This is a genomic window from Luteibacter sp. NPDC104163 (assembly GCF_055584245.1).
Genome location: NZ_JBVJMK010000015.1, coordinates 24,184 through 81,854 on the forward strand (window position 1 = coordinate 24,184; position 57,671 = coordinate 81,854).

At 67.4% G+C, this 57,671-nt stretch carries 43 protein-coding genes (1 of these 43 running past the window's edge); 28 read left to right on the forward strand and 15 right to left on the reverse strand.

All coding sequences use genetic code 11. The annotated features are described in order from the left end of the window. Positions 1-362 precede the first annotated feature (362 nt). On the forward strand, positions 363-5,810 hold the full coding sequence (locus ACZ6YI_RS16515) for an autotransporter outer membrane beta-barrel domain-containing protein (RefSeq protein ID WP_465779618.1): 5,448 nt from the start codon (positions 363-365) through the stop codon (positions 5,808-5,810). A 108-nt stretch (positions 5,811-5,918) separates the two neighbouring features. On the opposite strand, the gene ACZ6YI_RS16520 is transcribed toward ACZ6YI_RS16515, so the two are convergent. The 6 genes from ACZ6YI_RS16520 to ACZ6YI_RS16545 form a co-directional block, all read right to left on the reverse strand. Further along, positions 5,919-7,862, reverse strand: a complete 1,944-nt coding sequence (locus tag ACZ6YI_RS16520; protein WP_465779619.1) for a CocE/NonD family hydrolase — start codon at positions 7,860-7,862, stop codon at positions 5,919-5,921. Between the two features lie 10 nt (positions 7,863-7,872). Continuing rightward, positions 7,873-10,884, reverse strand: coding sequence for a TonB-dependent receptor (locus ACZ6YI_RS16525; protein ID WP_465779620.1), 3,012 nt, complete (start codon positions 10,882-10,884; stop codon positions 7,873-7,875). Between the two features lie 97 nt (positions 10,885-10,981). Further along, complete coding sequence (locus ACZ6YI_RS16530) at positions 10,982-11,737, reverse strand: DeoR/GlpR family DNA-binding transcription regulator (RefSeq protein ID WP_465779621.1); 756 nt, start codon at positions 11,735-11,737, stop codon at positions 10,982-10,984. Then, entirely contained in the window at positions 11,727-13,382 is a 1,656-nt protein-coding gene (locus ACZ6YI_RS16535; protein ID WP_465779622.1) for an ABC transporter permease subunit, read from the reverse strand. Before ACZ6YI_RS16535 ends, ACZ6YI_RS16530 begins: the two co-directional genes overlap by 11 nt. Next, positions 13,379-14,380 (reverse strand): ABC transporter ATP-binding protein, encoded by a 1,002-nt coding sequence (locus tag ACZ6YI_RS16540; RefSeq protein ID WP_465779623.1) that lies wholly within the window; start codon positions 14,378-14,380, stop codon positions 13,379-13,381. Before ACZ6YI_RS16540 ends, ACZ6YI_RS16535 begins: the two co-directional genes overlap by 4 nt. Before the next feature lie 28 nt (positions 14,381-14,408). Next, positions 14,409-15,410, reverse strand: coding sequence for an ABC transporter substrate-binding protein (locus tag ACZ6YI_RS16545; RefSeq protein ID WP_465779624.1), 1,002 nt, complete (start codon positions 15,408-15,410; stop codon positions 14,409-14,411). A gap of 176 nt (positions 15,411-15,586) precedes the next feature. On the opposite strand from ACZ6YI_RS16545, the gene hisN reads away from it, so the two are divergent. Together hisN and ACZ6YI_RS16555 are read left to right on the forward strand one after the other, a co-directional pair. Beyond that, a complete protein-coding gene (hisN, locus tag ACZ6YI_RS16550) occupies positions 15,587-16,384 on the forward strand; it encodes a histidinol-phosphatase (RefSeq protein WP_465779625.1) in 798 nt (265 codons plus the stop codon). 4 nt (positions 16,385-16,388) lie between these two features. Further along, the gene (locus ACZ6YI_RS16555) at positions 16,389-18,509 is read left to right on the forward strand and encodes a phosphocholine-specific phospholipase C (protein WP_465779626.1); all 2,121 of its coding nucleotides are present in this window, start codon (positions 16,389-16,391) and stop codon (positions 18,507-18,509) included. Positions 18,510-18,605: 96 nt separating this feature from the next. On the opposite strand, the gene ACZ6YI_RS16560 is transcribed toward ACZ6YI_RS16555, so the two are convergent. Further along, positions 18,606-20,102, reverse strand: coding sequence for a tetratricopeptide repeat protein (locus ACZ6YI_RS16560; protein WP_465779627.1), 1,497 nt, complete (start codon positions 20,100-20,102; stop codon positions 18,606-18,608). Positions 20,103-20,329: 227 nt separating this feature from the next. Between ACZ6YI_RS16560 and prmB the strand changes: the two genes are divergently transcribed. The 12 genes from prmB to ACZ6YI_RS16620 all read left to right on the forward strand — a co-directional run bounded on the left by prmB (position 20,330) and on the right by ACZ6YI_RS16620 (position 32,641). Beyond that, on the forward strand, positions 20,330-21,250 hold the full coding sequence (gene prmB, locus ACZ6YI_RS16565) for a 50S ribosomal protein L3 N(5)-glutamine methyltransferase (RefSeq protein WP_465779628.1): 921 nt from the start codon (positions 20,330-20,332) through the stop codon (positions 21,248-21,250). A gap of 18 nt (positions 21,251-21,268) precedes the next feature. Beyond that, complete coding sequence (gene aroC, locus ACZ6YI_RS16570; RefSeq protein ID WP_465779629.1) at positions 21,269-22,372, forward strand: chorismate synthase; 1,104 nt, start codon at positions 21,269-21,271, stop codon at positions 22,370-22,372. Positions 22,373-22,375: 3 nt separating this feature from the next. Continuing rightward, entirely contained in the window at positions 22,376-23,374 is a 999-nt protein-coding gene (locus ACZ6YI_RS16575; protein ID WP_465779630.1) for a 2-hydroxyacid dehydrogenase, read from the forward strand. A 29-nt stretch (positions 23,375-23,403) separates the two neighbouring features. Beyond that, on the forward strand, positions 23,404-24,432 hold the full coding sequence (locus tag ACZ6YI_RS16580) for an aspartate-semialdehyde dehydrogenase (RefSeq protein WP_440325186.1): 1,029 nt from the start codon (positions 23,404-23,406) through the stop codon (positions 24,430-24,432). After that, positions 24,432-24,725, forward strand: a complete 294-nt coding sequence (locus ACZ6YI_RS16585; protein WP_465779631.1) for a hypothetical protein — start codon at positions 24,432-24,434, stop codon at positions 24,723-24,725. The genes ACZ6YI_RS16580 and ACZ6YI_RS16585 overlap by 1 nt, the downstream gene beginning before the upstream one ends. 185 nt (positions 24,726-24,910) lie before the next feature. Then, positions 24,911-27,406 carry a motility hub landmark protein FimV gene (locus ACZ6YI_RS16590; protein WP_465779632.1) on the forward strand — a complete coding sequence of 832 codons (2,496 nt, stop codon included), beginning with the start codon at positions 24,911-24,913 and terminating at the stop codon, positions 27,404-27,406. A 121-nt stretch (positions 27,407-27,527) separates the two neighbouring features. Next, positions 27,528-28,295: a tRNA pseudouridine(38-40) synthase TruA gene (truA, locus tag ACZ6YI_RS16595; RefSeq protein WP_465779633.1), complete on the forward strand. Its 768-nt coding sequence runs from the start codon at positions 27,528-27,530 to the stop codon at positions 28,293-28,295. Further along, positions 28,292-28,915, forward strand: coding sequence for a phosphoribosylanthranilate isomerase (locus tag ACZ6YI_RS16600; RefSeq protein ID WP_465779634.1), 624 nt, complete (start codon positions 28,292-28,294; stop codon positions 28,913-28,915). The genes truA and ACZ6YI_RS16600 overlap by 4 nt, the downstream gene beginning before the upstream one ends. Positions 28,916-28,943: 28 nt before the next feature. Continuing rightward, on the forward strand, positions 28,944-30,155 hold the full coding sequence (gene trpB / locus ACZ6YI_RS16605; RefSeq protein ID WP_440323784.1) for a tryptophan synthase subunit beta: 1,212 nt from the start codon (positions 28,944-28,946) through the stop codon (positions 30,153-30,155). After that, positions 30,155-30,955 carry a tryptophan synthase subunit alpha gene (trpA, locus tag ACZ6YI_RS16610; protein ID WP_465779635.1) on the forward strand — a complete coding sequence of 267 codons (801 nt, stop codon included), beginning with the start codon at positions 30,155-30,157 and terminating at the stop codon, positions 30,953-30,955. The genes trpB and trpA overlap by 1 nt, the downstream gene beginning before the upstream one ends. A gap of 97 nt (positions 30,956-31,052) precedes the next feature. Next, on the forward strand, positions 31,053-31,928 hold the full coding sequence (gene accD, locus ACZ6YI_RS16615) for an acetyl-CoA carboxylase, carboxyltransferase subunit beta (RefSeq protein WP_465779636.1): 876 nt from the start codon (positions 31,053-31,055) through the stop codon (positions 31,926-31,928). Positions 31,929-32,194: 266 nt separating this feature from the next. Further along, positions 32,195-32,641: a hypothetical protein gene (locus ACZ6YI_RS16620; protein ID WP_465779637.1), complete on the forward strand. Its 447-nt coding sequence runs from the start codon at positions 32,195-32,197 to the stop codon at positions 32,639-32,641. Here ACZ6YI_RS16620 and ACZ6YI_RS16625 read toward each other — a convergent pair. The 3 genes from ACZ6YI_RS16625 to ACZ6YI_RS16635 all read right to left on the reverse strand — a co-directional run bounded on the left by ACZ6YI_RS16625 (position 32,616) and on the right by ACZ6YI_RS16635 (position 35,510). Continuing rightward, on the reverse strand, positions 32,616-32,747 hold the full coding sequence (locus ACZ6YI_RS16625) for a hypothetical protein (protein ID WP_440325130.1): 132 nt from the start codon (positions 32,745-32,747) through the stop codon (positions 32,616-32,618). The two genes, ACZ6YI_RS16620 and ACZ6YI_RS16625, sit on opposite strands and share 26 nt — an antisense overlap. A 1,088-nt stretch (positions 32,748-33,835) precedes the next feature. Beyond that, positions 33,836-34,378, reverse strand: coding sequence for a phosphatase PAP2 family protein (locus tag ACZ6YI_RS16630; RefSeq protein ID WP_465779638.1), 543 nt, complete (start codon positions 34,376-34,378; stop codon positions 33,836-33,838). Continuing rightward, positions 34,350-35,510: a glycosyltransferase family 4 protein gene (locus ACZ6YI_RS16635; protein ID WP_465779639.1), complete on the reverse strand. Its 1,161-nt coding sequence runs from the start codon at positions 35,508-35,510 to the stop codon at positions 34,350-34,352. The genes ACZ6YI_RS16630 and ACZ6YI_RS16635 overlap by 29 nt, the downstream gene beginning before the upstream one ends. 206 nt (positions 35,511-35,716) lie before the next feature. Between ACZ6YI_RS16635 and gltX the strand changes: the two genes are divergently transcribed. The 3 genes from gltX (at position 35,717) to ACZ6YI_RS16650 (ending at position 38,110) form a co-directional block, all read left to right on the forward strand. Beyond that, positions 35,717-37,120, forward strand: coding sequence for a glutamate--tRNA ligase (gene gltX / locus ACZ6YI_RS16640; protein WP_465779640.1), 1,404 nt, complete (start codon positions 35,717-35,719; stop codon positions 37,118-37,120). A gap of 100 nt (positions 37,121-37,220) precedes the next feature. Further along, entirely contained in the window at positions 37,221-37,604 is a 384-nt protein-coding gene (locus ACZ6YI_RS16645; protein ID WP_465779641.1) for a hypothetical protein, read from the forward strand. Between the two features lie 26 nt (positions 37,605-37,630). Then, positions 37,631-38,110, forward strand: a complete 480-nt coding sequence (locus ACZ6YI_RS16650) for a transcriptional repressor (protein ID WP_465779642.1) — start codon at positions 37,631-37,633, stop codon at positions 38,108-38,110. 170 nt (positions 38,111-38,280) lie between these two features. Here the strand turns inward: ACZ6YI_RS16650 and ACZ6YI_RS16655 are convergent, their stop codons facing one another. After that, positions 38,281-40,296, reverse strand: a complete 2,016-nt coding sequence (locus ACZ6YI_RS16655) for a TonB-dependent receptor (protein ID WP_465779643.1) — start codon at positions 40,294-40,296, stop codon at positions 38,281-38,283. An 87-nt stretch (positions 40,297-40,383) separates the two neighbouring features. Here ACZ6YI_RS16655 and ACZ6YI_RS16660 point away from each other — a divergent pair, with 87 nt between their 5' ends. From ACZ6YI_RS16660 to ACZ6YI_RS16670, 3 genes are all read left to right on the forward strand, one after another. Continuing rightward, positions 40,384-40,830, forward strand: coding sequence for a MerC domain-containing protein (locus tag ACZ6YI_RS16660; RefSeq protein ID WP_440325117.1), 447 nt, complete (start codon positions 40,384-40,386; stop codon positions 40,828-40,830). Positions 40,831-40,867: 37 nt separating this feature from the next. Further along, positions 40,868-41,830 carry a cation diffusion facilitator family transporter gene (locus ACZ6YI_RS16665; protein WP_465779644.1) on the forward strand — a complete coding sequence of 321 codons (963 nt, stop codon included), beginning with the start codon at positions 40,868-40,870 and terminating at the stop codon, positions 41,828-41,830. A 94-nt stretch (positions 41,831-41,924) separates the two neighbouring features. Beyond that, the gene (locus tag ACZ6YI_RS16670) at positions 41,925-42,083 is read left to right on the forward strand and encodes a 30S ribosomal protein THX (protein WP_144910717.1); all 159 of its coding nucleotides are present in this window, start codon (positions 41,925-41,927) and stop codon (positions 42,081-42,083) included. A gap of 52 nt (positions 42,084-42,135) precedes the next feature. On the opposite strand, the gene ACZ6YI_RS16675 is transcribed toward ACZ6YI_RS16670, so the two are convergent. From ACZ6YI_RS16675 to ACZ6YI_RS16690, 4 genes are all read right to left on the reverse strand, one after another. Next, positions 42,136-42,846, reverse strand: coding sequence for an FkbM family methyltransferase (locus ACZ6YI_RS16675; RefSeq protein WP_465779645.1), 711 nt, complete (start codon positions 42,844-42,846; stop codon positions 42,136-42,138). Further along, on the reverse strand, positions 42,843-44,396 hold the full coding sequence (locus tag ACZ6YI_RS16680) for a hypothetical protein (RefSeq protein ID WP_465779646.1): 1,554 nt from the start codon (positions 44,394-44,396) through the stop codon (positions 42,843-42,845). The genes ACZ6YI_RS16675 and ACZ6YI_RS16680 overlap by 4 nt, the downstream gene beginning before the upstream one ends. An 88-nt stretch (positions 44,397-44,484) precedes the next feature. Beyond that, complete coding sequence (gene hutI / locus ACZ6YI_RS16685) at positions 44,485-45,717, reverse strand: imidazolonepropionase (RefSeq protein WP_465779647.1); 1,233 nt, start codon at positions 45,715-45,717, stop codon at positions 44,485-44,487. Beyond that, a complete protein-coding gene (locus ACZ6YI_RS16690; RefSeq protein ID WP_465779648.1) occupies positions 45,714-47,291 on the reverse strand; it encodes a GNAT family N-acetyltransferase in 1,578 nt (525 codons plus the stop codon). The genes hutI and ACZ6YI_RS16690 overlap by 4 nt, the downstream gene beginning before the upstream one ends. Before the next feature lie 155 nt (positions 47,292-47,446). Between ACZ6YI_RS16690 and ACZ6YI_RS16695 the strand changes: the two genes are divergently transcribed. The 7 genes from ACZ6YI_RS16695 to smc form a co-directional block, all read left to right on the forward strand. Further along, the gene (locus ACZ6YI_RS16695; protein WP_465779649.1) at positions 47,447-48,799 is read left to right on the forward strand and encodes a formimidoylglutamate deiminase; all 1,353 of its coding nucleotides are present in this window, start codon (positions 47,447-47,449) and stop codon (positions 48,797-48,799) included. Positions 48,800-49,123: 324 nt separating this feature from the next. Beyond that, complete coding sequence (gene asnB, locus ACZ6YI_RS16700) at positions 49,124-50,794, forward strand: asparagine synthase B (RefSeq protein ID WP_465779650.1); 1,671 nt, start codon at positions 49,124-49,126, stop codon at positions 50,792-50,794. Between the two features lie 172 nt (positions 50,795-50,966). Beyond that, positions 50,967-52,092 (forward strand): peptide chain release factor 2 gene (prfB, locus tag ACZ6YI_RS16705; RefSeq protein ID WP_440327612.1). Its coding sequence is split into 2 segments (ribosomal slippage): positions 50,967-51,041 and positions 51,043-52,092, totalling 1,125 coding nucleotides; the frame shifts between segments, so codons are not numbered across the junction. 61 nt (positions 52,093-52,153) lie between these two features. After that, entirely contained in the window at positions 52,154-53,683 is a 1,530-nt protein-coding gene (gene lysS, locus ACZ6YI_RS16710; protein ID WP_465779651.1) for a lysine--tRNA ligase, read from the forward strand. Positions 53,684-53,687: 4 nt separating this feature from the next. Then, entirely contained in the window at positions 53,688-53,987 is a 300-nt protein-coding gene (locus ACZ6YI_RS16715; protein WP_465779652.1) for a YciI family protein, read from the forward strand. After that, on the forward strand, positions 53,984-54,247 hold the full coding sequence (locus ACZ6YI_RS16720; RefSeq protein WP_465779653.1) for a BolA family protein: 264 nt from the start codon (positions 53,984-53,986) through the stop codon (positions 54,245-54,247). The genes ACZ6YI_RS16715 and ACZ6YI_RS16720 overlap by 4 nt, the downstream gene beginning before the upstream one ends. A 212-nt stretch (positions 54,248-54,459) precedes the next feature. After that, on the forward strand, positions 54,460-57,671 hold the 5' portion of the coding sequence (gene smc, locus ACZ6YI_RS16725) for a chromosome segregation protein SMC (RefSeq protein WP_465779654.1). 289 nt of this gene lie beyond the right edge of the window; only the first 3,212 of its 3,501 coding nucleotides appear in the window; the start codon lies at positions 54,460-54,462; the stop codon falls past the right edge of the window.

Genomic DNA, 57,671 nt, shown 5'->3' on the forward strand with positions numbered 1-57,671 from the left:
GGGGGGGGGGGTTTCCCTGCGTGGGGGGGGGTGGTCAAACCAACCCCCCGCCCCCCCCCCCCCCGGGGGGGGGGGGGGGGGGGGGGGGTGGGGGGGCCCCACACCCCCCCCCCCCCCCCCCCCCCGCTCCCACAACGCGACTGGATGTAGCGAATCCGTCACTTTCGACAAATCCTTCATTGCCGAATCCGTATACACGTATTCGGAGGCGGTTTTTGCAACCCTTTGTTGCTGGCCGCTGCTCTGCACGGTAGCCATGGGCATCGGGTGGGGTGGAGTGAGGGGGCTCGCTCATCCGGGCTTGTGCGTGCCCGTGCGTCAAAGCCGCTCCGGACGGCGGCTTAAACGGGAAACCCTACAACATGAAGACCTGTTCCACGCCTGCCTCCCGCCCGGCTCCAGGCGCCCGCCGCCGCGCGGTGCTGTTCCTCGCCATCGCCGCATCGCTCGCTGCTTCCGTACCAGGCGTGCATGCACAGACCACGACCGTCCCCAACTACAACCCGCGCGACAACGACGGCGAAGTGGGTGTCACCGTCGTCCCCACCGGCACCACGGTGAACCTCGTGGGCAATGCGGGCCAGTTCGAACAGGGCCTCACCGGTAACCAGCCGACCACGCTCCAGGCTCTGTACGACAAGGGCCGCATCCAGAACGGATCGGAGCAATGGATCGGCAAGCCGCGCCTCAACCCGGGCCCGCAAAACCAGGGCATCACGGTGCGCGACCCGATCACGGGGACCAACCGCGTGGTCTCCGTGTACAACTCGACGAATTTCAACGATCTCGCGCCGGTGACGTACCAGACGCAGGTGCCGGATATCGTCAACGTCGGCGATAACCAGTACATCGACATGCGCGTCGGCCAGGTAGGCAGCGGCGGCGGGACGCTCAACGTCGCGCTCGGTGATGCCGGTGCGGCCAGCAATAGCGCGAACAACGGCGTGACCCTTGCCGCGAAGCAGAGCACCTTGTTCGCCGCCGACGGCACCGGTACGGCGGCGAGCACGATCAACTGGAACTCGAACAATCGCTTCACCTTCGTGGGCGACCAGAATCCGGCGACCACGCAGGGTTACGCGGTTGGCTACATCTCGCAGTATGGCGGTACGTTCAACGTCACCGACCGCAACGGCGTCACCACCTCGCATACGGTGACGAACGCGGCCCAGCTCAGGGATTACAACGCGTTCCTCATCGCGGAGATCCAGAAGGGCTCGATCGACTACACGCAGTACACCAACCTGTTCAACCAGGCCTATACGTACAGCAACCAGAGCATCACCTACGGCATCACCGCGGATGACCAGCAGGATGGCTTCCAGCCAGTGGGCCAACGCGTCGTCATGGGCCTCGATGGCCCGAACGCGCGCGGCGTCGTCGCGGCGGGGTCCACGCTGGAAGGGGTGAATACCAACGGCGGACTGATTCGCGCGACGCGTGGCGCCGTGGTGCGGGTGCGCGGCACGATCGCCACCGCGGGCAACAGCGGCGACCGGACGGCGGTCGAACTGATCGGCGCGCGCGGCAGCAGCTCCGGCGTGATCAACGGCGGCTTCTTCGGCGGATCGCCGACCCAGCCTACGACGTATGGCATGAACATCGTCGATGCCAGCGATGGCAGCACGTTCACGAACAACAGTGCAGGCATCATCAACGCGGCACTGGGTACGGTGAATGGGGCTGGCCCGACCAACGCGATCCGGCTCGGGCCCACGTCGACGGCCACCAACAACGGCACGATCAACCTGGCCGTCACCGGCTCGAAGTCGAACGGCTCGATCAACGGTGTCTACATCAATACGCCGACGTCGACCTTCACCAACGGAGCTACCGGCCTGATCTACCTCGGCCGCGGCGCGCAGGCCAGCACGGCGGACCAGCCGGCGGACGTGGCGTTGAACCAGGCCTCGCTGAGCACAGGCATCAATGTCGCGACCGGTGGCACGGTCACCAACGCGGGCACGATCACCCTGGGCTCGCTCACGCAGAACGCGGCGGGCATCCTGGTGACGGGCGCGGGTGCCAACGTGAACAACGCGGGCACCATCAACGTGAACGGGCGCGCCTCCGCCGTGCCGCGCGACACCTTCGGCATCTCCGTGGTGAATGCGGGAAGCACGGGGCCGGGCATCCGCAATACGGGCACCATCAACGTGGCCGGGGTCAACGGCATCGGCATCAAGGCGCTTTCGACGGGTGGCACCGCTTCGCTGGTGCACAGCACGGGTGTGATCAACGTCTCGGGCGCCGCGGATCCGTCGAGCGGCACGCGCAACTACGGCGTGTGGACCGAAGGGCAGGGTACGGGCACGGCGACGGGCGACGTGCAGGGTGCGGTGAACCTCACCGGCACGGGCGCGATCGGCATCCATGCGCGCGGCCGCGCCACCGTCAACGTCGCGGCCGGCGCCGCGCCGACGTTCGCGAACGGCACGGACCAGATCGGGTTCTTCGCGTACGGCAACAACGCGCACATCAACGTAGCCAGCGGATCGAACCTCGACGTGTCGACCCAGCGCTCCACGTTGTTCCGGCTGGACAGTGGCGCGGACTTTGATGGCACGGGTCTCGCGGCCACGGTCTCGGGTCCGCAGGCCGTGGGCATCCTCGGTTCCGGCACGGGCTCCGTGCTCGATACGAAGAATGCGCGCATCGCCGTCACCGGCGCGGGCGCACAGGGTGTCGTCGCCGAGGGTGGCGCCACGGCGACGATCGATGCGGCAACGACGATGACGCTCACGGGTGACGGCGCAATCGGCGGCGTGTCGGACGGCCAGAAACATGACCTCACCGGTGCGAGCGTCAATACCCCCCTCGCCACGACGAGCCTGACCAGCAACGCGAACATCGCGTCCGCGGCGAACGGCGTGACCGGCCTTCTGGCCCGCAACCGGGCCCAGCTCACGAACGCCGGCGCGCTGGCCTTCACCGGAGCCGATACGACCGGTCTCGTCGTGGAATCCGGTGCCACGGCGAGTAACAGCGGTAGCGTCGATCTCAGCGGGCCGCGCGCGACCGGCGCCATCCTGCGTAGCGATGGCACGCTCGCCAATACGGGAAGCATCCATGTGGGGAATGGCACCGGCGTCCGTGTAGAGGGCGCGGGGACGCAGCGCCTCAATCCTGCCGGAACCATCGCCGTCGACGATGGCATCGCGGGCGTGCAGTTGCTTTCCGGTGCCGGCCTGCAACTGGGTAGCGGCGATTCGGCGATCACGACGAACGGCAGCGCGCATGGCGTGCTGCTCGACGCCGGCGCGACGTCACTGATCGCGCGCGGGACGACCATCGCCGCGTTGGGCACGGGCAATGCGATCGAGAACGCCGCCGACACGAGTGCGATCACCCTCGACCAGGCGGTGTTGCGAACGAATAACGGTGCCGGTCTCCGTACGGCGGTGGCGATCGACCCCGCGTCGTCGGCCACGCTCGATGTCGATGGCAGTGGTACCGGCTATGCGTTCCGTCGTGCCGACGGCAGCGCGACCACCGGCGATCTCGCCGTGGGAAGCGGTTTCACCATCAACGGCCGGGGCGCGGGAAGCACCGGCATCCAGGCACTGACGGACGGCGCGGTCGAGAGCGCGGCCACGGTGAATATTCTCGATGCCGCCGGCGGCTCGGCGCTGGTAGCGGGCACGGCGTCGTCCGTCACCAACGCGGGCACGCTCACCTCGGCGAGCACGACTGCCCCCGTGGTGGAGCTCGCCAACGGCAACGGCACCGCTTTCACCAACACGGGTATCGTCACCGCCGCTTCGCCTTCGGCGCTTGCCGTGCGTGGCAGTGCGGGGAATGACACGGTCAGCCTCGGCAGCGGCGCCGTTACCGGCGAGATCCTGACCGGGGAGGGTAGCGACACGTTCCAGTGGAGCGGTGGCACGCTCGCCGGCGGCCTGACGATGGGCAGCGGTGCAGGTAACCAGGCGACGCTCGGCAACGTCGATACGTCCTCGACCTACCACCTGCTGGCCGGCAACGGTGGCGGCAACGTACTGACGTTCGACGGCACCCAGGCGCGCGGCGGTACGTTCGACGCCGATGACCTTGGGAAGGGCATTCGCATCGCCGGCTGGAATACGTTCAACCTGGCGCGCGGCGCGGCGTTCGAGCTCAGCGATAACCTGGTCCTCGCCGGCAGCGACGTCAACATCGATCCCACCTCGACGCTGTACGCCGGGAATGGCGTGCACCCGGTCATCTCGGCGGCCACGCCGGGCACGGCAAACGTCAGCAACAGCGGCACCATCGACCTGACCAATGGCGCGGGCTCACCGGGCAACACCCTCACCGTGGACGGCAACTACACCGGCAACGCGGGCCGCGTGAAACTCGCCAGTACCTTGGATGCAGGCGGCCCGCTGGCCGCGCAATCGACCGACCGCTTGCTCGTGCAGGGCGATGCCAATGGGGAGACCGTGCTCGACGTGGCACCCACCACGGTGGGCAAGGGCGCGCTGACCGACCTGAATCGCGATGGCCTCGTCGAGGCCGGGGAAGGCATCAGCCTCGTCCAGGTCGCCGGCGCCTCGGACGGCGGCGCGTTCCGGCTCAAGGGCGGCTACCTTGCCTACGGTCCGTACCAGTACGGCTTGTACGCTTTCCAGCCCGGCTCGAGCGACGCGGCGCAACGCGTCGTCGGGGGTGCGACCAGCGGGAACACATTCTGGGACTATCGCCTCGCGAACGTGCTGGTATGCAACGGCCCGTGCCCAGCGCCCACCACGGATACGCCGGCACCGACGCCACCCGCAGGGACGCCGTATACGCCGCCCGTTCCAGCGGGCAGCGGCACGGGCATTCCCTCGCAGCCAGCGGCGGTTGAAACGCGGCCGGCGCTCGCACCACAGGTACAGGGTTATATCGCGGCCCCGTCGGCGCTCGCGCTGTATGGCTACCGTTCGGTCGACAACCTGCACCGCCGGCTCGGCGAGACGCGCAACATGGATGACCTCGGCGAAGGCCTGGGCGGGGAGACCTTCGTTCGCACCTTCGGTGGCGATTACAAGGTGTCGACCAACCGTTCCTTCAGCGAGTTCGGCGCCGATTACGATGTCGACACCCGCGCCGTGCAGGTTGGTGCGAATATCTTTGCGCTGGACATGGATCGCTCGAGCCTGCGCGCCGGCGTGGCGTACACGCATGGCACCACGCGGCTCGACCCGAAAGCGCCCGATGGCTACAGCCATGCGAAGTTCGATACGAACACCGTCGCCATGTTCGTCACCTGGCAGCAGCAGAACGGCTTCTACATCGACGCCATCGCGCAGGGCGATCGCCACGTGGGCGATGTGGATACCGGCCGCACGAAAGGCACGGCGCGGATCCACGGCAGTGGGTGGGAAGGTTCGGTGGAAGCGGGCTATCCGTTCCGGTTCGAGGGCGGATGGGAACTTGAGCCGCAGCTCCAGCTCACCCGCCAGCACGTGGGCCTGCGCGATCAGGTCGATGTCGATGGCATCGCCACGCACTACGAATCGCTTGACCAGACGATCGGCCGCGCGGGGCTACGCCTCGACCGCACCTGGACGACCGCAGCCGGCAGCCGGTTCACGCCGTATGCCCGGGCGAACTACATCAAGGGCTGGGGCGGCTCGCCGAAGGTGGATGTCGGCGCGGAAGGTTTCGACGTCACCCAGCAGTTCACCGGCGGCAAGTTCGGCCAGATGATGGAAGTGGGCCTGGGCGGCACGTGGGCGTGGCGCAACCACGTGTCCGTATACGGCGAGGCCGACTGGCAGAACAAGATCGGAGATGCGGGCGCGCGTGGCTGGTCGGCGAACCTCGGCGTCCGCTGGGATTTCTGACGCCCGATGTAACTGTGGGAGGGGCTGTGGGAGCGCGCTTGCGCGCGATGGGTGCTCGTGGCAAGCACCCATCGCGCGCAAGCGCGCTCCCACAAGGTCCCGGGCAGGTCAGTGAACCACGGGCAGTTCGACGTACGTCCCGTTCTCGCCGTCCCGCACGATCGTCTGCGTCGCCTTCACGTAATCGACCGGCTTCGCGTTGAAGATGTTCGGCACGAAGGTCTGCGGGTTGCGGTCGTACAGTGGGAACCAGCTGGACTGGATCTGGACCATCACACGGTGGCCGGGCTGGAACACGTGGTTCACCGTGGGCAGCGGGAAGCTGTAAGGCAGGGCCTTGTTCGCTTCCAGCGCCTTGGGCTTGTCGTAGCCCTCGCGATAACGGCCGCGGAAGATCTCCATCGCGACCGGCAGCTGGTAGCCGCCCATCGACGGCTTCTCTTCCACTTCGTCCGGGTACACATCAATCAGCTTCACCACCCAGTCGCTGTCGGTGCCACTGGTCGATGCGAGCAGGTGGACCAGCGGCTCACCGGAGACGCCCATCGGCTGCTCCAGCACGGGCGATACATAGGTCAGCACGTCGGTGCGCGTAGCGAACTGGCGCTGGTCGTCGACCAGCCATTCCGGCCACGAATCCTCGCGATCGGCGACGCCATGCGACCACGACTGGATCGGGCGCACGCGATAGGGCACCGGCTTGGCGGGATCCGACACATACGTGTCGTCGCCGGCGGCAGGCGCCGTCGTAGCGAAGCCACCCTTCGCTTCGACGTACCAACGCTGCATGCTCGGCGCACAGCCGCCGCGGCACGCGGAGGGCCACGTATCCAGCTGGCGCCACGCGTTCTCGCCGGTCACGAAGGCGTTCACCGGGGCGACGTTCGCCTTCGGCGCGCCATCCTTCAGGTATTGCGCGAGGAACGGCCGCAGCATGGTCTGGCGGAAGGTCTTGCCAGTATCGCTGCCCAGTTCGATCGCGCCGATGGTGCTGGCGTTTTCCCAGGTCTTCGCATGGCGCCACGGGCCGAGCACCAGCCATAGCTTCTCGTGGTTCGGGTCACGCGGGGCGAGCGCGCGGTACACCGCCATGTCGCCGTAGTTGTCTTCCTGGTCCCACAGGCTGTGCACGAGCATCGTCGGCACGGTCATCGGCTCTTTCGCCGCGATCCGGTCCAGCGCCTGTTCCGACCAGAAGCTGTCGTAGGCCGGGTGGGCCAGCAGCTTCTGCCAGAAGCCAAGCGCCTCCATGCCGTAGGCGCGGCCGATATCGCCGGCCGAGCCGCCCTGCAGGTAGAGGTCGTAATCGTCGCGGTAGCCGGTGGTCCAGCCGATGTTGCTCTTGCGGGAGTTCACCATGCCGTAGATGTACGGAATCATCTGCTGGCGGAAGGCTCCCCGGTGGAACCAGTCGTCGCCCATCCAGCCATCGATCATTGGGTTGATCGGCACGGCCACCTTGAGCGCGGGATGCGGATGGATCGTGGCGATCATTGCCTCGAAGCCATCGTAGGAAATGCCGATGATGCCGACCTTGCCGTTCGATTCCGGCACGTGCTGCACGAGCCAGTCGATCGTGTCGTAGATATCGGAGGATTCATCGATCGCCGTGGGGTTGCCATGGCCGATCGGCGGCCGGTTCATCACGAAGTCGCCTTCGGAACCGTTCTTGCCGCGGATGTCCTGGATGACGCGGATATAGCCATCCTGGACGATGATGTCGGCGGGGTTGTCGTAACCGCGCAGGGTCGGGCCGAGGTTGGGGCTATCGGAGCGATGGCCCATGCCGTCGGCACCGTAAGGCGTGCGGGTCAGCAGCATGCCGGTGTGCGTGGCGCCCTTCGGCACCAGGATCACCGTGTGCAGCTTCACGCCGTCGCGCATCGGGATATCCACCGTGCGCCGTTCGAAGGTGAAGCCCGGGTTGGCCGGCGTGAAGTGCGCCGGGATCTCCGTGGGCAGCTCTTTATAGGTCTTTTCGCCACCGACCGCCGGGGTCGCGAGGACCCCGGCGGCAAGCGCGACGATACCCAGTCGCAGGAGTGGATGCATGGTGGTTCCGTCAGAAGTCGTACGTGATGCCGAAGCGGGCGTAACGCGGCTGGGTGTAGCTGATCACCTGCTGGTAGCCATCGTTCACCGAGTTCGTGCTGCCGGAGACCGGGTTGGTCCGCTGCGAGCGCTGCTGGTTGAGGATGTTGAACACCGACACGGTGAAGGCCAGCTTCTTGTCGGCCCAGAGCGGACGATACTCGGTGCTCACGTCGACCAGCTCTTCCCAAGGCTCGCGACCCTTGGCGCCATAGGCCGAAGGTACGCCGAAGCAGAAGTGGTAGTAGCTGCCGTAGCCCGACGGATCACCCTCGTTCGCGCCATAGCGGCCCAGGCACGACTTCGGCAGGCCCGACTGGATCAGGATGTTGGCCGAGACCAGCCATTCCGGTGCGATCTGGTAGGAGCCGTAGATCTTCAGCTGGTGCTTGCGGTCGTTGCCCAGGTCGCCATTCGCGTAGTTCATCAGCGTGGCGTAATCCCAGTCACGCGAAGCGGCGACCGAGCCCTGGCCGACGTCCGAACGCACCTGGCCTTCGGTGTTGCCGTAGCTGTGCGACCACAGGTAATCGATCTTGCCCGACCACACGCCATCGAACGGATGCGACAGGTACAGGTCGAGGCCGTAGTAGTTGCGCTTGAGGTGCGGGAAGCCGAAGTCGGCGTTGGTCACGGTCACGTCGGTGTAACCACCGTTCGCGTTCACCAGCGAATACACGTTCGCGCGGCCCGGGTTCGAGAGGTAGCAGCTGCCGACGGTCACCGCGTCGATATCCGCACCCTGGGCGATCGCTGCGCGGCTGATCGCGCCGTTATCGCAGACGTCGTCCAGCGCGTTGCGCAGCTTGCGCACCGTCGCCTTGGCACCCGCGACCCAGTCGGCATTGATCTGCTTGTCCGCACCCAGGATGAACTCGTCCTGGTATTCCGACTTGATGTTCTTCGAGCTGACGGTCTTGGGATCGGGCGGCTGGCCGTATTCGCCGTTCGGGGAAACGGCGCCACCGGTGGCCGACTGGATGAACGTCACGCCGGTCGGCAGGCCGCTGGCATCGATGCCGGTATACGTGAAGTACTGGTTGGTGGCGAGCGAGCCGGCGGAGGTGCGCAGCGCCACGGAGGCCGGCATGGCGAGGAAGTAGCGGCCCGCGTTGCCGTACACCTTCATGGTGGAATCGCCGTTCACGTCCCAGCTGAAGCCGAGGCGCGGCGCCCACTGCGGCTTGGTCAGCTTGAGGTACGGCTGGCCGGCGGGGTTGTAGTTGGTGAACTGGTCGTTGCGGATGCCGAGCGAGAGCATCAGGCGGTCGGTGACCTGCCAGTCATCCATGATGTATTGCGCGCGCTGCTTCACGCGCACCGAGGCGAGCGTGTTGTAGTGGCGGTAGTAGCCGAAGTAGCCGGTCTGGCCGCCCGGGTAATCGCCCGGCTTGCCGACGAAGGGGCTGTCGCTGATGTTGAGGTTCGGGTCCTGCTTCGCGTACCACAGCTCGTAGCCGACGCCACCGATCGTGGTGCCGTCATCGATATCGTGCGAATCCTGGTTGTCGATACCCGCGGTGATCGAGTGGGTGCCGATCCTGTAGTTCAGGTCGACGCGCAGGTTGCGGTTGGTCGACTCGTGGTCCGGGTTGTCCACGGTATCCAGGGTCTGGCCGTTGGTGATCGGCGTCCCGCCGTTCAGTGCCGGGTTCTGGCCGCTGACGTTGCCGATGAACGGGCCCACGATGCCGGTATCCGGCGGCTCGTTGTAGTACGTGAGCTTCGACTTGCCGTACAGGGCGGTGAGCGTCAGGTCGTCGGTGATGTAGCTCGTGTACTTCGCCACGTACACCATGGCCTTGGTCTTGTACGTCGAGTCTTCGCTCGCGTAGTCGCCGACGGTGTTGGTGTCGTAGTCGTAATTGTACTTGTTGCCGTTGGAACGGTGGGTCTGGTTGACGCCGGTCAGTTCGAGGATGTTGTTGTCATTGATGTTCCAGTCGATCTTGCCGTACCACTTCGGATCCTTGTACGTGTACTTGGTGTCGTACGCGTGGTTCACGTCGCCGACGCTGTTGCCCTGGCTGCGCTCCATTTCCACCGCGGCGAAGGCGTAGAGCTTGTCCTTGATCAGCGGGCCACCGGCGTAGGCGCTGATCGTCGAGGTCCACTCGTGGTTACGGTCGTTGCGCTGGTTGATCGTGCCCGGGGGCGCCGGGTTGTCGTGGCCGTACGTGATGTTGCGGGCGCTGGCGCGCGCGAAGTCCGGCTCCCACAGCACCTGCGCACCGAAGTGCCATTCGTTGGTGCCACGCTTGCCGACCTGGCTGATCACGCCGCCATCCGAACGGCCGTACATCGCCGAGTAGCCGCCGCTCAGGATTTCCTGCTGGTCGATCGCACCGTAAGGCAGGGTCACGCCACCGAAGCCGCTGAGCGGATCGGTCGTGTTCATGCCGTTGATGTAGTAAGCGTTCTCGGTCACCGACGAGCCGGCGAAGCTCACCGTGCTGCCACCGAAGGCACCCTTGAAGCCGGTGTAGCCCGGCGATGCGCCCGGGGCGAGCAGGGCGACCGCTTCGGCGGAGCGCTGCAGCGGCAGGCGGGCCAGGTCGGCCGAGGTAATGACCGTGCTCGAGGCGACGGTCGCGACGTCGATCTTCGGCAGCGCGCTGGCCGAGACGGTCACGGCGCTGAGGTCCTGCGCGCTGGACGACGAGGCGGCCGTGAACGAGACATCGGTGGCCGCGCCGACGCGCAGGGTGACGTTTTCGCGCGAATCCACGGGCTGGCCGTTCGCGCGGAGAGTGACTTTGTACGTCGCCAGCGGCAGGGATTCGGCCGTGTAGCGGCCGCGTTCGTCGACGGCGACTTCGCGGGTGAGGCCGTTGCTGCCTTCGATCAGGACGGTTTCACCAGCGGTGGCGGGCGCGGTGCCGGTGATACGGCCCGTGGTGGCCTGGCCATAGGCGAGGCCACTGAACGTCGCGGCAACCGCTGCGCACAGCAAGGTACGGCGTAGTGCGGGAAGGGAACTCATGGGGTGCTCCGGAAAGGCTGGGTCTGTGACAGTGAGGATTCGATCGATTGAAATAACAGGCGTGAAGCGGCCTTCCTGGCGCGATGTTGTGAATGGATCAGGCGAGCGCGACCTCGCGCACCGCCTTGCGGACGGCGGCGAACGCGCGGGATTTCTCGGATTTGCGGTCGGTAACGAGCACATCGATCCGCTCGGGTTCGCACCAGCTGGCGCGGCTGCGGACGCCGACCTTCGAATGGTCGGCGGCCAGGATCACGCGGCGTGCGTTGGCGCACATCGCACGCGCGACTTCCACTTCCTCCAGTTCGAAGCTGCTGGCGCCCGCGTTCGCATCCACGCCCACCGGCGAGAGGATGGCGAGGTGGGCCTGGTAGCGATGGATCTCCGACACGGTGGTCGCGCCGTTCGTGCAACCGATCTGGGCGTCGAATCTGCCGCCCAGCAGGTGCACGGTGTTGCCGTCGCGCGCGGCGAAGCGCGAGGCCACGTCCACGGCGTTGGTGATGATGGTGAGGCCGCTGCGCGTCGCCAGGGCCTCCGCCACCACGTTCATGGTGCTGCCCGCATCCATGAAGATCGTCTGGCCGCTCTCGACCAGGGTCGCCACGACTTTCGCGATGGCGCGCTTCTCGCGCACCCGCGTGGCGTGGCGTACGTCGATCGGCGGCTCATCGGAGGTCAGCACCGCGCCACCGTGCACGCGGCGGATCTCGCCACGCTCCGCCAGCTCGACCAGGTCGCGGCGGATGGTTTCGCGCGAGACGCCGAGCTCGGTGACGATCCGCTCCACGGAGACCTGGCCGCTGGTGCGGAGCAGGTCACGGATGCGGGTGTGTCGTTCTTCATGCCACATGGCGTCGTTCCTTGAGTGTGTGCAAGAGCAGGCGCATGGCGCCGAGTGCGAGGGCACCCGCCACCACGACGCACATGGCGTACGCGGCGGCCTGGGCCAGGAAGCCGTTTTCATCCAGGCGCATCACGCTGACCGAGGCGAGGCCCACGTCGGCGGTGACGAGGAAGATGACGCCGGACAGCGTCACCATCGAGCGCATGAACAGGTAGAAGAAAGTGGAGATCGCGGCGGGCGCGGTGAACGGGAGCACCGCATCGCGCAGTACCTCGCGCGTGCCGCCGCCAAACGCCGCCACGGCGTCCTCAAGGGCATCGGGCACCTGGCGCATGCCGGTCTGCATCGTGAGGAACGCCTGCGCGTGGTAGTGGTAGAGGCTGCACGCGGCGATGATGATGAGGCTGCCGTGCAGCCAGCCCGACAGGGGGCCATGGTTGAACGCCATGACATAGCCCAGGCCGACGACCATGCCCGGCACCGCGGCAGGCAGCGAGGCGATGAACTGCAGCGGACGCGCGAGCACCGGCGGTGCCTTGCGCAGGCCCGCGCACAACGCGAAGACCAGCACGCACCCTGCGACCGCCGCGATGAACGACATGGCCAGCGAGGTCCACACGGGACCGAAGCCCCCACTCATGCCGGTGTAGTTCGCCAGCGTGAGCGACTGCTGGTACGGCCACAGTTTCACGAAGGACACATAGGCCACCGTGGCGACGACGGCGACGATCGGCAGCAGCGCGGCGAGCGAGACGACGGCGAGGAAACCATCACGCCCGGCATGCCGCGCCGGCATGAGCGCGCGACCAGGCGCGCCGTCACCACTGTCCTGCCGGCGCTTCGCCAGGCGGCCCAGCCACACCGAGAGTAGCGCCGGGAGCAGCAGTACCATGCCGAGCGTCGCGCCCATGGCGAAGTCGAGCTGGCCCACCACCTCGCTGTAGATCTCCATCGCGAGGACGCGGTAATTGCCACCGACGATCACGGCGCTGCCGAAGTCGGTGAGCGTTTCGGTGAAGACGAGGAAGGCGGCCGCGAGCAGGGCGAAGCGCAGGCGCGGCAGCGTGATATCGACGAACTGGCGCCACGGCGTGGCACCCATGGATGCGGCCGCGTCGTAATGGCGCGCTGGGGTACGCGCGAGCGCGGCGGAGACGATCAGCACGACCTGGGGCAGGCCGTACAACGTATTGGCGATGACCAGGCCCGGGAAGCCGTAGATATCGGTCGGCAGGCCGGTGAGCCGGTGCACGAGGCCGTTCCGGCCGAGCAGCAGCACCAGGCCGAGGCCGAGCACCAGTGAGGGCGCGAGCATCGGCAGGAGCAGCGTCGCCCGGATCAGCGCCTTGCCCGGCAGGCGCGAGCGGTGCAACGCCATCGCGATACCCAGGCCGAACGCTACCGTGGCCAGCGTCGTCACCAGGCCGGTTTCCACGCTGTGCAGGGCGGCGCGCGGCAGGCCCGGGTCATCGAGCAGGCGAGCGTAATTGGCCAGGGTGAACGCGCCACCAGCGTCGGTCACGCTGCGCCAGGCCACGCTGAGCAGCGGATACAGGAAGAACACGAGCAGGCCGGCGCACGGCACCGCCAGCAGCAACCAGGCCAGGTGGCTCGTGCGTGCGGGCGCGTTGGGCGCGGCGACGGCGTTCACGTGCACACCCACGCGCCGCGGATCGCATCGACGGCCACGGCTTCACCCGGGGTGAGCGTGTTGCGTCCGTGCAGTTCAGCGACAAGGCGCTGGCCACGCCATGCAAGGCCGGCGCGTGCAAGGTTGCCAAGGTAGGTGACATCGGAAACGACGGCGTCGCCACGCGGGTCGGCTTCCAGCACGATGTCTTCCGGCCGCAGGCACAGCTCCCAGGTGGCATCCGCGCCCGGCGGGCGCCGTTCGAGGAAGCCCGGCATCACCTCGCGCACGAAGGCGGTGGGCAACAGGTTGGCGTGCCCGATGAAGTCGGCGACGAAGCGCGACGATGGGCGTTCGTAAAGGTCACGCGGCGAACCGATCTGTTCGATCCGGCCGGCTTTCATGCAGACGATGGTGTCGGCCAGGGCCAGGGCTTCGTCCTGGTCGTGGGTGACCATGATCGTCGGGATGCCGAGCGAGCGCTGCAGCGAACGGATCTCGCCGCGCAGCTGTGCACGGATGGCCGGGTCGAGCGCGGAGAGCGGTTCATCGAGCAGGAGCAGTGCCGGTTCCGCCGCGAGCGCGCGAGCCAGCGCGACGCGTTGCTGCTGGCCGCCCGACAGTTCATCGGGGAAGCGGCCGCCGAAGCCACCCAGGCCCACCTTCGCCAGCAGCTCGGTGCTGCGCGTGGCGATGGTGCTGGCCGGGATCCCGCGCAGCCGCATCGGGTAGCCGACGTTGGCGGCGGCGGTCAGGTCGGGAAAGAGCGAGTACGACTGGAACACGATGCCCATGCCGCGCTCGCGCGCGGGCACATGGGTAATGTCCCTGCCTGCCAGTTCGACCCGGCCCGCGTCGGGCTCGGTCAGGCCCGCCACGATGCGCAGCAGCGTGGTCTTGCCGCAGCCGCTGGGGCCGAGCAGGCAGACGAAATCGCTCGCGCCCGCGCTGAACGACACGCGGTCGAGGACCGTGTGGCCGCCCCAGGCCTTGCTGATTTCTTCGAGGCGCAGATGCATGAACCGAAACTCCCCCGCAGCCGGCGCGTCAGCGCGTCAGTTGCTTGAAACGTGCAATGAGTGCCGCGCGCTCGCGCGCCGCGGCGTCGAAATCCCGCGCGGGCAGGGTGGCGACCACATCGGCCGGCAGCCCCGCGCGTTGTTGTTCTTCCGTCGGCTTGCTTCCCGGCGCCGCGACGATTTCCTTGTAACCGCGGTACAGCGCGGCGGCGGCGGGTGAGGCGGTCCAGTCGAGGAAACGCTGTGCATCGCGCGTGTTTGCCGCGGCCTTCATAAGACCGGAGCCTTCCAGCTCGTAACCGGTGCCATCGCTGGGCAGCACCATCGTCACCGGGTAGCCCTGTCGGATCGACTGCATGGCGGAAAACGCGAACGACACGCCGATCGGGAACTCGCCGATCCGCGCGAGCTTGCAAGGCGCGGAACCGGAGAGGGTGACCTGGCCGAGGTTGGCGGCGATATCGGTCACGAGGCGCATGCCGTTCGGATCGCGCCCTGCATCGCTGAGCGACGAGAGCACCATGTAGCCCGTACCCGAGGACGCGGGGTCCGGCATCGCGATCTGCCCGCGATAGGCCGGTGACGTGAGGTCGTGCCACGTGCGCGGCATCGGCAACCCGTGCTCGGCCAGCGCTTCACGGTTCACGCATAGGGCCGCCATGTAACCGGTCGGAGCGAACCAGCGGCCATCCCTGCCGCGGAAACGGGCGGGCAAAGCGTCGATGGCGGGGCTGTGCACCGGTTGCAGGAGTGCCGCGATGCGCGGATCCAGCAGGTCGGTCGCGGCCATGCCCCAGACCACGTCGTTGCGCGGTTCCGCGGACTCGGCGAGCAGGCGCGCCGCCAGGTCGCCGCTGGACAGGCGGAGCACGTGGATGTCCACGTCGGGCAGGGCCTTCTTCGCGCCATCCAGGTACGTAGCGATCTCGTCGCTTTCCAGCGCCGAATAGACCGTCAGCGTGCCGGCCCGTGCGGACACGCACACGGCAAGCAAAGCGGCGACGCTGGCGATGTAGCGGCTTGGACGCATGCAGGGCCCCAGGGGTTCATCTCGCGACCATCGGGGTGGAAAAGATCACCCACCCGTGTGGCGTTTTGGGTATATTTGCAAACATGTGGACTCGACGTCCACAGGAAAATTTCCGTTTTCGTCATTAACCTGAAACGTGCGAAAGCTAGATCGCGCATGTCTTTTTGGAGTCTCGAGTGACCGTCCATGCACCGCTGTCCGCCGCCGAGCGGGCCGAGTTCGAAGCGTTTGCCACGGGCATCGCCAACAATGCACGCGCTTTGTCTCTGCCGCGTTTCCGTCGCCCCGTCGATGTGACGCTCAAGCGCGACATGAGCCCGGTCACCGCGGTGGATCGCGGCGTGGAGGCGATGCTGCGCGAGCGGATCGAACAGGCGTGGCCGGAACACGGCCTGCTCGGCGAGGAATACGGCCCTAGCCGGGTCGACGCGGAGTTCGTCTGGTCGATCGACCCGATCGACGGCACGCGCAGCTTCATCTCGGGCTGGCCGCTGTGGGGCACCCTCATCGCGTTGCTGCGCGGCGGATCACCGGTGCTGGGTGTCCTCGACATGCCGGTGCTGGATGAGCGCTGGGTGGGGCATGTCGGCGTCGGCACGACGATGAACGGCGTGCCTTGCCACACGAGCGACTGCCAGTTGCTGGCCGATGCGACGCTCTACACGACGACCCCCGACATGTTCACTGCGGAAGAATGGGTCAGCTTCGATCGCACCAGCCGCGCGGCGCATGCACGCCGCTTCGGTGGCGATTGCTACGGCTACGGCATGCTGGCATCGGGCCACATCGATGCCGTGATCGAATCCAACCTCATGCCGTATGACTACCTCGCGATCGCGCCAGTGGTCGAGGCGGCGGGCGGCGTCATGACCGACTGGGAAGGCCGCGCACTCGGCCTGCAGAGCGGCGGGCGCGTGGTCGCCGCGGCGACGCCCGAGCTGCACGCCGCGCTCATCGCTTCGCTGAAAGGATAGGCTGATGTTCTCCAGCGACCGCCGCCGGTTCCTGCAGGGCGCTGCCGCCACGGCGGCCGCGACGCTGATCGCGCAGGGCGTGCCCGCCAGCATCGCGCGCGCCATGGCGACGCCACCCGACCGGCGTACCGGCACGATCAACGACATCAGCCACGTCGTGATCCTGATGCAGGAGAACCGTTCGTTCGATCACTACTTCGGCTGCCTGCGTGGCGTGCGCGGCTTCAACGATCCGCGCGTGCTTGAACTGGGCAACGGCGATCCCGTGTGGAAGCAGCCGACGACGGCGACGCATACGAAGTTCTGGAAATCGCGCGGTATCGGTGCGGATGTCGGCTGGGTCTATCCGTTCCACCTGGATACGCGCGCAAGCGGTGACCACCATGAGGGCACCGACCATGGCTGGAGCACGGGCCATGGTGCGTGGAACCTCGGCCGCAACGATCGCTGGATCGAACAGAAGCAGGATGTGCTCACCATGGCCTACCTGCGCCGGGAGGACGCGGCATTCCACTACGCGCTGGCCGATGCGTTCACCGTATGCGACGCGTACCACGCATCGGCACTTGCAGACACGGCCATCAACCGCATTTACCTCTGGAGTGGCACGTCGGATCCGGCCGGGCGCCTGGGAGTGAAGGGCAATGGTCCCGGCACCGAGGAGCGCGCGAACACCAACGGCTACACCTGGACCACGTATCCGGAACGCCTGGAGAAAGCGGGCATCAGCTGGCGCGTTTACCAGGGTGGCACCGGTGAACCCGGGTCGCCCACGGACAACTACACGGATAACTCGCTCGAGTTCTTCGCGGCCTACCAGGTGCAGGAAGGCGCGGACCCGCATAGCGCGCTCGTCCGCAACGGTGTCTCCACGCATACGCTGCGCGACCTGCGCAACGATGTCGTGCATGACCGGTTGCCGCAGGTCACCTGGATCGTCGCGCCGTACAAGTACAGCGAGCACCCGACCTCATCTCCCGCCGACGGCGCGTACTACATCCGCGCCGTGCTCGATGCGCTGACGGCGAACGCGAAGGTGTGGAGCCGCAGCGTGCTGTTCCTCAACTATGACGAGAACGACGGCTTTTTCGACCACGTCGTGCCACCGGCACCGCCGCTGGCGAATGGCGAGGGTGGGGTGGTCTCCGCGACGCTCGCCGACGGCTTGCGCGATGAAATCATGGATCTCGACGCCCATCCGCGGATTTCGAGTCCCATCGTTCCCGGCAGCGACCCGAAGGGACTGCAGGTCGTCGGCCTCGGCAACCGCGTGCCGATGATCGTGGTCTCGCCGTGGACGCGCGGCGGCTGGGTATGCAGCGAGACCTTCGATCACACTTCGGTACTGCGCTTCCTCGAGAAGCGCTTCGGTGTCGAGGAGCCCAACATCAGCAGCTGGCGTCGCGCCGTGTGTGGCGATCTCACCAGCTGCTTCGATTTCGCGGGCGCACACGATGGGAAGGTGCCGGCGATCGCCGTCCCTAACGGCTCGACGGGAAAGGCACCCATCGCGGTCCCCGCCGAGCAGGTCATGCCGGTACAGGAACCAGGCCAGCGCCCTGCACGGCCGCTCGGATACGCGTGGTCCGTGCAGCATCGGCTGGCGGATGGGCGAAGCCACATTGCTTTCAACAACTCCGGCTCACTCGGCGCGGCGTTCCTCGTGTACGACGGCCTGGACCGCGACGCGCCGCCGCGACGCTATACCGCCGCGGCGGGCGATACGATTGAAGACGGCTGGCCGCTTGCCGCGCGTGGCGATGCGTATGATCGCCGCATCCATGGCCCCAACGGCTTCTACGCAGCCTTGCGCGGTGCCACTGACGATACCCTCGAGGTCAACGTGCGCGGTGTTCCCGGCGAACGGCGGATCGAGGTTGTCGTGGCGAATACGGGCGGTACCCGCATGGGGTGTCGCGTGGGTAATGCGTACGCCGGCGACGAATCACGCCACCTCAACATCGATGCGGGCGCCACCGAAACGGTCGCCCTCGACCTCAACGGCAGCGGCGGCTGGTACGACGTAAGCGTCACGACGCCGGAAGCACCGCGCTACCTGCGGCGCTACGCAGGCCACCACGAGGACGGCAAGCCCGCGACCAGCGATCCCGGCCCACGCGGCTGACGATTCGGCCTCCGGTTGTGGGAGCGCGCTCGCGCGCGATGGGCCTGGCCGCAACCCGGCATCGCGCGCAAGCGCGCTCCCACAAGGAATAGCAGGCTATAGCGACGCGCTGGTGGCGGTCGCTTTTGCCGCACCACGAAGCGCACCAGCACGCCCCGGCGCCTGTGCCAGCGCATCCTGGAACGCCGCCAGTGCGGGCCCTGGCTTGTGCTGTTCGAACAGCAACTCACCGAGCTGCTCGCGCGCCGGCACGATGGGGCCGGGCGTGACGGGGCGCTTCTCGATCCGGTCTTCCTTCTCCGCGGCGTCGCTCAGCAACGCGACGGCCCCAGCGGGATTACCGCTTGCCTGCGCCGCCCAGGCCATGACCTCGGTCGCCAGGATTCCGGTCTGCTCCGCCCAGTACGTGTCGCCCGCCACGTGCAGGCGAGCCTCGATGCCACGGAGGCGCTCACCTTGTGCCCGCGCCTCGTCGGGGCGGCCGGTCCGCGCAAGCCCGATGCCCTTCGCCCAGAGCGCGACCGCCACGACCGATTCGGGTGCGCCCTGCGGTGGCGTGATCGCGGCGGCTTCGTCCCAGCGTGCTTCTTCCACGGCGACGCGCACTGGCATGGCCGTCGACGCATAGGCGATGGCGAAATCCGTCATGTCGAGTCGCGGAAGCTTCTTCATCTCGGCGATGACCTGCCGCGCTTCCTTGTCGCGCCCGGTCTGCAGGTACGCATACACGAGGTAATCCATGGCGTGTAGCTGGCCCATCAGGTCACCCTGCGCGCGCGCCGCCTTTTCCGAGGCGATGTTCGATGCGATCGAGTCATCCCACAAACCCAGCCGGGTGAAAATGTGCGAAGGCATGTGCAACGCATGCGAGGCGGATGGCGCGATGCTCGCGTATTTGCGCGCGGCGTCGAGGCCTTGCTTCGCCAGTTCGGCGCTATCGCAGGCATGGATGAGGATGTGCGCGATGCCGGGGTGGTCAGGGTGCGCCTTGAACAGGGGCGCGAGTATCGCGACGGCCTGCTTCTGCCGCGCATGCGTCTTGTCGGTGGGTGATGCATTGGCCAGCAAGGCCACGGCGTAGAACACCTGTGCCTCGGTGTCATCCGGATGGCTGCCTGCCACCACCGCCATCGCCTGCTCGTAGGCCATGGTTCGTTGCGCGCTCGTAAGCTTGGGGTCGGCCCGGTAAAGCTGGCCCAGCGCACGGATGTAATCGCGATCGGACCCGGCCGCGGGTTGCAGCTTCGCGGCTTCCTGCGCTTCCTTTTGTCCTTCGGCGAAGGTTGCTGGGGGCAGGGGAGGCTGCCAGACCGGATGGAAGTCGGTCATGGCGATGCCCCAGTGGGCCATGGCGCATTTCGGGTCCTTCGCGGCGACCTCCCTGAAGGCTTTCTGGGCGGCGCTGAATGCGAAGGAGTGCAGCAGGGCGACCGCGCGGTCGAACGGCTGCTGCACGGCCGGTGCGCAGGCAATGGGAAACGAGACCGTGCCGAGTTTTTCCGGCACGGGGTGGTCGTGGTCGTGCATTTCCTGGGCATGCGCTGCGCCGGTGCAGGCGAGCATGGCTAGCAGGACGCGCGTTCGAGCGATCATCGCGGGTGCCTTTGATGCGCCCGGGGCAAAAGGGCAAACACCAATGTACCCCCGCCGGCCAGTCAGGCCCATCTGCAATACGGCTAGCCCATACGTTCCCTTTTCGAAAACGCACGGTTTTGTGCGGGCGAGCTCGCCTTCGGCCTCGATCAGACAGCGCGAGGGCCAAGGCGAGCCGGGACGTAGACGGCTATACTCCCCTGTCAGCCCCAAGAAAGCCCCCGCCCGTGACCAGCGAACTCAGCTCCATCATCGATTTCATCCGCTACGGCGCCAGCCGCTTCTCGGCCGCCGGCCTCACGTTTGGCCACAGCCATGACAATCCGATCGACGAGGCCACCCACCTGGTCCTGGCCGCCCTCCACCTGCCGCCCGACCTGCCGCCCGCCTACGGCGCCGGCAAGCTCGTCGCCGCCGAGCGCGAGGCCATCCTTGCGCTGATCGAAAAGCGCATCGCCGAGCGCGTCCCCGTCGCCTACCTCGTCGGCGAGACCTGGTTCGCCGGCCTCAAGTTCAAGAGCGACCGCCGCGCCCTGGTGCCGCGCTCGCCCATCGCCGAGCTCATCGAAGGCGGGTTCCAGCCCTGGCTCGAAGACCGCCACGTCGAGCGCGCGCTCGACCTGTGCACCGGTTCGGGCTGCATCGGCATCGCCATGGCCGAGTACAACCCGTATTGGCAGGTCGACATCGTCGACATCAGCGACGACGCCCTCAGCCTGGCCAACGAGAACATCGTCTACCAGCACGTCGAAGAGCGCGTTCGCGCGATCAAGTCCGACCTGTTCTCCGGCGTGAAGGACGAGGTCTACGACCTCATCGTCTCCAACCCGCCGTACGTCACCAACGACGAGTACGCGGCCATGCCGGCCGAATACAGCCATGAACCGGTCCTTGGCCTGACATCTGGTGATGATGGACTGGACCTCACCCTGCGCATGCTCGATGAAGCCGCCGACCACCTCTCCGAAGATGGCCTGCTGATCGTCGAGGTGGGCGATAGCGAGCACGCCCTGGTCAACCTCCTGCCGCGCGTTCCGTTCGTGTGGCTGGAGTTCAAGGTCGGCCAGATGGGCATCTTCGCCATCGAGCGCCGCGACCTGGTCGCCCACGCCGCGGACATCGCCGCCGTGCGTGCCGCGCGGAACTAAACACCTGACGGAAGTACCGTGTCCTCCAATACGTTCGGCAAGCTCCTCTCCGTTACCACCTTCGGCGAAAGCCACGGCCCGGCGATCGGGTGCGTGGTCGATGGGTGCCCTCCGGGGCTCCCGCTGGAGGCCAGCGAATTCCGTACCGACCTGGAGCGCCGCGCGACCGGCCGCTCCCGGCACACCTCGCAGCGCCGCGAGGCGGATGACATCGAGATCCTCTCGGGTGTCTACGAGGGCGTGACCACGGGCACGCCGATCGCACTGCTGATCCGCAATACCGATGCCCGGTCGAAGGACTACGGCAACATCCTCGATACCTTCCGCCCCGGCCACGCCGACTACACCTACTGGCAGAAGTACGGCGTCCGCGACCCGCGCGGTGGCGGCCGCTCGTCGGCCCGCGAGACCACCATGCGCGTGGCCGCCGGCGTCATCGCCAAGAAGTGGCTGGCCGGGCGTTACGGCGTCACGGTGCAGGGCCACGTCAGCCAGATCGGCGAGGTCGTCCCGCGCGGCTTCGAGGCCGCGGCCATCGAGACCAGCCCGTTCTTCTGGCCGTTCGCCGATCAGATCCCCGAACTCGAGGCCTACATGGACGCCTTGCGCAAGTCCGGCGATTCCGTCGGCGCGAAGGTGACCGTGGTGGCCGAAGGCGTTCCGGCTGGTTGGGGCGAGCCGATCTACGGCAAGCTCGATGGCGAGATCGCCGCGGCCATGATGTCGATCAACGCCGTGAAGGGCGTGGAGATCGGCGACGGCTTCGACGCCGTCGGCCAGCGTGGCACCCAGCACCGCGACGAGATGACCGCGCAGGGTTTTCTTTCCAACCACGCGGGCGGCATCCTCGGCGGCATCGCCACCGGCCAGCCCGTCGTCGTGTCCATGGCGTTCAAGCCGACGTCCAGCATCCTGGTCCCGGGCCGCAGCGTGGATCGCGCGGGCAACGCTACCGAAGTGGTCACGAAGGGGCGGCATGATCCCTGTGTCGGCATCCGCGCGGTGCCCATCGCCGAGGCCATGCTGGCGCTGGTGCTGATGGACCAGGCCCTGCGCCACCGCGCCCAGTGCGGCGATGTCGCGCCGGTTCCGCCGCGGATCCCCGGCACCTTGCAGGAGTGACCGATGAGCAAGCCCCGGGTCTGGATCTCCAGGCCATTCTTCCCCGATATCGTCGACCGCCTGCGCGAGCATTTCGAGGTCACGCAGGAGGCCGAGGAGCGGGCTTACACGCCCGTCGAACTCGTGGCCCACCTGAAGGACGCCGATGCTGCGATCATCGGCCTGGCCGACCGGATCGATGCCGATATCCTCCGGCATACCCCGAAGCTGCGCTTCGTCGCCAACACGGGCGTGGGCTACAACAACCTGGATCTCGCCGCGCTGACCGAAGCCGGCGTCGGCGCTTCGAACACGCCTGATGTGCTGAACGAGACGGTGGCTGATTACGCCTGGGCGCTGATGCTTGCGGCCGCGCGCCGGGTAGGCGAAGCGGAGCGCTGGTTGCGGGCAGGGCAGTGGAAGGGTTCGCGCTTCGAAGGCTGGCTCGGCGCCGATATCCACGGCAAGACCATCGGCATCCTCGGCATGGGCCGCATCGGCCAGGCCATTGCCCGCCGCGCCGCCGGCTTCCGCTCGCCGGTGATCTACCACAACCGCTCGCGGCTCGACGCGGCGATCGAAAGGGAGTGCGGGGCCACCTACGTGGACAAGGCCACCTTGCTCGCGCAGGCCGACCACCTGGTGCTGGTGCTGCCGTTCACCCCGGCGAACCGGCACAGCATCGGTGCCGCCGAACTCAAGGCCATGAAGCCGACGGCCACCCTCACCAACATCGCCCGCGGGGGCATCGTCGATGACGAAGCCCTGGCCCGGGCGCTGGCCGATGGCGAGATCGCCGCGGCCGCCCTCGATGTGTTCGAGGGCGAACCGCAGGTCCACCCGGACCTGCTCGAACAGGACAATGTGGTGCTAAGTCCGCACATCGCGAGCGCAAGTCGCGACACACGTCGCGACATGGCTTCGCTGGCTGTGGACAATGTACTGGCTGCGTTTGGGCATGGTCCCTGCGCCGGTCGGCCGCCCACGATCCTCAACCCGGGCGTGCTGGCTGACGCCAGCTAGACCCTCTACCCACGCCAACAAGAGCGAAGATGAGCAAGAAGACGAGTTACAAGGTGGCCATGGTGGGTGCGACCGGCGCAGTCGGTGAAACCCTACTTTCGATCCTGGCCGAGCGGGATTTTCCCGTGAGCGAACTGATCCCCCTGGCGAGCGAGCGCTCGGCGGGCGGCACCGTCGATTTCGCAGGAAAACCTTGTGTCGTCAAAGACCTGGCCAAATTCGACTTCGAGGGCGTGGACATCGCGTTCTTCTCGGCCGGCGGTTCGGTCAGCCGTGAGCACGCGCCGCGTGCCGCCGCGGCCGGCGCCGTGGTCATCGATAACACCTCCGAGTTCCGCTACCAGGACGATATTCCCCTGGTGGTTTCCGAGGTGAACCCGCACGCCATCGCCGACTACACGGTGCGCGGCATCATCGCCAACCCGAACTGCTCGACCATGGGCATGCTGGTGGCGCTGGCGCCGATCTACCGCGAGGTGGGTATCGAGCGGATCAACGTGGCGACCTACCAGTCGGTCTCGGGCGCGGGTCGAAGCGGCCTGGAGGAACTGGGCAAGCAGACGGCCCAGATGCTCAACTTCCAGGACGTGGAGTCGGCCAAGTTCCCGAAGCAGATCGCGTTCAACGTCATCCCGCACATCGACGACTTCCAGGCCAACGGCTACACCAAGGAAGAAATGAAGATGGTCTGGGAGACCCGGAAGATCCTCGAGGATCCTTCGATCCAGGTGAACCCGACCGCTGTCCGCGTGCCGGTGTTCTACGGCCACTCCGAGGCCGTGCACATCGAGACCCGCGACAAGATCACGGCCGAGCGTGCCCGCGAGCTGCTGGAGCAGGCCGAGGGCGTGGTCGTCGTCGACGAGCGCAAGGCGGGCGGTTATCCGACCCCGGTGAGCGACGCCGCCGGCAAGGATCCGGTCTACGTGGGCCGCATCCGCGAGGACATCTCGCACGAGCGTGGCCTCGACCTATGGGTGGTTTCCGACAATATCCGCAAGGGCGCGGCGCTGAACGCCGTGCAGATCGCGGAAATCCTGGTCCGGGATTACCTGTAATGAAGGCCGGCCGCGCCGCCATCGCCTGCCTGCTCTTCGCGCTGCCGCTTATCGCGGCCGCGGCGGGGCAGGCGGCGAAGCCGGCGCCGGCCAGCAGCCAGGCCACGGCCGCCCGGGCGAAGCTCGATGCTTCGCGCGGGCAGGCCCAGGTCGAAGATAAGAAGGTGAAGGACCTGCAGAAGCGGGTGGATACGCTGGAAACGAATTCGAAGGCCTCCCGGGATGCCCTGGAGGAGCGTGACCGCAAGATCGCGGAGCTCGAACGGCAGCTGGAAGCCGAGCGGCATCCCTGAACCTCGGTACAGGGCCAACATGTAAGGGGGGCGTGTACGGGCCTCGCGAACGAGTCAAACTTGTCGCGTAAATGCCCGTAGCCGCTATTGTTAGTTGTTGCTGGGGTGCACTACAGTGGCGCCTTCGCGGCCGACCGCCCGTAGAGGCGCGCCGCCAGCATGGAATTGTTCGGGGGATGCTCGTGATGAACCGTACTTTGAAGCTGTCGATCATGCTGGCGCTTGCCATGGGGGGCAGCCAGGTGCTGGCCCAGAGCCTCGGCGCCGTCCAGGTCCATTCCACCATGGACCAGCCGCTGTCGGCGGATATCCCGCTCACCGGGGTCACCGGTAACCCGAGCGATATCCACGTCACCCTCGCTTCGGATGAAGCTTTCTCCCGCGCAGGCCTGAATAAGTCAGGCATGCCGGTGCAGCTCAGTTTCACGGTCGGCAAGAACGCCGCCGGCCAGCCGGTGATCCACGTCACCAGCGGCGCGCCGATCCGCGATACCTACCTCGATTTCCTGGTGGAAGTGGATAGCGGCAAGGGCCCCGCGGTCGTCCGCGAGGTCACCATGCTGCTCGACCCGCCGGGCACGCCCGCGGCCGCCGCAACGTCGTCAGCGCGCCCGTCCCGCACGGAAAGCGTGCCCTCGCGCGTACCGGCCCGGTCGAGCACGCCGCGTACCACCGAAGCCAGCCAGCCGCGTGCCGCTGCGCCCTCCGCACCATCGGCGCAGGCTGCCAACGGCAGCATCGGCCCGGTCCAGCGTGGGCAGACCCTTTCCACCATCGCGCGCGACAACGCCGGTGGGTCCGATATCAACCAGGTCCTGGTCGCCCTGCACAAGGCCAACCCGGATGCGTTCTATCGCGACAACATGAACGCGCTGAAGACGGGTGCCGTCCTGCGCATGCCGTCGCAGGATGACATCAAGGCCCAGACCGCGGCCGCGGCCCTTGCCGAAGTGCGCCGCCAGAACGAAGCCTGGCGCTCGGGCGCGGCACGCGCGCCGGCCTCCGTGGCCGATGGCGCTTCCACGGGTAACGCTGCGCCGGCCAAGGCCAGCGCCCCGAAGAACGACCGCCTGGCCATCGTGCCGGCGAAGGAAGGCGGTGAAGCCGCTTCCACCCGCGCTGGCGTGAAGGGCGGCACGGGCGATGCCCAGGTGGCCGGCCTCAAGCAGGAACTCACCACGTCGCAGGAAGCCGTTGCCTCGCTCAAGCAGCAGGGTGCGGAGCTGAAGTCGCGCGTGGGTGACCTGGAAGCGATCAATACCAAGAACGAGCGGCTGATCAGCCTGAAGGACTCGGAGATCGCCGAGCTGCAGCGCAAGCTGGCCGAGGCCCGCAAGAACGCTGGCCAGCCGGCCGCCGCGGCCAGCGCTCCGGCGCCGGCAGCCCCGGCTCCCGCCGCGGCTGCAGCTGCATCGACCCCTTCCACCACGGCGCCTGTCGCCGCGGCCAACCCGGCCCCTGCTGCCAGCGCGGCCGCTCCGGCGGCAAGCACGCCGGCCCCGGCAGCCACGGTGGCAACGACGCCGGCCGCAACGCCTGTCGCCGCCGCACAGCCGCCGGCGACCCCGCCGGCCCCGGTCGCGAAGCCGGAGCCGAAGAAGCTGTCGCCCGCGCCTGCGCCGGTCGAGGAAGAAGAGTGGTTCATGCAGCCGTGGGCCTGGGGCGGCGGTGCCGTCGTCATCCTGCTGCTGCTCGTGGCTGCCGTCTTTGGCCGCCGCAAGAAGCCGGCCGCTGCCTCGGCGGCGCCGAGCTCGCTGGCCGACCGCTTCAGCAAGGAGCCGACGTTCAGCGGCTTCGATACCGAGCATGAAGACACGATGGATGCCGACCAGCGCGAGATCATCGACGCGCTCGCCGAGCACCCGGACGATATCGGGCTGCACCTCGAACTGGTCAGCCTCTACTACGGCCGCCGCGACGTCGAGCACTTCGAAGCCGCCGCGGAAGCCATGTACGCGCACGTTGCCGATCCGGACCAGCCGGAGTGGCGCGAAGTGATCATGATGGGCGAAGCGCTCGCGCCGTCGCATCCGCTGTTCGGTGGCCAGCCGGTGGATTCCATCGACGACCCGTACGAAGGCGACACCTACGCGCCGTCGCATGCGGCGCACGAGGAATCGGCCGGGCTCGAGGCGTTCGACCTGGGCAACTACGTGACCAGCCCGGACGAGGATGCCCACCCGGTCCCGCCGGCGCCGCAGAAGCACAGCGAGTACCACTTCAACTTCGACCTGACCCCGGTGCAGCGCGCCGAGGCCGACCGCCGTCCGCACGCGCCCGACGTCTTCGACGTGGACGCGCCGGAATCGCCGTACACCGAGGCAGGCGATGCCCCCGCCTTTGGCGACATCCTCGCCGAGGAGAAGGCCCCGGCCGAGGAGCGTTCGACGTGGTCGTTCGATGACGAAGCGCACGCTGCGCCGGTCGTCCCGGCCGAGCCGCCGCGCTTCGACGAGCCGCCGCGTTTCGACGAGCCGGCGTTCGGGGATGAGGAGCCGGTCGACACCGCCGGCCCGGAGAGCTTCAGCGATGACCCGGTCGATACCAAGCTCGACCTGGCCCGCGCCTACCTCGACATGGGCGACTCCGAAGGCGCCCGCCTCATGCTGGACGAGGTGATCAGCGAAGGCACCCAGATGCAGAAGGATACGGCCCGCCGCATCCTCGACGGCATCGCCTGATAGCGTCGCACCCGTGGGAGCGAGCTTGCGAGCGATGGGCCCCCGCCGGCCCATGGCCCGCAAGCTCGCTCCCACCGTCGTTCCGGGGTAACCTTCAGGGTTTCCCCCGCCCAGATACCCCATGCGCATCGCCCTAGGCGTCGAATACGACGGCACCGACTTCTTTGGCTGGCAGAAGCTCAGCCACGCGAAGACCGTGCAGGGCGCCCTGGAGGAGGCCCTCTCCTTCGTCGCCCACGAGCCCATCGAAACGACCGCCGCCGGGCGTACCGATGCAGGCGTGCATGGCCGCTGCCAGGTCGTCCACTTCGATACCGAGGTGCAGCGCGACATGCGCGGCTGGGTGCTCGGCGCGTGTTCCAACCTGCCGCGCAGCGTGGCGGTGACATGGGCCCAGCCCGTGGCCGACGATTTCCACGCTCGCTTCTCGGCGCGCGCGCGCCGCTACCGGTACCGCCTGCTGCCACGCTTCGTTCGCCCGGCGCTGGATGCCCGTTTCGTCGCCTGGGAAAAGAAGGCGCTCGACGCGGCACGCATGCACGAGGCAGCCCAGGCGATCATCGGTGAGCACGACTTCTCCGCGTTCCGCGCCGTGTCCTGCCAGGCGGCCCATGCTCGCCGCAACGTGCGCAACATCCGCGTGTTCCAGGACGATATCCATATCGTGGTCGAGATCGAGGCGAACGCGTTCCTGCACCACATGGTGCGGAACATCGTGGGTTCGCTCATCCCCATCGGCCGTGGCGAGCAGCCGGTCGAATGGATGGCTGAACTGCTGGAAGGCCGGAACCGCGAGGTAGCCGGCGCCACCGCGCCCGCGGAGGGCCTGACCTTCCTCGGCCCGCGCTATGAAGCGCACTGGGGCCTGCCTGCGGAGGTGACGTTATGACCCGCGTGAAGTACTGCGGCTTCACCCGCGTCGAGGATGTCCACGCCGCGGCCGCACTTGGCGTCGATGCGGTCGGCTTCGTCATGACCCGGAAGAGCAAGCGTTACGTCGGGATCGAACAGGCCATGGCGCTGCGCGATGCCGTGCCGCCGTTCGTCACGAGCGTCGTGCTGGTGATGGACGACGACCCGGCTTACGTGGACGAGATCGTGCGCTGCGTACGCCCGGACATGCTGCAATTCCACGGCGTGGAAACCGATGAAGCCTGCGCGGCGCACGGCGTGCGTTACCTCAAGGCGATCGCCATGGGGGAGGGCGAGGGCGCACTGGCGCGCCTGCGCGCTTACCCTCGCGCGACCGGCCTGCTGCTGGATGGCCACGGCCTCGGTGAAACCGGTGGCAGCGGCGAACGGTTCGACTGGACGCGTATGCCGCGCGACCTGGCGCAACCGCTGGTGCTCGCCGGCGGACTCACCGCGGATAACGTGGGCGAAGCGATCCGCGTAGCACGCCCCTGGGGCGTCGATCTTTCCAGCGGCATCGAGACATCGCCGGGCCTCAAGGATCGGGCTAAGATGGAACGCTTCCTCGCCGCCGTGCGCGCCATCCCCAGCGCGTGATTCCCCTTCAGCAACACACGGTAACGCAATGACCCAGATCCCGGATTTCCACGCTTATCCCGACGCGCACGGGCGCTTCGGTGATTACGGCGGCATTTACGTGGCCGAAACCCTGATGGAGCCGCTTGCCGAGCTCACGGCCGCCTACGAGCGCCTGCGCCAGGATCCTGCTTTCATCGCCGAGCTCGATCGCGACCTGAAGTACTACGTGGGACGGCCGAGCCCGGTGTATTTCGCCGAGCGCCTGACGAAGCACGTGGGCGGCGCGCGCATCATCCTCAAGCGCGAAGACCTGAACCATACGGGCGCGCACAAGATCAACAACACCGTGGGCCAGGCGCTGGTCGCCCGGCACATGGGCAAGAACCGCATCATCGCGGAGACCGGCGCGGGCCAGCATGGCGTGGCCAGCGCGACGGTCGCGGCGCGCATGGGCCAGAAATGCGTGGTCTACATGGGCGCCGTGGATATCGAGCGGCAGAAGATCAACGTGTACCGCATGCGCCTGCTCGGTGCCGAAGTGGTGCCGGTGACATCGGGCTCGCAGACGCTGAAGGATGCCCTGAACGAAGCGATGCGCGACTGGGTCACCAACGTCGCCGACACGTTCTACATCATCGGCACGGTCGCCGGACCGCACCCGTACCCGCAGATGGTGCGCGACTTCAACGCCATCGTCGGCCGCGAGGCCCGTGCGCAGACGCTCGAGCAGTTCGGCCGGCTGCCGGATGTGATCACCGCCTGCGTCGGTGGTGGTTCCAATGCGATCGGCCTGTTCCACGCCTTCCTCAACGACCGCGATGTGCGCATCGTCGGCGCGGAAGCCGCTGGCGACGGTATCGAGACCGGTCGCCACGCCGCGTCGCTCGCCGCCGGCAAGCCGGGTGTGCTGCACGGTAACCGCACCTACGTGCTCTCCGACGCCAACGGGCAGATCGTCGAGACCCATTCGGTGTCCGCCGGCCTCGACTACCCGGGCGTCGGCCCGGAACACGCCTTCCTGAAGGATGCCGGGCGCGCTGACTACGTCGGCGTGACCGACGACGAAGCGCTCGAGGCGTTCCACCTGCTGGCGCGTACCGAGGGCATCCTTGCCGCGCTCGAGTCGAGCCACGCGATAGCCCAGGCGATCAAGCTGGCCCGTGAGCTACCGAAGGATGGCCTGGTCCTCGCCAACCTCTCGGGCCGTGGCGACAAAGACGTGCACACGATCGCCGCGCGCGAAGGGATCGAGATCTGATGAGCCGCATCGAACGCCGCTTCGCGGCCCTCAAGGAAGCCGGCCGCACCGGCCTCGTCACCTTCGTCACGGCCGGCGATCCTTCGCCCGAACATGTGGTGGAACTCCTGCACGGCCTGGTCGCCGCGGGTGCCGACATCATCGAGCTCGGCGTGCCGTTCTCCGACCCGATGGCTGACGGTCCGGTCATCCAGCACGCGTCGGAGCGGGCGATCGAGAAGGGCGTGGGGCTGCACAACATCCTTGCGTGGATCGCAGCATTCCGTGAGACGGATAGTGAAACGCCGATCGTCGTGATGGGTTACCTCAACCCCGTCGAGATGTACGGATACAGGGAGTTCGCCGAAGATGCTGTCGAGGCAGGCGTCGATGGCGTCCTGATGGTCGATTGCCCCCTGGAAGAATCCGCGGTGCTGGCGCCGCTTCGAGATGCTGGCCTGGACCAGATCCTGCTGGCCTCGCCGACCACCGCCGGGGGCCGCCTGGCCCAGCTCTGCGAGGCCGCTTCGGGCTTCCTGTATTATGTGTCGTTCGCTGGCATCACCGGCGCGGCCCAGCTGAGTACCGGCCAGATCGCCGAGCGCGTCGCGGGGATCCGCGCGCAGTCGAAGGCGCCGGTGGCGGTTGGCTTCGGCGTCCGCGATGCAGCCTCGGCGAAGGCGATCGGCGGGTTCGCCGACGCGGTCGTCATTGGCAGTGCGCTCGTCGAGCGCCTCGCCGGTGCGACCACGGCGGAAGACGCCGCTGGCAGGGCTCACGCCTTCCTGGCACCGATCCGCGCTGCGCTCGACGCGCGCTGATCGCCAACGGGGACACACCTTTCGCGCCGGATGCGCGGGAGCAGGCTTTTTGTAGGAGCGCGCTTGCGCGCGATCCGCACGTTATCGGAGATCCACGATGAACTGGCTTCAGAAAATCATGACCCCGAAGACCCGCGCCCCGGCTTCTGCCGCAGGCAAGGGCAAGGTCCCCGAGGGCGTGTGGGAGAAGTGCGCTGGCTGCGGCACCGTGCTGTACAAGCCGGAGCTCGAAAAGTCCCTGATGGTGTGCCCGAAGTGCGGCCACCACCATGCGATCGCCGCGCGCACGCGCCTGCTCTCGTTCTTCGACGAAGGCAGCACCACCGAGCTGTGGGGCAAGCTCGAGCCGGTCGATGCGCTGAAGTTCAAGGACCAGAAGAAGTACAAGGACCGCATCGTCGCCGCGCAGAAGAGCACCGGCGAGAAGGACGCGCTGATCGCGATGTCCGGCAAGCTGCTCGGTCGCCCGCTGGTTTCCGTGGCCTTCGAGTTCTCCTTCATGGGTGGCTCGATGGGCTCGGTCGTGGGCGAAAAGTTCGCCCGTGCCGCCGAGAAAGCCCTCGCGGAAAAGAGCGCACTGGTGTGCTTCTCGGCCACTGGTGGCGCCCGCATGCAGGAAGGCCTGTTCTCGCTGATGCAGATGGCGAAAACCTCGGCCGCGATTGCGCGCATGCATGAAGCAGGCGTGCCGTATATCTCGGTGCTGACCCACCCGACCACGGGCGGCGTCTCGGCCTCGCTCGGCATGCTGGGTGATCTCAACATTGCCGAGCCGAAGGCGCTCATCGGTTTCGCCGGCCCGCGCGTGATCGAGCAGACCGTGCGCGAGACCCTGCCGGAAGGTTTCCAGCGTCCGGACTTCCTGGTCGACCACGGCGCGATCGACATGATCGTCGACCGCCGCGAGATGCGCGAGAAGGTCGGCGCCATGTTGGGCATCATGGAAAAGATGCCCCGCGTCGACGCCGCCTGATCCACGAAACCCCGCTCCGGCGGGGTTTTTTTTGGCGTCGTCACTGAGCGTGATCTCACGTTGCGTGGCTCGCGCCGTCGTTGCAGCGCAGACGGAAGTTACGCCGGTTCGCGGATGGAACCGCGCCCATGTCATTGTTTCCGCGTATGTTCGTGCGGGGCGAAATGCTCACGGCCACACTGTGCCCAGTCGCGGATTGGACAGGCGTGCGGCGGCACTTCACATTTCGTCTCCCGCAACCGACGTCCTCTAAGGGGAGGCGCACCATGGGCAAGACGCGACCCTTCAAGCCATCGATCAATCCTCGTGCGCCCGCCCTGAGCGGCGATCTGTCATACGCGATTCTTCTCCAGCTCAAGGACGCCCTTCCGCGCATCGAAATGGAGCTCGGCAGGTTCAGGGATTCCATCCCGCGTATCGAGACGGAGCTGGGCAGGGTGAAGGACTCCATTCCGCGTATCGAGACGGAACTGGGCCAGGTGAAGAATTCCATCCCGGGTATCGAAACGGAGCTGAAGCACATCCGCAACCTGGCGGAAGCGACCAGGGACGACGTCGATGGCCTCAAGACCTGGAAAACCCTTGTCATCGGCGGCGCCGCCGTGCTCGGGATCCTGTTCGGTCTCTACAAGGCGACGGCCGCGTCCGTCCACTTGAGCTTCGGCGGCTCGCCTTCGGTGGCTGAAATCAGCGCGACGCTGCCACCGCGGTAATCGGCATCTGCGAGACGCTGGTCGTCACCATGGCACCCATCGTGATGATGCAGGCCAGGACGACAACGGCGAACAAGGTTTTCAGCAGGACGAATTCGGCTTTCATGGCTGCTCTCCGTGGTTTCGCGTGGGTGGGCGCTCGCGCCCTTCGCCAAACCTGTTGCATTGCCCGTGCCAACGACGAAAGTGCTTAAAAAACGGCACCGCGAAGCCATTTCGTGCAGTCTCATATGCGCGTGCAAAGTGTCCGCGGACGATCCGGTGTCCGCGTATGGACGTCCGTCCGGACGGGCAAAAAAAGGTTCTTCGCGCATTACCGGGGTCGTCGGGTGCATCGGCGCCTCGTCATCGGTTCATTCGCTGGCGCGAATGCGTGTACTGAGCGGCTTGCGCCGCCTTAGGCTGGTTGCTTCCCGGGATCGGGAACGGCGAGGCCCTGGCGGCCGCCAGGCGCGGACCTTCGGACCGGGCCGTAGCACCCTCGTCGCAAAAATCGTTGCGTCACGCGGCCCTCCGCTCATGTCGGCCGCCAGGGCCTGCCCGCTCCCGGGTCGATTCGCCCAGTTTCGTGTCGCACAAGCCGGTACACCGAAGCCCCGCCCCCTGTGGGAGCGCGCTTGCGCGCGATAGCCAACGAAGCGGCGATGCCGTATCCGGGACCGATACCACGCGCGCTCAACATTCCGTACGCAGGGAAGCCCTCTCGGCGACGCGATGCCGGCTGGTGTCATCGCCGCCACGCCTCGGCGGATCGAACAACGGTTAGCGCGTGAGATGGCTAGCCGCGTCACCGCTCCGTGGGCTTATCGCGCGCAAGCGCGCTCCCACAGGCGAGTGAGCACACGTTGCGAGCTCTTCCACCGTGATCCTCATCGCTCGGGGGTGCGGGTGGGCAGGCCCTTGGGGCCGACATGAGCGGAGGGCCGCGTGGCGTCACGCTTGTCGCGAAAGCGGCGCTACGGCCCGGTCCGAAGGTCCGCGCCTGGCGGCCCCAAGGGCCTGACCATCCGCAGCTTCCTCAACCTACAAAGGCGAGGCGGCGTCAGCCGCTCAAAACATGCATTCGCGCCAGCGAATGAACCGATTCGAAAGCGGGACGTAGTGCTCGTCCCCGGCCTTCCGCGAAGAACCAAAAAAAGCCCCGGACGAGGCCGGGGCTCCAAGAGAACCGTAAACCGCCGTGGGGCGGGCTGATCAGAAGATCACGCGCTCCAGCCACAGTGACAGCGTGCCGAGGCCACCACCGATCGCGGTGGCGGCGAGGACGTCGCTCGGATAGTGCAGGCCGAGGATCACGCGCGAAGCGCCGATCAGTGCGGCGAAGCCAATGAGGAATGGCGCCAGGACCGTGTAGTGCGCGACGGCGACGACCGTGAATGCCACGGCCTGCAGCGTGTGTCCGGAGGGGAAGCTGAACTCATCGAGCGGCGGCACATGGGCGATCACGCCCGGGCAGGAGCGGAACGGGCGAGGGCGCTTCGTCCAACGCTTCAGCACGCGGTACATCAGCAGTGCCGTCAGGCCGGTCAGTGCCATCTGCGCCGCGACGGCCAGGCCATGCAAGCCGCCGACCAGCGCGATCACGGTCATCAGCGCATACCAGAAGACGCCATCCCCCAGGCGGCTGACGAGGCCGAAGAAGACGCCGATGGCGCGGCGTGCGCCCCAGCGGTTGGCGGCGACGCACATGCGTCGGTCGAGGTTCGCTCTACGCGGCGACGGCGGTGCTGCGTTCATGGAGGTTCTCCTCGGCGAGCGACTGCATGATGGATTCGAACTCGGCAACGACCGACTCGGGTGAAAGGCCTGCCACTGAGGCACGTGCGGCGCGTCCCATCGCCGCACGCACGGTGGCATCCGCGCCGAGCGTGGCGGCGCGTTCGATGAGGCCGCCTTCATTGCCAGGCGCGACGCGGATACCGTTCTGGCCGTTGCGGATGTACTCGCGCGCCGCCGCTTCGGCGTAGGCCACCACCGGCACGCCGGAGGCCATGGCCTCCAGGACGACGTTGCCGAAGGTTTCAGTGAGGCTGGGGAACACGAACAGGTCGGCGCTGGCGTAGTACGCGGCCAGCTCGTCGCCGCGGCGCGTGCCGGCGAAGATGACATCCGGGTGCGCGGCTTCCAGCGAAGCACGCTCCGGGCCGTCGCCCACGATGACGCAGCGCGCGTCGGGTGCGCGGCGGGCGAGGGCGCGGTAAGCGTCGATCACGACGTGAAGGTTCTTTTCCGAAGCCACGCGGCCGACGCACAGCACCACCGGCGTCTCCGGGCCTACGCCCCATGAAGCACGGAGTTCCTCGCTGCGGCGATCGGGATGGAAACGCTGCGTATCCACCGCGCGGCGCAGCACGCGCACGTCATGCACGCCCAGGTCGTTCAGCTCGCCAGCGAGCTGGCCGGTCGGTACCAGGGTGGCCTGCGCGCGGCGGTGGAAGCGGGCCAGGTAGCGCCGGACCACCGGGGTCAGTACGCCGAATCCGTAGTGGCCGACGTAGAAGTCGAAGCGGGTGTGGAAGCCGGTCGCGACCGGGATGCCAAGGCGGCGTGCGGCGCTCACCGCGCTCCACCCCAGCGGGCCTTCCGTGGCCACGTAGATGGCATCCGGCCGTTCGGTGCGCCAGCGGCGCTCGATGCGAAAACGGGAGGGCAGGCCGAAGCGCAGGCCTGCGTAGCGGGGAACCGAGGCACCTTCCACCTCGAGGACGTCCATGCCTGCGTCCGCCAGGGGCGGGGTCGCGGCGTGGGCCGGCCGAATGAGGTCGACGGTGTGGCCGCGGCGGACAAGGCCGCGGGCGAGGGCCTGGACCGTGAGCGCAACCCCGTTCACGTCCGGTGCGTAGGTCTCGGTGACGATGCCGACTCGCATGGCGGTGCCCCATCTGGCCTTGGCTTGAGCCATGCTCGCGCGGTGGCGTGTCGCGTGGGTTATCGCGGCATGACTGCCGCATGACAGCAGCCCGCAAAAACGGCGATCCGGGCGGCGGGTTGGGGCGGCCGGCGTATCCGGACACAGCAGGTTGTGCCCGATCCGGATAAAATCCCGGTTCTGCCCGCCATACGCATGACTACACGATGACCGTCCGCACCCGTTTCGCCCCCAGTCCCACCGGCTACCTGCACATCGGCGGCGCGCGCACCGCGCTGTATTGCTGGCTGGAAGCGCGCCGTCGCGGCGGTGAGTTCATCCTGCGTATCGAGGATACGGATCGCGAGCGCTCCACCCAGGAGGCCGTGCAGGCCATCCTCGATGGCATGAACTGGCTGGGGCTTTCGCACGACGAGGGCCCGTACTACCAGACCCTGCGCATGGACCGTTACCGCGAAGTGGCTGAGCAGCTCCTGCGCGAGGGCAAGGCTTATTACGCCTACGAGACCAAGGACGAGATCGAGGCCATGCGCAACGCCGCGATGGCCGCGGGCGAGAAGCCGCGTTACAACGGCTATTACCGCGACCGCAACGAGCCGTTCCGCGAGGATCCGAACCGGGTCATCCGCTTCAAGAACCCGACCACCGGTTCCGTCGTGTTCGACGACAAGGTGAAGGGCCGGATCGAGTGGGCGAATACCGAGCTCGACGACCTGGTGATCTTCCGTTCGGATGGTTACCCCACCTATAACTTCGCCGTCGTGGTCGACGACATCGACATGGGGATCACCGAGGTGATCCGCGGCGATGACCACGTGAACAACACCCCGCGCCAGATCAATATCTACAAGGCGCTGGGCGCCCCGGTGCCGGAGTTCGCGCACCTGCCCATGATCCTGGGCCCGGATGGCCAGAAGCTCTCCAAGCGCCATGGCGCGGTCAGCGTCATGCAGTACCGCGAGGACGGCTTCCTGCCGCACGCGCTGCTGAACTACCTGGTCCGCCTGGGCTGGTCGCACGGCGACCAGGAAATCTTCTCGGTGGGCGAGATGATCGAGCTGTTCGACGCCGCCGACGTGAACAAGGCCGCGTCGCGCTTCGACGTCACCAAGCTCTCGTGGCTGAACCAGCATTACCTGAAGACGGACGATCCCGCGGCGCTCGGCCCCGAGCTCGCCTACCACCTCGAGCGCATCGGCATCGATCCGGCGAACGGCCCGAATCCGGCCGACGTCGTCGTGGCCCTGCGCGACCGCGTGCAGACGTTCGTGGAAATGGCCGAGCGCGCGAAGATCTGGTACGGCCCGCTCACCGAGTGGGACGACAAGGCGATCGAAAAGCACCTGCGCACCGAAACGGCGCCGACTGTGCTGGCCCGTGCAAAGGAAGAGCTCGCCTCGCTGCCCGAATGGACCCCGGAAGCCGTGCACGGCGCCGTCGAGAAGACCGCCGCCGCGCTGGAACTGGGCATGGGCAAGGTCGCCGCGCCGCTGCGCGTGGCGATGACCGGCACCCAGGTCTCGCCCTCCATCGAGCACACCATCTACCTGTGCGGCCGCGAAGGCGCGCTGGCCCGCATCGACGCGGCCGTGGCTAAGGCCGCCGCCTGACCTGTGGGAGCGCGCTTGCGCGCGATGAGTGCTCGCCGCAGCCCCCATCGCGCACAAGTGCGCTCCCACGACAGCCGCCTCTTAGCAGGGTACGCACCGGATGGAAGAGCTCCTGGCCAAGGCTACGCACGGCGTCGACCCCGAAGCCCCCGGTGCGTTCTTCACGATCTTCATGAACCTGATGCGGCTGGTCCCCTGGGGCCAGCTGATCCTCTGGCAGGTGGTGTTCATCGTGGTCGGGGCGCTGCTGGGCTGGTGGCGGGGGCGCTTCACCGCCACCGTGGTCGCTTCGCTGGTGCTGGGGCCGCTGGGCTGGGCCGTGCCGTTCCTGCCAAGGCATCCGCCGTCGGCAGCTTCACAGCCAGCATCGCCGCCACCTCGGCCCGCGTCACAGCCAGCACCGCTACCGCCGCCCCTGACTTCGACGACGGTAGGCCGGCGGACCGCCGTTCCGCCGCCGCTCCCGGGCTCGAAAAAGGGCTGAAAGGCCCTCATGTTAGGATGACGCCCATGAGTTCACACGCCAGCCACCATCACGCCCACGAGCACCACGACGACGCGCGCAGCTTCGTCGCGGCGGTTGAGGTCGCCTCGACTGAGCGTGGCCTGCGCCTGACCCCGCTGCGCCGCGAGGTGCTGGAGCTTGTGGCGGCGGCGGGCAAGCCGGTCAAGGCCTACGACCTGCTCGACCGCTTGCGCGAAAAGCACGGCAATGCCGCGCCGCCCACGGTGTACCGCGCGCTCGATTTCCTCCTCGAGAACGGCTTCATCCACAAGCTGGAATCGATCAACGCCTACGTCTCCTGCCACCACCCGGCAGAGTCGCACCAGGTCCCGTTCCTCATCTGCGACAAGTGCCAGTGCGCGCAGGAAGTCTGCGACGAGCGCGTCGCGGAACTGATCGAGGCCCAGGCCAAGGCGTTCGGCTTCCGCCCGCAGGCACAGACCCTGGAAGTCCACGGCATCTGCAAGAACTGCCGGGAGTCGTAGAAGACCTGTGGGAGCGCGCTTGCGCGCGATCGACGTTGCGGCAAGCACCCATCGCGCGCAAGCGCGCTCCCACCACGCCCAAAAAAACGGGGCGCCGCATCACTGCGGCGCCCCGTGCTGTTTCCGGCTCCTGCCGGGGAGGGAGGAGTGGGACGTCAGGAGCCGGGAACTCAGAAATAGGCGCGAACGCCTACGGACACATTGCGGCCCGGCATCGGTGCCACGTCCTTGAACAGCGACGTGGCCGGGCGGGCCGTCTGGTTGGTGAGGTTGTTGCCGTCGACGAAGGCTTCCCACTGGCTGCGCTCATCGTTGATGAACGTCCAGCCGAAGTGCGCGTTCACCAGCGTGTAGCCGGCGGTATCGGTCTCGAACGCGGCGACCTTGTCCTGCTTCATGTAACGCACCGCGCCCACGTTCGCGCGCAGGCCATCGGCGTTCCAGCTGAGCGTCGAGCCGATGCGGCCCGCGGGGATGCGCGGCACGTTGCCGCCGCCGTCGCTGAGCGTGGCGCGGACGGTGTCGCCGAACACACGCAGGTCCCAATGGCCGGAAGGGCTGTCGGAGAGGTGGAAGGTCGCTTCCGCCTCGGCACCGCGGAACGTCGCGTCGTTCTGCGACCACACGCGCACCGGCAGGTCATCCTCGATCTCACCCGTATCGGCGAGATAGATGAAGTTCTTGTACTTGTTGTAGTACACGGCGATCTTGCCCTCGACCACATCGCCATGGAAATGCAGGCCCAGTTCGGCCTGGTTGGATTTCTCCTTGCCGAGGTCGCTGCCGATCTCAAATGTATTTGAGGCCTCGTGCGGGCCGTTCGCGAACAGCTCCTCCTCGGACGGCGCGCGCTCGGCGTGGTCGAGGTTCAACGACAGGTGCCACTGTTCGTCGAAGCGGTAGGCGAAGCCGGCGGAGAAGCTGTTCGGCGAATAGTTACGCTTGGCGCCATCGATCGGTTCGACGCTCTGCTTGTCGTGGCGCGCGCCCAGTTCGACCTTCACCGGCCCGAAGTCGCGCGTCTCGGTAAGGAAGACGCCAACACCCTTGGTCGTCGTCGCCGGCACGAAGGTTTCCTCGCCCACCGCGGCGAACTTGCGGTGCTGGGTCTGCACGCCGAACGAGCCCACCCAGCCGCCCAGTTCGTCGTGGGTTACAACGAGGCGGCCCTGGTTGCTGTCGGTGGAGAAGGTCGTACCCGGCTCATCGCCTTCGTACTCCACGTGCTGGTACGCGCCGTGGCCCAGGCTGAATTCGATCTTGCTGATGCCATCGATCGGCTGGACGAAGCCGCCTTTCAGCGTGTAGTTCGTCTGCGCCATCTTGATGTGCACGGGATCCTCGCCCTCGGCCGGGTCACCCGGTTCCGCGGGGCTGCCGTACAGATCCAGGAAGCGCGACACGGACAGGCCCAGGTAGCCCCAGGAACCGAGGACCGAGGCGCCGACCGAACCCGAGGTCGTCTTCACCGCGCTGTTGGCCAGCGTGCCGCCGGGGATGTCGTAATCCTTGTTGTCGCGGTGCATGCCGTCGACATGGATGGCGAACTGGTCGTTGCCCGCGTCGAAGCGCGCGAGGCCGGTCTTGCCGTCGGAGACGGAGTCCGTGCGCACCTCGGCGCGGCCGGCGAAGCCATTGTCTGGCGCCTTCTCGGGCACGCGGCCATCGACCACGTTGACCACGCCACCGATCGCGCCGGAGCCGTAGAGCAGGGTGGCCGGGCCCTTAAGGACTTCGATCTGGTCGGCGAGGAACGGCTCCAGGGTCACCGCGTGGTCCTGGCTCACGTTGGACACGTCCTGGGCCGACAGGCCGTTTTCCAGCACCGCCACGCGCGGGCCATCGAGGCCGCGGATCACCGGGCGGCCCACGGCGGTGCCGAGCGCCGAGGTCTGCACGCCAGGGATCGACGACACCGTCTCGCCGAGGGAGACGCCCTTGGCGTCGTCCAGGGCCGAACCGGCCAGGACGGCCACGGGCGCCACGATCTGGTCGGCGTTGCGGCCACCGGGCACGGCGTTGACGACGATGCCTTCCAGCTTGTCCACGTGCTTGCGCGACTTGCCCTGGGGGTCCTTCGTGCCCACATCCGGGGTCGTGGCGTCCTGCGTCGCGTCTTCCGCCATGGCGGGGAGGGCGCTGCCGAACGTCGCGGCGAGGGTCAGGGCGAATAGGGTTCTGCGCATCGGGTGGAGCTCCATCGTTGGACTTTGCAATGTTATAAAGTATCATCACTTGCCTCGACCCGTGCAAAAAGTCACGCTATGCACTCCATGACCGAACCCACGCTCGCCCCTGAAACCCGCCGCCGCTGGTGGCACGCCGCGGATCGGCTGGGCGCGACGGCGTCTTTCCTCTGCGCGATCCACTGCGCGCTGCTCCCGTTCGTCATCGCGGTATTGCCGCTGCTGGGCCTGTCGTTCCTGGCCAACCACCGCTTCGAAGAGATCTTCGTCTCGTTCGCCTGCGTGCTGGCCGCGGCCGCGCTGGTCTCCGGGTACCGCCGGCACCATCGCCGCCTGCCGTTCGTCTTCGCGGTACCGGGCCTGCTTCTGCTCATCCTCGGCGTGACCTTCCTGCACAGCGGTTCCCTGCTGGTCCACAGCGTGCTGGTCACCACGGGCGGCCTGCTGGTCGCCACGGCGCATTTCATCAACCTCAGGGTGGATCGCAGCGGCCACGCGGGCCATATCCATGGGCCGACCTGCGCCCACCCGTGATTGTGTAACCGCCACCGCAGCGCCTAGCCTTCGCCCCATGTCACACGACCACTCCCACGCGCCCGGGCATGCCCACGGGCACGACCATGCGCACGACCACTCGCATTTCGAAGGCAGCAGCGAGAAGAAGCTGCTGTTCGCGTTCGTGCTCACGTTCATCATGCTGCTGGTGGAAGCGGCGGGCGGCCTCGTGTCGGGCTCGCTCGCGCTGCTGGCCGATGCCGGGCACATGCTGGTCGACGCGCTGGCCCTGCTTCTCGCCTTCCTTGGTGCGCGCTTCGCGGCGCGTCCGGCGGATGCGCGGCGCACCTATGGCTATGGGCGCATTGAGGTCCTGGCCGGCTTCGTCAATGCGCTGACCCAGTTCGCGCTGGTCGCCTTCATCATCTTCGAAGCGGTGCAGCGCCTGTTCAACCCGGAATCGATCCTCTCGGGGGTCATGTTCATCGTGGCCGTCGTGGGCCTGGTGGCGAACGTGGTGGTGTTGCGCACCCTGCATGGCCATGACCCGGATGACGTGAACATCGCGGGGGCCAGCCTGCACGTGCTGGGCGACCTGCTGGGCTCGGTGGCCGCAGTGCTCGCCGCGCTGGCCGTGCGCTGGATGGACTGGCTATGGGCGGATCCGGCGCTTTCCATCCTGGTCTCGCTGCTGATCCTGCGCAGCGCGTGGTCGCTGCTGCGTCGATCGAGCCACATCCTGCTCGAAGGCACCCCGGAAGGGGTTCACCTGGACGAGGTCACCCGGGTGCTGCACGAGTGCGATGAGTCCATCGTGGACATCCACCACGTGCACGTCTGGCAGATGACCGCTGGGTCGCGGATGGCCACCCTCCACGCCGAACTGGCCCCGGGGGCCGACCAGGCGCGCGTTCTCACGGCCATCAAGACCACGTTGAGCGAACGTTGGCAGGTGGGCCACGCGACGGTCCAGTTCGACCCGGGCGAGTGCCCGGACGAGCTGGAGGGTTGCGGGCAGGACGGCCGCCACAGCCACTGACAGGGGCGCCCTGCATGGGGACCCTTGCCATTTACGCGGCCGCTGATACGATGGCCGGCCGTTCCTCTCCATTACTAGAATTAAGGAGTTTCCCATGGGCAAGGGCGACCGCCGCACCCGTCGCGGCAAGATCTACCGTTCCAGCTATGGCAATGCCCGTCCGCACGTCGATATCGTGACTGGCGCTGCCGTGGCCAAGCCGGCCGCCACCAAGGCGGCGGCCAAGAAGGCCGCTCCGCGCAAGAAGGCCTGATCCCTTCTACGCGTGACACAAGAAACCCCGCCTCGGCGGGGTTTTTTGTGGCCTAGAGTTCGTTGAGGCTTTCGAATTCCACCGCGCTCTCGGCATGCGCGGCGATCACGTTGCAGCTGACAAGGCCGGGGAAGATATTGCGCGGGGTCGCCGCGTGGTTCTCCGGATTGAAGAGCGGCGGCGTATGTGACCACACCCGGTAGCCCAGGGCCTTCACGGCATCGACCTCATGCTCGGCCGAGGCAGGGCCACCCAGGCGCGCGTAAATCAAGGGGCGATGTTCGTGGAGGGTGCGGGTCCCGCCCTCGAGAAGGCCGGGCAACGCGCCAGGCAGGTTCACCTTCAGCAGGTGCAGGGCGGGCAGGTCGAGGCTGTCCAGGGTCGTGCCGCGCACGGTCTCGCCGGCAATGGTTTCCATGCCTTCGCTGGCGCCGAGCCAGGCATGGTGCGTGTGCACGTTGGCCAGCTGGTTCAGCGCCACGTTGGCGCAGAGCTGCTGGAAAGGCAGCCGGCAGGGCTCGATCACATGCACGACGCCGGCATCGCCCACGGCGCGCGCGAGCCAGAGCGTGTGTGCGCCGTGCTCGCCACCGACCTCCATGACATGCTGGCCATCGGTCATCGCGCCGCTAAGCAGGTCGGTTTCGTACTCTGCCCACTCCCCGTACAACTGGAGAGAGCGAGCCACGGCGGCATCACTCGTGGACGGGGCGGCGATGCCATAGCGGGTGGAAAGCAGGGGTGGGGTCGAGGCGCGGGTCATGGGGTTCCACGGTGGAAGGGAGAACGGGCGTCGGCGAGCTCGCGGCGAAGCACGGCGGTGACATCGCCGCCAGCGCGCTGGCCGGGCAAGCCGTCGTAGGTGACCTGGATCGCGAGGCGCATTTCGAGTGAAGCGATGTGCCAGGCGGGGTGCTGGCCTGCGCTGAAGGCATGGCCGAGCGCGGCAGAGCAGGCCTCCGCCGCGGCATCCGGCGGCAGCAGGGCGGCGCGCTGATGCATGCCGTTGGCGATGAGCAGGGATGTCGCCGGATCGGGCGCGCGGTCTTCGACGGACTCAAGCAAGCCGAGGGCGTCGTCGAGGTGGCGCAGCCGTGCATCTCCTTTTTCCTGGTTCGCACGGCACAGGAGGATCCCGGCGCGGCGGCGCATCGCCAGCACGGGATCGGTGTCGGCAAGGCGCGAACAGGTCGCCTCGGCGTGGTCGAGCCGCGTGCGCGCAGCCATGCCGACCAGCCAGCCTGACCACGCCAGGTGGATGTCGATCCATGCGTCGAGAACCGGCGCGTCGCGGTCGTTCGCGTCGCTGCCAAGGTCGCGCAGGGCGAGCAGCCGCGATGCGCCCGTGAGGCGGCCGAGCTGGGCGAGTTCTGTCCGCAGGAGGTGTGCCCGCCACCACGGACGCAAGCCTGGCGCGCACGATTCCAGCTCGGCGCCGCAACACGCCAGGGCTTCGTCGAGGCAGGACTGGGCGGCTGTTCGTTCGAGAAGCGCAGCCTTGCCTCTCAACAGGGCCGGCAGCAACCATCGTGCAAGCAGGCCGTCTGCGCCGGGTGCGTCGCGCATGTCGCGCACCACCTGCTCCCAGGCGAGGAAGTCATCAGCGTGGGTACCGACGTGGCGGAGGGAGGGGAAGGCCTGGTCGCCGCTCAGGTAGAGCGGCGTCGGGCGGCCGTCAGGGTGCAGCCGTGCCACGAGCGATGCAGGCAACACGGGCGCTTCATGAGTGACATCGGTGGACGGCTCCGCCGCGGCACTGGGGCGATGGGACAACAGGTCCACCGGTTCGAGCGTGAGTTGCAGCGCCGGCGCTTCGAACGCAGTGCGCTTGTAAGTCCAGTCGGGCGTCGCGGGTGGGCGGGCGATGGCGGTGTCCTCCTGGGGAATGGGCAAGGGGGCGGAAGCGAAGTGCGTGGCGATCGAGACCTCGCCCACAGATGTTGGCGTCGGCCTGCGCGCGCGTCGGCGGCGCCATGCGATAGCCAGGCCCGTGACCAGGGCGAGTGCGGCGACAGCCGCTGCCCATGGCGTCAGCGTAAATGCCCTACCGGTGCGGCCGGCCGGGACGCCGTCCGAGGGCGCCAGCGCCAGCCGCGTCGCGGTGGCTTGCGCCAGCGGGCTGCCTGGCGCCACGGGAGCCTCCATCGCATCGAGCATGCGCGATACATCGCGCATCTGCCGCGCACGTTCGGCCGCTTCAGCCTTGCCGTCACGCCCTTCCGCGCACGCGGCCACGAACGCGGCCACGCAAAGCGCGAACACGAAAAGACAAGCGCGGGGCACGGCCCGGCGGAGTGGCGCAGCGATGATCAACAAGCTTCCTGGGACGCGGCCTGAGCTTGTCGATGTTAGGGAACCCCCGCCATGGGATCGATGGAAGAATTCTGAAAAATGCGGCGGATTACGTCGTGCGCTCGCCGGCGACCCAGGTTTCCTTCAGCAGTCCGCCGCCGATCCAGTAGCACAGTTCCGGCAGGTGCTGGATGCTCCAGACCGCCAGGTCGGCGCGTTGGCCAACGGCGAGGGTGCCGCGATCATCGAGGCCGAGCGCACGCGCACCGTGTTGGGTCGCGCCACGCAGTGCTTCCTCCGGCGTCAGCCGGAACAGCGTGCAGGCCATGCCCATCGCAAGGCGCAGGGAGAGCAGCGGCGATGTGCCCGGGTTGAGGTCGGTGGCGACGGCCATGGCGACGCCGTGCTCGCGAAAGCCCGCGATCGGCGGCGGCCGCGTGTCGCGCAGCGCGTAGTACGCGCCGGGCAGCAGCACGGCCACCGTGCCGGCCTTCGCCATCGCCTGTATGCCTTCTTCGCTGGTCCATTCCAGGTGGTCGGCGGAGAGCCCGTTGTAGCGGGCGACCAGTGCGGCGCCGCCAAGGTCCGAGAGCTGCTCCGCGTGCAGCTTGACCGGTAGCCCGAGCTCGGTGGCCTTCCGGAACAACCGCTCCGTCTCGGCATGGGTGAAGCCGATGCCCTCGCAGAATGCGTCCACGGCATCGACCAGCTCTTCCTCGGCCAGCGAGGGCAGCATGGTGTCGCAGACGAGCGAGACATAGTCGTCGCGGCGCCCGGCATATTCCGGCGGCAGCGCATGCATGCCGAGGAAGCTGGTGCGGACGTCGATGCCCAGTTCGATGCCGATGCGCCGGGCGACCCGGAGCATGCGGCGTTCCGCGTCCGGTTCCAGGCCGTAGCCGGACTTGATCTCCAGCGTGGTCACGCCATCGGCGAGCAGGGCACGGGCGCGCGGCAGGGATTGGGCGAACAGTTCATCTTCGCTCGCGCTGCGCGTCGCCCGCACGCTCGAAACGATGCCGCCGCCTGCGCGGGCGATCTCTTCATACGTGGCACCTTCCAGGCGCATCTCGAACTCCTGCGCCCGATCGCCACCGAAGACCAGGTGGGTGTGGCAATCGACGAGGCCGGGAGTGATCCAGGTGCCCTGCAGCGATTCCACCCGATGCGACAGCACGTGCGGTTCGCCGGGAAGCTCCGCCCGCGCGCCGACGAACGCGATGCGCCCGTCCTTGATGCCGAGCGCGCCATCGGCGATGGCCCCGTAAGCCGTGCCGTTGTCCGCGAGCGTCGCCAGTCCGGCATCCAGCAGCAGGTAGTCCCAGCGCGTATCCGCGCTCATCGCGGCGACTCCGGCGTGCGCTCCCAGCGCACCTGGTAGAGGTCGTAGCGGCGATCCTTCAGGTTCTGCACGGCGCCGGAGTTGCGGGCGCGGGCGAGGTTCTCGAGGCGCAGGTCCGCGAACAGCACGGTCTCGATGTTGGGCGTGGCATCGGCGGCGATGCCATCACGTGCGAACGGGAAGTCGCTCGGCGTGAGGATGCAGCTCTGGCCGTACTGGATATCGAAGTTGTTCACGCCGGGCAGGTTGCCGACGTTGCCCGAAAGCACCACGTAACACTGGTTCTCGATCGCGCGGGCCTGCGAGCAGTAGCGCACGCGGAGGTAGCCCTCGCGCACGTCGGTGCAGAACGGTACGAAGAGGATGAGCGCACCCTGGTCGGTGAGGTGGCGGGCGACCTCGGGGAACTCGGAGTCGTAGCAGATCATCACGCCGATCGGACCGCAGTCGGTCTGGATCGTGGCAGCGGAATCGCCGCCGGTGATGTTCCAGACGTTCTTCTCGCTCGGCGTCGGGTGCAGCTTTTCGCGCTCGTGTAGCGAACCGTCGCGCAGGGCCACGTAGCAGACGTTGTGGATGTCGCCGTTAGGCTGGCGCGTGGGATGCGAGCCGCCGACGATGTTGATGTTGTAGTGAACGGCAAGCCGGTGGAAAAGGGCTTTTACCTCGTCCGAGTACTCGGAGAGGCGGCGGATCGAATCGACCGGCGAGAGCTCGGCGTTCTCGATGGAGAGGAGCTGCAGGGTGATCAGCTCAGGGAACACGACGAAGTCCGCGTCGTAGTCCGCGGCGATATCGACGAAGTACTCGACCTGCGTCGCGAACTCGGCGAATGAGGCAATGCGGCGCTGCATGTATTGCACCGAGGCCACGCGCACCGAATCGGGGAGGCGGTGGCTATGCGACACACGCGGCGTATCCGGGTGGTTGAGCAGGTGCGGATTGCGCCACACGAGGTGGGCCGCGTAGCCCAGCGATTCATGGTCGGAGGGCACGTACTCGCGCAGCAGGCCGAGCACCTCGAAACCGTTTTTCAGCTGGAAGCTGAGCGTGGGGTCGCGGCGGCTGCCGTCCACGACCGCCTGCACGTAGGCCTCGGCGCTGCCGTAACGGCCGATGGCCCGCGATAGCCCGGGCATGCGCCCACCGAACACGATGCCGCGCAGCTTGAGGTCGGTGCACAGGCGCTTGCGGGCCTGGTACAGGCGCTGGCCGATGCGCATGCCGCGGTAATCCGGATGGACCACCACTTCCATGCCGTAGAGCCAGTCGCCCTTCGGATCGTGCCGCGAGGCGAAGCCGCCGCCCGTGATCTGCATCCACGTGTGCGGGGCCAGGGCCACAGCCTCGTTGATGCGGAAGGTGGCGCAGAAGCCGACGATATGGCCTTCGTACTCGACGACGAACTGGCCTTCGGGGAAATTGTTCTGCTGGCCCTGCAGCATTTCCGCCGAATGCCCCCATTCGGCGGTGTAAACGCGCGCGGTCAGCGCGACCAGTTCCGGGATATCCGCGGGACGGGCCAGGCGGAGGGTGAGTTTCGGGGTCTGGGCGGGAGCGGCGATCTCGTTCATTCCCCCATTATGCCCCCGGCATGTGAAGCCGTTCATACGGCCGCGCTATCCTGTGCCGAAGAGTCCTGCCTGGCCCCGTGGGAGCGCGCTTGCGCGCGATGGGGTCTGCGGCCAGGCCCATCGCGTGCAAGCACGCTCCCACACAAGGTCTGCCAATGTCGCCGTCCCACTTCACCGCTGATTTCATCTGGACCGAAGGCGCCTGGGCCGAGGCCGGGCTGGCCATCAAGGAAGGCCGTTTCGCGGCGCGCAACGGCGAAGCCGGCGAACGCATCGGCCGTTTCGTGTTGCCGGGCATGCCCAACCTGCATTCGCACGCGTTCCAGCGCGCCATGGCGGGCCTGGCGGAACGCCGCGGCCCGGGTGAGGACAGCTTCTGGACCTGGCGCGAGACCATGTATGCCTTCGCCGAGGCCATCAACCCGGATGACCTGAAAGCCATCGCCACCCAGCTCTATGTCGAGATGGTCAAGGCGGGCTACACCCAGGTCTGCGAGTTCCATTACCTGCACCACGGCCCAAAGGGCGTGCACTACGCGGATCCGGCGGCGATGTCGCTGGCGCTGATCGAAGCGGCGAAGGAAGCAGGTATCGGCCTGACCCTGTTGCCGGTGCTCTATATGACCGGCGGCTTCGATGGCCGTCCGTTGAACGACCGCCAGCAGCGTTTCCGCCACGACGTGGGCCAGTATGTATCCCTGCTCGAACGCCTCGTGCCGATGCAGCACGACATGCTGACGGTGGGTATCGCCCTGCATTCGCTGCGCGCGGTACCCGAAGAGGCGATGCGTTCGGTGCTCGCGACCGGCGTGGCGCAGGGCCTGCCTGTGCATATCCATATCGCCGAACAGATCGGCGAAGTGCAGGACTGTCTCGCCGTGCGTGGTGCGCGCCCGGTCGAGTGGCTGCTCGACCATGCCGACGTCAACGAACGCTGGACGCTCGTCCATGCGACGCACCTCACCGGCCACGAAACAAAGCGCATTGCGCAGAGTGGTGCGGTCGCGGGCCTTTGCCCGACGACGGAGGCGAACCTTGGCGATGGCCTGTTCCCGCTCGCGGATTTCATCGATGCGGGCGGCACGCTCGGTATCGGCTCGGATTCGCATATCTCGGTTTCGCCGGTGGAAGAGCTGCGCTGGCTCGAGTACGGCCAGCGCCTGGTCACCCGCCATCGCAACGTCGCCTCGCGCAAACCGGAAGAAAGCACGGGCGTCGCGCTGTGGCAGCGTGCGCTCGACGGCGGCAAGCGCGCCTCGGGCGCCGATATCGCGCGGCTGGGGCAGGGCGCCCGCGCCGACCTGCTGGTCCTCGACGATCGTTCGCCGCTGCTCGCCGCGCGCGATGAGGCGGACGTCATCGATACCTTCCTCTTCGCCGGCAACACGCCGCTCGTGCGCGATGTGATGGTCGGCGGCCAGTGGCGCGTGCGCGACCACGCGCACGTGGCCGAAGCCCGCGCCGCGACCGAGTACCGCCACACGGTCGAAAAGCTCGCGGCCACCTGATCGTAGGAGCCCACCGGCCTGGCTGTGGGAGTGAGCTTGCGAGCGACGGGTCCGCGGAAGAGCCTCGTTCGCAAGCTCACTCCCACATGCTGCCGCCGGCCTATTGCAGTGCATCAGCAAACGTGATTTAGTCGGGCCATGATTCGCATCGCCGCCAATAACGCCAATACCAATAATGCCCGGAACCTCGGGAGGGTCGGCGTGTAGGCGGTTGCAACTGAAACCACCGGAATCACGAAAGGCCCGCCCCACAAAGGCGGGCCTTTTTCTTTGTCCCGATCCAGCAGTCCCTATCCAGCTATCGATACGACAGGAGCAAGGCGCATGTGTTCGATCTTCGGAATGTTCGGCCTGGCGGCCGGGGATGATCTCCAGGCGCTGCGGGCGCAGGCCATGGAGCTTTCGCAGCGGCAGCGCCACCGTGGGCCCGACTGGAGCGGGGTGTACCTGGACGACGGCGCGATCCTCGTCCATGAGCGGCTCGCCATCGTGGATCCGGCCAGTGGCGCGCAGCCCCTCCGCTCGCGTGACGGTGAGCTGGCCCTGGCCGTGAACGGCGAGATCTACAACCATCGCGAACTGCGCGCCGCGAGCGGTTACGCCTTCACGACCGGCTCCGACTGTGAAGTCATCAACGCGCTGTACCGCGAAGACGATGCGGGCTTCCTCGGCAAGCTCAATGGCATCTTCGCCTTCGCCCTTTGGGACGCCGCGAAGCGCCGCGTCCTCATCGCACGCGATCCGATGGGCGTGTGCCCGCTGTACTGGGGCCACGATCGCCAGGGTCGCCTCTGCGTCGCCTCGGAAATGAAATCGCTGGTGGGCGTATGCGCCGATGTCGCGCCGTTCCCGCCGGGACACGTCTACGACAGTGCGACCGGTGAAACCACCCGCTATTGGACGCCCGCCTGGCGCGACTACGAGGTCACCGAGGGCAGGACGATCGACCCGAAGGATCTCCGCGCTGCGTTCGAGGCGGCGGTGCATCGGCAGATGATGACCGACGTGCCCTACGGCGTGCTGCTCTCCGGTGGACTGGATTCGTCCCTCGTGGCCGCCGTTGCCGCCGGGTTCGCGCGCCGCCGCATCGAGGATGACGATCGCGATGAAGCGTGGTGGCCCCGACTGCATTCCTTCGCGATCGGCCTGGAGGGTTCCCCCGACCTCAAGGCTGCCGAGGTTGCCGCCGAGGCGCTCGGCACCGTTCACCACGGCTTCGTCTACACCTTCGAGGAAGGGCTCGACGCGCTGCCGGAAGTGATCCGCCACATCGAGACATACGACGTCACCACGATCCGCGCCTCCACGCCGATGTTCCTGCTGGCCCGCCGGATCAAGGCGATGGGAGTGAAGATGGTCCTCTCGGGCGAGGGTTCCGACGAGGTCTTCGGCGGGTATCTCTATTTCCACAAGGCGCCGAACGCCCGAGAGTTCCACGCGGAGACCGTGCGCAAGCTGGACGCGCTGCACTATTACGACTGCCTGCGCGCCAACAAATCGATGGCTGCGTGGGGCGTGGAGGCCCGGGTGCCGTTCCTCGACACCGAGTTCCTCGAGACCGCCATGGCCTTCGATGCCGAGGCGAAGATGGTCGCCCGCAAGGGCATCGAGAAGGGCATCCTGCGCGAGGCGTTCGAAGGCGCGCTGCCGGAGTCGATCCTGTGGCGGCAGAAGGAGCAGTTCAGCGACGGGGTAGGGTACGGCTGGATCGATGGCCTGAAAGCGCACGCCGAGGCCATGGTGAGCGACCGCGAATTCGCCGCCGCCGCGGCCCGGTTCCCGCACAACACCCCGGCCACCAAGGAGGCGTTCCTCTACCGCTCGATCTTCGAGAAGCACTTCCCTGGCGAGGCCCCGGCGGCGACGGTCCCCGGCGGCAAGTCGATCGCCTGCAGCTCCCCGGCGGCCCTGGCCTGGGATCCGGCCTTCGCGGCTGCCGCCGACCCCTCCGGCCGCGCGGTCCGCGGCGTCCACCGGGAAGCCCTGCCGGCCTGAGGGCCGTGGGAGCGCGCTTGCGCGCGATGGGTGCTTGCGGTGAACCCATCGCGCGCAAGCGCGCTCCCACAGGACGTGGGCAGGCCATGCTGCGGTGCCATAAGGGGCCCGATTTGGTAAGATCAGCGCCTTTAGCCGGCGCGTCCCGCGCCGCATAGCAGGCAAGCCAACCATGATCGAGACCAATCCGATCCTTGCGCAGATCGCGGACCTCAAGGGCCGCGTCGAGTCGCTTAGGGGGTATCTTTGACTACGCCGTCAAGAAAGAACGGCTAGAGGAAGTCAACCGCGAGCTCGAGAGCCCCACCGTCTGGGATGATCCGAAGCGCGCGCAGGAGCTCGGCCGCGAACGCGCCCAGCTCGATACCATCGTCACCGGCATCGAAGAGATGTCGTCCTCGCTGGAAGATGCGAAGGAACTGCTCGAGATGGCCGCCGCCGACGGCGACGAGGACACCGTGCAGTCCGTGGCCGACGACGTGGCCAAGGTCGATGCCCGCATCAGCAAGCTGGAATTCCAGCGCATGTTCTCGGGCAAGCTCGATGCCGCCCCCGCGTTCGTCGATATCCAGGCCGGTGCCGGTGGTACCGAAGCCCAGGACTGGGCGGAAATCCTCCTGCGCATGTACCTGCGCTGGGCGGAGTCGCGCGGCTGGAAGGCCGAGCTGATGGAAGTGTCCGGTGGCGAAGTCGCCGGCATCAAATCCGCCACGTTCCGCGTCGAGGGCGATTACGCCTACGGCTGGCTCAAGACCGAGATCGGCGTACACCGTCTGGTCCGCAAGAGCCCGTTCGATTCGGACAACCGCCGCCACACCAGCTTCACCTCGGTGTTCGTGTCGCCCGAAGTCGATGACGACATCGAGATCGACATCAATCCGGCCGACCTGCGTACGGACGTCTATCGCTCCTCGGGTGCCGGCGGCCAGCACGTCAACAAGACCGAATCGGCCGTGCGTATCACGCATATCCCGACCAATACGGTCGTGGCCTGCCAGACCGAGCGTAGCCAGCATGCCAACCGCGACCGCGCGATGAAGATGCTGAAGGCGAAGCTGTACGAACTGGAAGTACAGAAGCGCAACGCCGAGAAGGATGCGCTGGAAGCCACCAAGTCGGACATCGGCTGGGGCAGCCAGATCCGCAACTACGTGCTCGACCAGTCGCGCATCAAGGATCTGCGCACCGGCATCGAGCGTTCGGATACCCAGAAGGTGCTAGACGGCGACCTCGACGAATTCGTCGAAGCCAGCCTGAAGGCCGGCCTCGAGGCGGGTTCCAAGCGCGTCGACGCGTAATACCGCAACACCCGGGGGCGCATGGGCGCCCCCGTTCCCCGAACGCAACCCAAGCGAAGCCATGACTGACGAAACCCGCGACGACACCACCGGCACTGTTGACGAAAACCGCCTGATTGCCGAGCGCCGCGAGAAACTCAAAGCGCTGCGCGAGCAGGGCATCGCCTTCCCGAACGACTTCAAGGTCGATAGCTTCGCGGGCGACCTGCAGGCCGAGTTCGAGGACAAGGAACAGTGGACGGCTGAAGCGATCGAAGCCGCGCCGCGCCAGGTGGCCGTCGCCGGCCGCATCCTGCTCAGCCGCGGGCAGGGCAAGGTCAGCTTCGTCACGATGCAGGACGGCACCGGCCGCATCCAGCTGTTCATCCACCAGGGCACGGTGGGCGAAGAGACCTACAACGCGTTCAAGCGCTGGGATCTCGGCGATATCGTCGGCGCCACCGGCACGCTGATGCGCACCAAGACGGGCGAGCTCTCGGTGAAGGTCGAGGGCCTGCGCCTGCTGACCAAGTCGCTGCGTGGCCTGCCGGACAAGCACCACGGCATGGCCGACGTCGAGCAGCGTTACCGCCAGCGCTACGTCGACCTCATCGTCACCGAAGAAGCCCGGCGTACCTTCCAGCTGCGTTCGAAGATCGTCAGCCACATCCGCCGCTGGCTGGAAGACCAGCCGCGCCGCTTCATGGAGGTCGAGACCCCCATGATGCACGTGATCCCGGGTGGCGCCACGGCGCGTCCGTTCACCACGCACCACAACGCGCTGGATATCCCGCTGTTCCTGCGCGTGGCGCCGGAGCTTTACCTGAAGCGCCTCACCGTGGGCGGCTTCGACCGCGTGTACGAGATCAACCGCAATTTCCGTAACGAGGGCGTGTCCACCCGGCACAACCCCGAGTTCACCATGCTCGAGCTGTACCAGGCGTACGCCACGTACCACGAGATCATGGACCTCACCGAGGGCCTGATCCGTTCGGCTGCCACCGATGTGATCGGCAACACGTCCATCGAGTGGGATGGCGCGACCGTCGACGTGGGCCCGGCCTTCCGCCGCTGGCGCATGGAAGATGCCGTGCTCGAGCTCAACCCGGAGATCAAGCCCGGCGAGCTGCGCGATCGCGAGGCCATGGCCACGCACGCGAAGCGCCTCGGCATCCAGGTCAAGCCGTCGTACGGCTGGGGCAAGCTGCTGCTCGAGATCTTCGAGGCCACGGTGGAACACACCCTGGTCCAGCCGACCTTCATCACCGACCACCCGGTCGAGGTGTCGCCGCTCGCCCGCGAGAGCGATACCGACAAGGGCATCACCGATCGCTTCGAGCTGTTCATCAACGGCAAGGAAATCGCCAACGGCTTCTCCGAGCTCAACGACTCGGAAGACCAGGCCGCGCGCTTCCAGGCCCAGGTGGACGCGAAGGACGCCGGCGACGACGAAGCCATGCACTTCGACGCGGACTACATCCGCGCGCTCGAAGTCGGCCTGCCGCCGACCGGTGGCCTCGGCGTCGGCATCGATCGCCTGGTGATGCTGCTTACGGGATCGTCGTCGATCCGCGACGTCCTCCTTTTCCCGACCATGCGCCCCGAGGCCTGATCCCATGTACTACGCCATCACCGGTATCGATCACCCGAATTCGCTGGCGAACCGTCTCGCGGCGCGCCCGGCCCATGTCGAGCGCCTGCTGAAGCTCAAGGAAGAGGGGCGCCTGAAGCTCGCCGGTCCTTTCCCGGCCATCGATGCAAAGGATCCGGGCGAAGCCGGCTTTACCGGCAGCCTGATCGTCGCTGAGTTCGAGAGCCTGGCTGCGGCGCAGGCCTGGGCCGAAGCCGATCCTTACGTGGCCGGCGGCGTTTACAAGGATGTGACCGTGCGCCCGTTCAACGTGACCCTGCCGTGACCGCCGAGAAAGTCGAGCGCATCCGCCAGCTCCTGACCGAGGCCCTGGCCCCGGTCGAGCTGGATGTGATCGACGAAGGCCACAAGCACGCCGGCCATAGCGGGGAGGGCAAGGGCCATTTCTTCGCCCGGATCGTCAGCCCCGCGTTCGCCGGCCAGAACCCGATCCAGCGCCACCGCCTGGTCTACCAGGCCCTCGGCGACATGATGCCCGACGGCATCCACGCCCTCTCGATCGACGCGAAAGCGCCCGGCGAATAAGCCCGCCGCGCGCCATCGGGGGCCTTGTGGGAGCGCGCTTGCGCGCGATAGACGCCGCCTCACACCCCATCGCGCGCAAGCGCGCTCCTACAATCAAGCATTTACGCTATTATTCTCAGGTTATTTCGCGTATTGCGCCGGGGTGACCCCTTTGGCAAAGTGATCGATCAGCCGAGGGGTGGCTGAGAGCCTGCGTCCCAACGGAACCAAACATGCGTCTGACCACGATCAAGCTGGCGGGATTCAAGTCCTTCGTGGACCCCACCACGCTGCACCTGCCCACCAATATGACCGGCGTCGTCGGTCCGAACGGCTGCGGCAAGTCGAACATCATCGACGCCATCCGCTGGGTCATGGGCGAATCCGCGGCCAGCCGCCTGCGTGGCGATTCGCTGACCGACGTGATCTTCTCCGGCTCCAGCGCGCGCAAGCCGGTGGGCCAGGCCGCCGTCGAGCTCATCTTCGATAACAGCGACGGCACCATCCAGGGCGAGTACGCCAGCTTCGCCGAGATCTCGGTGAAGCGCGTCGTCAGCCGCGACGGCCAGTCCTCCTATTACCTCAACGGCGCGCGCTGCCGCCGCCGTGACATCACCGACCTGTTCCTCGGCACCGGCCTGGGCCCGCGTTCCTACTCGATCATCGAGCAGGGCATGATCAGCCAGATCATCGAGGCGGCCCCGGAAGAGCTGCGCACCCACCTGGAGGAAGCCGCCGGCATCTCCAAGTACAAGGAACGCCGCAAGGAAACCGAGAGCCGGATCAAGTCGACCCGCGAGAACCTCGACCGCGTGCGCGACGTGCGCGACGAGGTCGAGAAGCAGCTCGATCACCTGAACCGCCAGGCCCGCGCCGCCGAGCGCTGGAAGGCCTTCAAGGAAGAGCAGACCCGCCGCGAGGCCGAACTGCGCGCGCTCGAGTACCGCACTCTCTATCGCCAGCGCCAGGGCGAAGGCTCGGGCCTGCGCGAGTACGAAATCGAGATTGAAAAGCACACCGCCACCCAGCGCCAGGTCGAGGCGCAGATGGAGACGGTGCGCGAGCGCCACCAGGGTGCGAGCGAGCACCTGAACCAGGTGCAGGCCGAGGTGTACAAGGTCGGCGCCGAAATCGCGCGCGTCGAACAACAGGTGCGCCACAACCGTGACCTCGCCGAGCGCCTGACCCGTTCCAAGGCGGAAACCGATCGCGAGCTTGGCGAACTCCAGGGCCACATCGACGCCGATCGCGAACAGGTGGAAACCCTGCGCATGGCGCTGGCCGAAGGCGAGCCGAAGCTGGAGTCGCTGCAGCAGATCCAGGACGACACCGGCGAAGCGCAGCGCGCCACCGAGTCGCGCCTCGCGGACTGGCAGCAGCGCTGGGATACGCATACCCGTGGCGCTTCCGAGTCCACCCGCGCCGCCGAAGTGGAGCGCACGAAACTCGCCTACCTCGACCGGCAGGCGGTGGACCTTGCACGTCGTCGCGAAGCGCTCGAGGCCGAGCAGAAGGCCACGGATGTCGCCGCGCTCGACGCGGCCGCCGAACAGCTCGATACCGAACACGATACGCAACGCGAACGCGTGGAACAGCTGGGCGGCGTGCTGGACCAGCACAAGGTCGGCTACGAGCGCGTGCTCGACGACGAGCGCCAGGTCCAGTCCGCGTTGAACGACGCGCGCCAGCAGCTGCAGACCGCGCGTGGCCGCCAGGCCTCGCTCGAGGCACTGCAGACCGCGGCGCTGGGCCAGGAAGAATCGGCCGCCACCGGCTGGCTGAAGCGCCTGGGCCTGGCCGACGCTCGCCGGCTTGGCGAATCGCTGCAGGTGGATGCAGGTTACGAATCGGCCGTCGAATCCGTGCTCGCCGGCGTGCTCGATGGCGTGCTGGTGGATTCACCGGCCGCGCTCGCGCCGGAATTCGGCGCACTCGGCGAAGCCGATGTGGCCTTGTTCGCCAGCGAGAAGGGTGGCCCGGGCACCGCCGGCACGCTGGCTGGCCATGTGCGCGGCCCCGCAGCCGCCGTTGGCCTGCTGTCGAATGTGTTTGTCGCCGACTCGGTGGAAGCCGCCGTGGCCCGCGTCGGCTCGCTTTCGGCCGGCCAGTCCGTCATCACCCGCGATGGCGCGTGGATGGGCCCAGGCTGGACCCGCGTGCTGCGCGCGCAGGGCAACCAGGTCGGCGTGCTCGCCCGCGAGCGCGATATCCGCCAGCTGGCCGAGCAGATCGAAGCGCTCGAAGCCACGATCGAAGAGCGCACCGAACAGCTCGAGGACCTGCGCACGCGCAAGTTCGAAACCGAACGCCAGCGCGACGACGCGCAGCGTGACCTCTATGCGGCGCATCGCCGCCTCTCCGAACTTGCCGGCCAGTTGCAGAGCCACCGCGGCAAGATGGAAACCGCGCGTGCCCGTGCGGAGAAGGTCGGCGGAGAAATCAGCACGCTGGTCGAACAGCTCGACGAACTGGAAGGCCAGACCCGCGAAGCCCGTGCGCGCCTCGACGAAGCCGTCGGCCACATGGGCGATCGCGAAGACGAGCGCCGGGGCCTTGAAAACGAGCGCCGCGAATTGCTTGAGGCGCGCGAAGAAGCGCGCATGAACGCCCGCGAGGCCGCCGACCAGGCGCACCAGCTCGCCCTCAGCATGGAATCCAAGCGCGCCGCGCTCACCTCGCTCGAGCAGGCGCTGGCTCGCCTCGATGCGCAGCTGCGCCAGGTGACGATGCGTCGCGACGAGATCGACGAACAACTGGCCGCCGGCAGCGATCCGATCACCGAACTGGAAGAGGAGCGCCAGACCTACCTCGACCAGCGCCTGCTGGTCGACAGGCAGCTCGTCGAAGCCCGCCGCGCCCTCGAGGACTGTGATGCGGAGTTCCGCCGCCTCGAGCAGGAACGCCAGCGCGTCGAACACGTGCTGGGCCAGGTGCGCGAGAACGTGGCGGAGAAGCGCCTCGCCGCGCAGGCGCTGCAGTTGCGCGCCGAGCAGCTCGCCCAGGCCATCACGGCATCGGGCCTCGAGCTCGAGCCGCTGCTGGCCGAACTCGCCGAAGATGCCGAACCGTCCACCTGGCAGTCGCAGCTGGCCGACCTCGCCGGCAAGATCGCCCGCCTCGAGCCGGTGAACCTTGCCGCGATCCAGGAACACGCCGAGCAGTCACAGCGCAAGGAATACCTCGATTCGCAGCTCACTGACCTCACGAGCGCGATGGAGACCCTGGAGGGTGCGATCAAGAAGATCGACCGCGAGACCCGCCAGCGCTTCAAGGAAACCTTCGATCGCGTCAACGCCGGTGTGCAGGAGCTGTTCCCGCGCCTGTTCGGCGGTGGCCACGCCTACCTCGAACTCACCGGCGAAGACCTGCTCGATACCGGCGTGGCCATCATGGCCCGGCCGCCGGGCAAGCGCGTTTCGAACATCACGCTGCTCTCCGGCGGCGA

Coding starts and splice junctions, on each gene's coding strand:
- ACZ6YI_RS16515 (WP_465779618.1), top strand. CDS start 363: ATGAAGACCTGTTCCACGCCTGCCTCCCGCCCGGCTCCAGGCGCCCGC.
- ACZ6YI_RS16520 (WP_465779619.1), bottom strand. CDS start 7,862: ATGCATCCACTCCTGCGACTGGGTATCGTCGCGCTTGCCGCCGGGGTC.
- ACZ6YI_RS16525 (WP_465779620.1), bottom strand. CDS start 10,884: ATGAGTTCCCTTCCCGCACTACGCCGTACCTTGCTGTGCGCAGCGGTT.
- ACZ6YI_RS16530 (WP_465779621.1), bottom strand. CDS start 11,737: ATGTGGCATGAAGAACGACACACCCGCATCCGTGACCTGCTCCGCACC.
- ACZ6YI_RS16540 (WP_465779623.1), bottom strand. CDS start 14,380: ATGCATCTGCGCCTCGAAGAAATCAGCAAGGCCTGGGGCGGCCACACG.
- ACZ6YI_RS16545 (WP_465779624.1), bottom strand. CDS start 15,410: ATGCGTCCAAGCCGCTACATCGCCAGCGTCGCCGCTTTGCTTGCCGTG.
- ACZ6YI_RS16555 (WP_465779626.1), top strand. CDS start 16,389: ATGTTCTCCAGCGACCGCCGCCGGTTCCTGCAGGGCGCTGCCGCCACG.
- ACZ6YI_RS16560 (WP_465779627.1), bottom strand. CDS start 20,102: ATGATCGCTCGAACGCGCGTCCTGCTAGCCATGCTCGCCTGCACCGGC.
- ACZ6YI_RS16575 (WP_465779630.1), top strand. CDS start 22,376: ATGAGCAAGCCCCGGGTCTGGATCTCCAGGCCATTCTTCCCCGATATC.
- ACZ6YI_RS16580 (WP_440325186.1), top strand. CDS start 23,404: ATGAGCAAGAAGACGAGTTACAAGGTGGCCATGGTGGGTGCGACCGGC.
- ACZ6YI_RS16585 (WP_465779631.1), top strand. CDS start 24,432: ATGAAGGCCGGCCGCGCCGCCATCGCCTGCCTGCTCTTCGCGCTGCCG.
- ACZ6YI_RS16590 (WP_465779632.1), top strand. CDS start 24,911: ATGAACCGTACTTTGAAGCTGTCGATCATGCTGGCGCTTGCCATGGGG.
- truA (WP_465779633.1), top strand. CDS start 27,528: ATGCGCATCGCCCTAGGCGTCGAATACGACGGCACCGACTTCTTTGGC.
- ACZ6YI_RS16600 (WP_465779634.1), top strand. CDS start 28,292: ATGACCCGCGTGAAGTACTGCGGCTTCACCCGCGTCGAGGATGTCCAC.
- trpB (WP_440323784.1), top strand. CDS start 28,944: ATGACCCAGATCCCGGATTTCCACGCTTATCCCGACGCGCACGGGCGC.
- trpA (WP_465779635.1), top strand. CDS start 30,155: ATGAGCCGCATCGAACGCCGCTTCGCGGCCCTCAAGGAAGCCGGCCGC.
- accD (WP_465779636.1), top strand. CDS start 31,053: ATGAACTGGCTTCAGAAAATCATGACCCCGAAGACCCGCGCCCCGGCT.
- ACZ6YI_RS16620 (WP_465779637.1), top strand. CDS start 32,195: ATGGGCAAGACGCGACCCTTCAAGCCATCGATCAATCCTCGTGCGCCC.
- ACZ6YI_RS16625 (WP_440325130.1), bottom strand. CDS start 32,747: ATGAAAGCCGAATTCGTCCTGCTGAAAACCTTGTTCGCCGTTGTCGTC.
- ACZ6YI_RS16630 (WP_465779638.1), bottom strand. CDS start 34,378: ATGAACGCAGCACCGCCGTCGCCGCGTAGAGCGAACCTCGACCGACGC.
- ACZ6YI_RS16635 (WP_465779639.1), bottom strand. CDS start 35,510: ATGCGAGTCGGCATCGTCACCGAGACCTACGCACCGGACGTGAACGGG.
- gltX (WP_465779640.1), top strand. CDS start 35,717: ATGACCGTCCGCACCCGTTTCGCCCCCAGTCCCACCGGCTACCTGCAC.
- ACZ6YI_RS16645 (WP_465779641.1), top strand. CDS start 37,221: ATGGAAGAGCTCCTGGCCAAGGCTACGCACGGCGTCGACCCCGAAGCC.
- ACZ6YI_RS16650 (WP_465779642.1), top strand. CDS start 37,631: ATGAGTTCACACGCCAGCCACCATCACGCCCACGAGCACCACGACGAC.
- ACZ6YI_RS16655 (WP_465779643.1), bottom strand. CDS start 40,296: ATGCGCAGAACCCTATTCGCCCTGACCCTCGCCGCGACGTTCGGCAGC.
- ACZ6YI_RS16660 (WP_440325117.1), top strand. CDS start 40,384: ATGACCGAACCCACGCTCGCCCCTGAAACCCGCCGCCGCTGGTGGCAC.
- ACZ6YI_RS16665 (WP_465779644.1), top strand. CDS start 40,868: ATGTCACACGACCACTCCCACGCGCCCGGGCATGCCCACGGGCACGAC.
- ACZ6YI_RS16670 (WP_144910717.1), top strand. CDS start 41,925: ATGGGCAAGGGCGACCGCCGCACCCGTCGCGGCAAGATCTACCGTTCC.
- ACZ6YI_RS16675 (WP_465779645.1), bottom strand. CDS start 42,846: ATGACCCGCGCCTCGACCCCACCCCTGCTTTCCACCCGCTATGGCATC.
- hutI (WP_465779647.1), bottom strand. CDS start 45,717: ATGAGCGCGGATACGCGCTGGGACTACCTGCTGCTGGATGCCGGACTG.
- ACZ6YI_RS16690 (WP_465779648.1), bottom strand. CDS start 47,291: ATGAACGAGATCGCCGCTCCCGCCCAGACCCCGAAACTCACCCTCCGC.
- ACZ6YI_RS16695 (WP_465779649.1), top strand. CDS start 47,447: ATGTCGCCGTCCCACTTCACCGCTGATTTCATCTGGACCGAAGGCGCC.
- asnB (WP_465779650.1), top strand. CDS start 49,124: ATGTGTTCGATCTTCGGAATGTTCGGCCTGGCGGCCGGGGATGATCTC.
- lysS (WP_465779651.1), top strand. CDS start 52,154: ATGACTGACGAAACCCGCGACGACACCACCGGCACTGTTGACGAAAAC.
- ACZ6YI_RS16715 (WP_465779652.1), top strand. CDS start 53,688: ATGTACTACGCCATCACCGGTATCGATCACCCGAATTCGCTGGCGAAC.